The organism is Lunatimonas lonarensis, assembly GCF_000390185.1.
Lineage (GTDB): Bacteria > Bacteroidota > Bacteroidia > Cytophagales > Cyclobacteriaceae > Lunatimonas > Lunatimonas lonarensis.
In genome coordinates this window covers 1-57,671 of sequence record NZ_AQHR01000091.1, presented here as the reverse complement: position 1 = coordinate 57,671, position 57,671 = coordinate 1, and the positions used below count along the sequence as shown (strand labels likewise).

General features: G+C 47.0%; 54 protein-coding genes. 27 read left to right on the top strand and 27 right to left on the bottom strand.

Going from position 1 to position 57,671, the window contains the following annotated elements:
- Nucleotides 1-149: 149 nt before the first annotated feature.
- From ADIS_RS16140 to ADIS_RS16125, 4 genes are all read right to left on the bottom strand, one after another.
- Nucleotides 150-1,598 carry a DUF1501 domain-containing protein gene (locus ADIS_RS16140; RefSeq protein ID WP_010855705.1) on the bottom strand — a complete coding sequence of 483 codons (1,449 nt, stop codon included), beginning with the start codon at nucleotides 1,596-1,598 and terminating at the stop codon, nucleotides 150-152.
- A 5-nt stretch (nucleotides 1,599-1,603) separates the two neighbouring features.
- Complete coding sequence (locus ADIS_RS16135) at nucleotides 1,604-4,786, bottom strand: DUF1553 domain-containing protein (RefSeq protein ID WP_010855704.1); 3,183 nt, start codon at nucleotides 4,784-4,786, stop codon at nucleotides 1,604-1,606.
- A 426-nt stretch (nucleotides 4,787-5,212) separates the two neighbouring features.
- Nucleotides 5,213-6,526: a PD40 domain-containing protein gene (locus ADIS_RS16130; protein ID WP_010855703.1), complete on the bottom strand. Its 1,314-nt coding sequence runs from the start codon at nucleotides 6,524-6,526 to the stop codon at nucleotides 5,213-5,215.
- A gap of 179 nt (nucleotides 6,527-6,705) precedes the next feature.
- The gene (locus tag ADIS_RS16125; protein ID WP_010855702.1) at nucleotides 6,706-7,578 is read right to left on the bottom strand and encodes a type 2 periplasmic-binding domain-containing protein; all 873 of its coding nucleotides are present in this window, start codon (nucleotides 7,576-7,578) and stop codon (nucleotides 6,706-6,708) included.
- Between the two features lie 154 nt (nucleotides 7,579-7,732).
- Here ADIS_RS16125 and fbaA point away from each other — a divergent pair, with 154 nt between their 5' ends.
- Nucleotides 7,733-8,797, top strand: coding sequence for a class II fructose-bisphosphate aldolase (gene fbaA / locus ADIS_RS16120; RefSeq protein WP_010855701.1), 1,065 nt, complete (start codon nucleotides 7,733-7,735; stop codon nucleotides 8,795-8,797).
- Nucleotides 8,798-8,908: 111 nt separating this feature from the next.
- On the opposite strand, the gene pfkA is transcribed toward fbaA, so the two are convergent.
- The 10 genes from pfkA to ADIS_RS16070 form a co-directional block, all read right to left on the bottom strand.
- Nucleotides 8,909-9,895, bottom strand: coding sequence for a 6-phosphofructokinase (gene pfkA / locus ADIS_RS16115; protein WP_010855700.1), 987 nt, complete (start codon nucleotides 9,893-9,895; stop codon nucleotides 8,909-8,911).
- A gap of 3 nt (nucleotides 9,896-9,898) precedes the next feature.
- Complete coding sequence (locus tag ADIS_RS16110) at nucleotides 9,899-10,264, bottom strand: methylglyoxal synthase (RefSeq protein WP_010855699.1); 366 nt, start codon at nucleotides 10,262-10,264, stop codon at nucleotides 9,899-9,901.
- 282 nt (nucleotides 10,265-10,546) lie between these two features.
- A complete protein-coding gene (locus ADIS_RS16105; protein ID WP_010855698.1) occupies nucleotides 10,547-10,837 on the bottom strand; it encodes a hypothetical protein in 291 nt (96 codons plus the stop codon).
- Between the two features lie 90 nt (nucleotides 10,838-10,927).
- Nucleotides 10,928-11,512 carry a hypothetical protein gene (locus ADIS_RS16100; RefSeq protein ID WP_035806481.1) on the bottom strand — a complete coding sequence of 195 codons (585 nt, stop codon included), beginning with the start codon at nucleotides 11,510-11,512 and terminating at the stop codon, nucleotides 10,928-10,930.
- Between the two features lie 337 nt (nucleotides 11,513-11,849).
- Nucleotides 11,850-12,614, bottom strand: a complete 765-nt coding sequence (locus ADIS_RS16095) for a tetratricopeptide repeat protein (protein WP_010855696.1) — start codon at nucleotides 12,612-12,614, stop codon at nucleotides 11,850-11,852.
- Between the two features lie 3 nt (nucleotides 12,615-12,617).
- The gene (locus ADIS_RS16090; RefSeq protein WP_010855695.1) at nucleotides 12,618-13,193 is read right to left on the bottom strand and encodes an RNA polymerase sigma factor; all 576 of its coding nucleotides are present in this window, start codon (nucleotides 13,191-13,193) and stop codon (nucleotides 12,618-12,620) included.
- 199 nt (nucleotides 13,194-13,392) lie between these two features.
- The gene (gene fucP, locus ADIS_RS16085; RefSeq protein ID WP_010855694.1) at nucleotides 13,393-14,703 is read right to left on the bottom strand and encodes an L-fucose:H+ symporter permease; all 1,311 of its coding nucleotides are present in this window, start codon (nucleotides 14,701-14,703) and stop codon (nucleotides 13,393-13,395) included.
- Nucleotides 14,704-14,725: 22 nt separating this feature from the next.
- The gene (locus ADIS_RS16080; protein WP_035806509.1) at nucleotides 14,726-15,730 is read right to left on the bottom strand and encodes an aldo/keto reductase; all 1,005 of its coding nucleotides are present in this window, start codon (nucleotides 15,728-15,730) and stop codon (nucleotides 14,726-14,728) included.
- Nucleotides 15,731-15,795: 65 nt separating this feature from the next.
- Nucleotides 15,796-16,752, bottom strand: a complete 957-nt coding sequence (locus tag ADIS_RS16075; RefSeq protein WP_010855692.1) for a GNAT family N-acetyltransferase — start codon at nucleotides 16,750-16,752, stop codon at nucleotides 15,796-15,798.
- Between the two features lie 5 nt (nucleotides 16,753-16,757).
- A complete protein-coding gene (locus ADIS_RS16070; RefSeq protein WP_010855691.1) occupies nucleotides 16,758-17,582 on the bottom strand; it encodes a 1-acyl-sn-glycerol-3-phosphate acyltransferase in 825 nt (274 codons plus the stop codon).
- 505 nt (nucleotides 17,583-18,087) lie between these two features.
- Between ADIS_RS16070 and ADIS_RS16060 the strand changes: the two genes are divergently transcribed.
- From ADIS_RS16060 to ADIS_RS16045, 4 genes are all read left to right on the top strand, one after another.
- Entirely contained in the window at nucleotides 18,088-18,930 is an 843-nt protein-coding gene (locus tag ADIS_RS16060; protein WP_010855689.1) for an SDR family NAD(P)-dependent oxidoreductase, read from the top strand.
- A gap of 100 nt (nucleotides 18,931-19,030) precedes the next feature.
- Entirely contained in the window at nucleotides 19,031-20,362 is a 1,332-nt protein-coding gene (locus ADIS_RS16055) for a TolC family protein (RefSeq protein WP_010855688.1), read from the top strand.
- Between the two features lie 113 nt (nucleotides 20,363-20,475).
- A complete protein-coding gene (locus ADIS_RS16050; RefSeq protein ID WP_010855687.1) occupies nucleotides 20,476-21,573 on the top strand; it encodes an efflux RND transporter periplasmic adaptor subunit in 1,098 nt (365 codons plus the stop codon).
- Nucleotides 21,570-24,731 carry an efflux RND transporter permease subunit gene (locus tag ADIS_RS16045; RefSeq protein ID WP_010855686.1) on the top strand — a complete coding sequence of 1,054 codons (3,162 nt, stop codon included), beginning with the start codon at nucleotides 21,570-21,572 and terminating at the stop codon, nucleotides 24,729-24,731. Before ADIS_RS16050 ends, ADIS_RS16045 begins: the two co-directional genes overlap by 4 nt.
- A gap of 11 nt (nucleotides 24,732-24,742) precedes the next feature.
- Here ADIS_RS16045 and ADIS_RS16040 read toward each other — a convergent pair whose 3' ends face one another.
- The gene (locus ADIS_RS16040) at nucleotides 24,743-25,573 is read right to left on the bottom strand and encodes a DUF4249 family protein (RefSeq protein ID WP_035806477.1); all 831 of its coding nucleotides are present in this window, start codon (nucleotides 25,571-25,573) and stop codon (nucleotides 24,743-24,745) included.
- Nucleotide 25,574: 1 nt separating this feature from the next.
- Nucleotides 25,575-27,968, bottom strand: coding sequence for a TonB-dependent receptor (locus tag ADIS_RS16035; protein WP_010855684.1), 2,394 nt, complete (start codon nucleotides 27,966-27,968; stop codon nucleotides 25,575-25,577).
- Between the two features lie 241 nt (nucleotides 27,969-28,209).
- Here ADIS_RS16035 and ADIS_RS16030 point away from each other — a divergent pair, with 241 nt between their 5' ends.
- From ADIS_RS16030 to ADIS_RS15990, 9 genes are all read left to right on the top strand, one after another.
- The gene (locus ADIS_RS16030) at nucleotides 28,210-29,175 is read left to right on the top strand and encodes a vWA domain-containing protein (RefSeq protein ID WP_035806474.1); all 966 of its coding nucleotides are present in this window, start codon (nucleotides 28,210-28,212) and stop codon (nucleotides 29,173-29,175) included.
- A 16-nt stretch (nucleotides 29,176-29,191) separates the two neighbouring features.
- Entirely contained in the window at nucleotides 29,192-29,854 is a 663-nt protein-coding gene (locus tag ADIS_RS16025) for a tetratricopeptide repeat domain protein (protein ID WP_010855682.1), read from the top strand.
- Nucleotides 29,844-30,458 (top strand): hypothetical protein, encoded by a 615-nt coding sequence (locus ADIS_RS16020; RefSeq protein ID WP_155907558.1) that lies wholly within the window; start codon nucleotides 29,844-29,846, stop codon nucleotides 30,456-30,458. The genes ADIS_RS16025 and ADIS_RS16020 overlap by 11 nt, the downstream gene beginning before the upstream one ends.
- An 11-nt stretch (nucleotides 30,459-30,469) precedes the next feature.
- Nucleotides 30,470-31,663, top strand: a complete 1,194-nt coding sequence (locus ADIS_RS16015) for an acetyl-CoA C-acyltransferase (RefSeq protein ID WP_010855680.1) — start codon at nucleotides 30,470-30,472, stop codon at nucleotides 31,661-31,663.
- A 39-nt stretch (nucleotides 31,664-31,702) separates the two neighbouring features.
- Nucleotides 31,703-32,827, top strand: coding sequence for a toxin-antitoxin system YwqK family antitoxin (locus tag ADIS_RS16010; RefSeq protein WP_010855679.1), 1,125 nt, complete (start codon nucleotides 31,703-31,705; stop codon nucleotides 32,825-32,827).
- Nucleotides 32,828-32,890: 63 nt separating this feature from the next.
- Nucleotides 32,891-33,826, top strand: a complete 936-nt coding sequence (locus tag ADIS_RS16005; RefSeq protein ID WP_035806506.1) for a phosphoribosylaminoimidazolesuccinocarboxamide synthase — start codon at nucleotides 32,891-32,893, stop codon at nucleotides 33,824-33,826.
- Nucleotides 33,827-33,877: 51 nt separating this feature from the next.
- Entirely contained in the window at nucleotides 33,878-34,240 is a 363-nt protein-coding gene (locus tag ADIS_RS16000) for an STAS domain-containing protein (RefSeq protein ID WP_010855677.1), read from the top strand.
- Nucleotides 34,206-35,171, top strand: a complete 966-nt coding sequence (locus ADIS_RS15995) for a ribonuclease Z (protein WP_081634961.1) — start codon at nucleotides 34,206-34,208, stop codon at nucleotides 35,169-35,171. The genes ADIS_RS16000 and ADIS_RS15995 overlap by 35 nt, the downstream gene beginning before the upstream one ends.
- Nucleotides 35,168-35,971, top strand: a complete 804-nt coding sequence (locus ADIS_RS15990) for a queuosine precursor transporter (protein ID WP_010855675.1) — start codon at nucleotides 35,168-35,170, stop codon at nucleotides 35,969-35,971. The genes ADIS_RS15995 and ADIS_RS15990 overlap by 4 nt, the downstream gene beginning before the upstream one ends.
- Here ADIS_RS15990 and ADIS_RS15985 read toward each other — a convergent pair.
- Both ADIS_RS15985 and ADIS_RS15980 read right to left on the bottom strand, forming a co-directional pair.
- Complete coding sequence (locus ADIS_RS15985; protein WP_010855674.1) at nucleotides 35,964-36,956, bottom strand: bile acid:sodium symporter family protein; 993 nt, start codon at nucleotides 36,954-36,956, stop codon at nucleotides 35,964-35,966. The genes ADIS_RS15990 and ADIS_RS15985 overlap by 8 nt on opposite strands.
- Nucleotides 36,957-36,978: 22 nt before the next feature.
- On the bottom strand, nucleotides 36,979-37,725 hold the full coding sequence (locus ADIS_RS15980; RefSeq protein ID WP_010855673.1) for a TrmH family RNA methyltransferase: 747 nt from the start codon (nucleotides 37,723-37,725) through the stop codon (nucleotides 36,979-36,981).
- 17 nt (nucleotides 37,726-37,742) lie between these two features.
- On the opposite strand from ADIS_RS15980, the gene tamL reads away from it, so the two are divergent.
- Genes tamL through ADIS_RS15965 form a run of 3 tightly spaced genes read left to right on the top strand, consistent with a single transcriptional unit; the run spans nucleotide 37,743 to nucleotide 41,657 of the window.
- Nucleotides 37,743-40,160 carry a translocation and assembly module lipoprotein TamL gene (gene tamL / locus ADIS_RS15975; protein ID WP_035806468.1) on the top strand — a complete coding sequence of 806 codons (2,418 nt, stop codon included), beginning with the start codon at nucleotides 37,743-37,745 and terminating at the stop codon, nucleotides 40,158-40,160.
- A 16-nt stretch (nucleotides 40,161-40,176) separates the two neighbouring features.
- Nucleotides 40,177-41,085: an oxygen-dependent coproporphyrinogen oxidase gene (hemF, locus tag ADIS_RS15970; protein ID WP_010855671.1), complete on the top strand. Its 909-nt coding sequence runs from the start codon at nucleotides 40,177-40,179 to the stop codon at nucleotides 41,083-41,085.
- Complete coding sequence (locus ADIS_RS15965) at nucleotides 41,064-41,657, top strand: phosphatase PAP2 family protein (RefSeq protein WP_316931250.1); 594 nt, start codon at nucleotides 41,064-41,066, stop codon at nucleotides 41,655-41,657. The genes hemF and ADIS_RS15965 overlap by 22 nt, the downstream gene beginning before the upstream one ends.
- An 8-nt stretch (nucleotides 41,658-41,665) precedes the next feature.
- Here ADIS_RS15965 and ADIS_RS15960 read toward each other — a convergent pair whose 3' ends face one another.
- Nucleotides 41,666-42,259, bottom strand: a complete 594-nt coding sequence (locus ADIS_RS15960; protein WP_010855669.1) for a riboflavin synthase — start codon at nucleotides 42,257-42,259, stop codon at nucleotides 41,666-41,668.
- Between the two features lie 122 nt (nucleotides 42,260-42,381).
- Here ADIS_RS15960 and ADIS_RS15955 point away from each other — a divergent pair, with 122 nt between their 5' ends.
- From ADIS_RS15955 to ADIS_RS15930, 6 genes are all read left to right on the top strand, one after another.
- Nucleotides 42,382-43,044 carry a protein-L-isoaspartate(D-aspartate) O-methyltransferase gene (locus tag ADIS_RS15955; protein WP_010855668.1) on the top strand — a complete coding sequence of 221 codons (663 nt, stop codon included), beginning with the start codon at nucleotides 42,382-42,384 and terminating at the stop codon, nucleotides 43,042-43,044.
- Between the two features lie 149 nt (nucleotides 43,045-43,193).
- The gene (locus tag ADIS_RS15950) at nucleotides 43,194-43,727 is read left to right on the top strand and encodes an acyl-CoA thioesterase (protein ID WP_035806466.1); all 534 of its coding nucleotides are present in this window, start codon (nucleotides 43,194-43,196) and stop codon (nucleotides 43,725-43,727) included.
- Between the two features lie 4 nt (nucleotides 43,728-43,731).
- Nucleotides 43,732-44,307 (top strand): hypothetical protein, encoded by a 576-nt coding sequence (locus ADIS_RS15945; RefSeq protein WP_010855665.1) that lies wholly within the window; start codon nucleotides 43,732-43,734, stop codon nucleotides 44,305-44,307.
- 2 nt (nucleotides 44,308-44,309) lie between these two features.
- Nucleotides 44,310-44,633 carry a DUF3817 domain-containing protein gene (locus ADIS_RS15940; protein ID WP_035806465.1) on the top strand — a complete coding sequence of 108 codons (324 nt, stop codon included), beginning with the start codon at nucleotides 44,310-44,312 and terminating at the stop codon, nucleotides 44,631-44,633.
- 12 nt (nucleotides 44,634-44,645) lie between these two features.
- Nucleotides 44,646-45,668, top strand: coding sequence for a hypothetical protein (locus ADIS_RS15935; protein ID WP_010855663.1), 1,023 nt, complete (start codon nucleotides 44,646-44,648; stop codon nucleotides 45,666-45,668).
- Nucleotides 45,669-45,797: 129 nt separating this feature from the next.
- Complete coding sequence (locus ADIS_RS15930) at nucleotides 45,798-46,286, top strand: Dps family protein (RefSeq protein WP_035806463.1); 489 nt, start codon at nucleotides 45,798-45,800, stop codon at nucleotides 46,284-46,286.
- Nucleotides 46,287-46,502: 216 nt separating this feature from the next.
- Here ADIS_RS15930 and ADIS_RS15925 read toward each other — a convergent pair whose 3' ends face one another.
- From ADIS_RS15925 to ADIS_RS15895, 7 genes are all read right to left on the bottom strand, one after another.
- A complete protein-coding gene (locus ADIS_RS15925) occupies nucleotides 46,503-47,186 on the bottom strand; it encodes a hypothetical protein (RefSeq protein ID WP_010855661.1) in 684 nt (227 codons plus the stop codon).
- A gap of 234 nt (nucleotides 47,187-47,420) precedes the next feature.
- Nucleotides 47,421-47,672: a cytochrome C oxidase subunit IV family protein gene (locus ADIS_RS15920; protein WP_035806461.1), complete on the bottom strand. Its 252-nt coding sequence runs from the start codon at nucleotides 47,670-47,672 to the stop codon at nucleotides 47,421-47,423.
- Between the two features lie 4 nt (nucleotides 47,673-47,676).
- Complete coding sequence (locus tag ADIS_RS15915; RefSeq protein ID WP_010855658.1) at nucleotides 47,677-48,264, bottom strand: cytochrome c oxidase subunit 3; 588 nt, start codon at nucleotides 48,262-48,264, stop codon at nucleotides 47,677-47,679.
- Between the two features lie 47 nt (nucleotides 48,265-48,311).
- Nucleotides 48,312-50,078, bottom strand: coding sequence for a nitric oxide reductase activation protein NorD (locus tag ADIS_RS15910; protein WP_010855657.1), 1,767 nt, complete (start codon nucleotides 50,076-50,078; stop codon nucleotides 48,312-48,314).
- A gap of 152 nt (nucleotides 50,079-50,230) precedes the next feature.
- The gene (locus ADIS_RS15905; protein WP_010855656.1) at nucleotides 50,231-51,010 is read right to left on the bottom strand and encodes a CbbQ/NirQ/NorQ/GpvN family protein; all 780 of its coding nucleotides are present in this window, start codon (nucleotides 51,008-51,010) and stop codon (nucleotides 50,231-50,233) included.
- Between the two features lie 132 nt (nucleotides 51,011-51,142).
- On the bottom strand, nucleotides 51,143-52,501 hold the full coding sequence (locus tag ADIS_RS15900) for a cbb3-type cytochrome c oxidase subunit I (protein WP_010855655.1): 1,359 nt from the start codon (nucleotides 52,499-52,501) through the stop codon (nucleotides 51,143-51,145).
- A gap of 4 nt (nucleotides 52,502-52,505) precedes the next feature.
- A complete protein-coding gene (locus ADIS_RS15895; protein ID WP_010855654.1) occupies nucleotides 52,506-52,946 on the bottom strand; it encodes a c-type cytochrome in 441 nt (146 codons plus the stop codon).
- Between the two features lie 198 nt (nucleotides 52,947-53,144).
- Here ADIS_RS15895 and ADIS_RS15890 point away from each other — a divergent pair, with 198 nt between their 5' ends.
- The 4 genes from ADIS_RS15890 (at nucleotide 53,145) to ADIS_RS15875 (ending at nucleotide 57,042) form a co-directional block, all read left to right on the top strand.
- A complete protein-coding gene (locus tag ADIS_RS15890) occupies nucleotides 53,145-53,852 on the top strand; it encodes a Crp/Fnr family transcriptional regulator (protein ID WP_035806459.1) in 708 nt (235 codons plus the stop codon).
- Nucleotides 53,853-54,234: 382 nt separating this feature from the next.
- Nucleotides 54,235-55,497, top strand: a complete 1,263-nt coding sequence (gene nirK, locus ADIS_RS15885; RefSeq protein ID WP_010855652.1) for a copper-containing nitrite reductase — start codon at nucleotides 54,235-54,237, stop codon at nucleotides 55,495-55,497.
- A gap of 160 nt (nucleotides 55,498-55,657) precedes the next feature.
- Nucleotides 55,658-56,446, top strand: coding sequence for a formylglycine-generating enzyme family protein (locus ADIS_RS15880; RefSeq protein WP_035806497.1), 789 nt, complete (start codon nucleotides 55,658-55,660; stop codon nucleotides 56,444-56,446).
- Between the two features lie 8 nt (nucleotides 56,447-56,454).
- Nucleotides 56,455-57,042 (top strand): SCO family protein, encoded by a 588-nt coding sequence (locus ADIS_RS15875; RefSeq protein WP_010855650.1) that lies wholly within the window; start codon nucleotides 56,455-56,457, stop codon nucleotides 57,040-57,042.
- Nucleotides 57,043-57,221: 179 nt separating this feature from the next.
- Here the strand turns inward: ADIS_RS15875 and ADIS_RS15870 are convergent.
- A partial coding sequence (locus ADIS_RS15870; protein WP_035806457.1) for a transposase occupies nucleotides 57,222-57,671 on the bottom strand: 450 nt, incomplete at its 5' end.

Sequence of the window (57,671 nt, the reverse complement as noted above, 5' to 3'; positions counted from 1 at the left end):
AAAAATTGATTTCCTTGAGCCGTTTTTCATTCCGTAAAATTGACAAGAGCTATTTAATATTGGCAAATTTTTTCATACTACCTTCTTGTCTATTTTGCTAATTCCACCAAAGGATATAAAGTACGAAAACCCACGTTTTCCGGGAATTTTTAGATCAGAAGCGATTTTACCACCTGCCCGTGCACATCGGTAAGTCGGTACCTCCTACCTTGATGTTTATAATTCAACCGCTCGTGATCCACGCCCATTAGATGCAGAAGGGTGGCCTGAAAATCATGTACATGGACTGGATTTTCAGCGATGTTGTACCCTAGTTCATCGGTTTCTCCATAGGTAAATCCCTTTTTGACCCCGGCTCCCGCCATCCACATGGAGAAACACTTTGGATGATGGTCACGGCCATAGGTTGTTTTCGTAATCTGTCCCTGAGAATAGCTGGTTCTCCCAAATTCCCCACCCCAAATGACCAAAGTGTCATCCAAAAGCCCCCGCTGTTTCAGGTCCATGATCAGTCCGGCTGTGGGCTGATCTGTACCCCGTGCCATGGATTGTATATCGTTGGGCAGATTTCCATGCTGATCCCATCCCCTATGGTATAGTTGAATAAAGGGCACGTTTCGCTCCGCCAATCGTCGCGCCAGGAGGCAATTCACCGCATAGGTACCCGGAATACGGACATCGGGCCCGTACATGTCCAACACATGCTCCGGCTCTCCAGAAATGTCCATGGTCTCCGGCACCGACGTTTGCATCCGATAGGCCATTTCATATTGAGCTATTTTGGAATGGATTTCTTCGTCAGGATTGGAGTCAAAGGTGTGCTCGTACATTTCTTTCAAATGTTGCATGTACTTGGATCTATCCGCCCTATCTACGCCCGGGGGATCATTCAGGTAGAGTACGGGGTCCTTTCCGGAACGGAACTGCACGCCTTGGTGCACCGAGGGCAAAAATCCATTTCCCCAAAGCCTGCCATACACGGGTTGGGCACCCGCCCTGCCTGTGGAGACAAGTACGCAAAAGGCGGGCAAATTCTCGTTTTCGCTTCCCAAGCCGTAACTAACCCAAGACCCTATGGAGGGTCTACCAGCCTGTTGGGAACCTGTTTGGAAAAATGTGATGGCCGGATCGTGGTTAATGGCTTCTGTATACATCGATTTTATCACACAGATCTCATCCGATATGGAACCGATATGGGGCAACAGTTCGCTGACATACAATCCCGACTTGCCCCTTCTTTCAAAACCAAACCTCGATCCGATCATCGGAAGGGACTTTTGTCCGCCCGACATTCCTGTCAATCGCTGTCCCTGCCTAACCGAATCAGGAAGTTCCTCGCCCGTTCGCTTGATGAGCTCGGGTTTGTAATCGAACAACTCAAATTGGGAGGGGCCACCGCTTTGAAACAAGTATATCACCCGTTTTGCCTTCGGAAGAAAATGGGGGCCACCCAAAACCCCGTTACCGGATCCCGATTGGGCAATGGAAGTAGTGGGATTAATCAGGCCGGCCAATGCCATGCCACCAATTCCCAGCCCAGCTTTGGCCAGAAATTCCCTTCTAGAATAATGGTTTACATGAGAACACAAAGATGACATGACCTTTATTGTTTGGTGTAGAAATCGAAATGATTAAACATTAAGTTGGCTACCATGGTAAGGGCTGCTGTTTTTTCCAAAGGCAGGTGCTGATCCACTTTTGACTCACCCACCTGTAGCAAAGCTTCACGATCTGCTTTGTTCTGCCGGAAACGGTTGAGTTCCTCGGAGAACATACTTTTAAATAACTCCATTTCCCTGGCTGCCGGCAATCTGCCGGTTACTCTTCGAAAGCCGTAGGTCAATTGATCTTCCAACTGATTGCCACCTTCTTTTTGCATCTTTTCTGCCAAAGCACGGGAGGCTTCGATGATTTGCGGATCATTCATCAACACCAAAGGCTGTAACGGGGTGTTGGTTTCCAATCTTTGCACCACACAATCCTCCCTTCCGGGCACGTCAAAAGCGGTCATCGCGGGTGCGGGAGAGGTTCTTCTTATAAAGGTATACATACTCCTGCGGTAGAGATCTTTTCCTGTATCGGTTTGATAGGTACGTAAGAAATTGGAGAATTCCCCTTTCTCTTCCCACAATCCCTCTGGCATATACGGTTTGACGCTTGGCCCTCCTACTTCCTCCACCAACAGCCCACTGGCGTAAAGGTAACTGTCCCGTACAAATTCACCCAATAGCCTATGCCTGGGGCCTCTGGCCAAGAAAACATTGTCGGGATCCAACTCAGCCAGTTCTGGGGTCGTCAGGGATTCCTGTCTGTAGGTAGCCGAAGTCACTATTTTCTTGACCAACGCCTTCACATCCCAACCGGATTCCACAAAATCCACCGCCAACCAATCCAATAAATGGGGGTTCGTGGGCAATTCTCCCTGACTGCCAAAATCGGCCACTGTTTTTACCAATCCTCTTCCAAAAAAGTGACTCCAATACCGGTTTACCGCTACCCTGCTTACCAGGGGATTGTCTGGATGGGTAAGCCATTTGGCCAGCCCCAATCTGTTTTTTGGCAATTCTTCTCCAAGAGAGGGCAGGAACGAAGGCACGTCGGCCTGTACTTCTTCTCTAGGCTTATCAAATTCTCCCCTATCCAATAGGAAGGTTTTTCGGGGATGATTTCTTTCCTTCATTACCATCACCTCTTTTTTGTCCTCAAGCATGGCAAGTTTCTCCTGCCTTAATTTTTTCAGGGATTCATTCTTTGCCTGACTTTCCTTATTGGTATGATACTCGAGGTGCTTTGCAATTTCCGCTAAATCAACTGCTTTGGTTTGGGTAGGATTGCCATACTGATGCAACGCTGCAATCTCAATTCCGGTCAGCGGTCGGTTGTACACATACAACTCATCCAAGCCTCCGGTAAAAACCCCATTATCACCGTCGAATTCCCGATAGCTTCTGGCCCATCTTAAGGGCCGTCTTACCGGATTTCCCCTACTATCACCAACCGGTAAAATGCTTTTGTATAAATTGTTCACCAAAGTCACCTGTCCCGCCGGCTTTCCATTGATGTAAAGCTGTGTTCCTGAAGCATCGGCTGAACCATCATAGGTTAGGGCTATGTGGCTCCATTCATTCATGCTAATGGGATCCTTGGTAATCAAGTGAATGCAATTGTCCGGCAAGGCATTGTTGATCCTGACCTGAACCCGATTGGTGCTGTCCAGAAACATCTCATAGCCTCTGAAGTAGTTATTTTTGTGGCCGGAATTACCCACGAGGGACCTGAAGGGATCCCTATTTTCCGGTTTTACCCAAAATGAAAATGAAAAAGCATCCGTCATTTCGAAAAGTCCCGTGGCGGGAATTTCCAATACATCCCTCTCATCCTTAAAGCGCATACCGTTTCCTACAGGCGAAGGAACCAATTCGGGACTGCCCTTTATCGTAGCGGATAACCTTCCGGATTGATCGAGAGTCTTGCCGTCTATGTGGGCCTCCAATCCAAAATGGGAAACCAAACCCATTTTCAATGTCTTTTCGGGCAACCAGGAAGAGGGAATGCCGGCAATCTTCTGCTCCCGCAAGAACCTCTGCTGCGCCTTGGTCTTCTCTTCTTCCAGGGCACGGATCTTAGCCTCTAGTAGGGCCAAATCCCTTTCTTCCTCATCATCCAGATACAATAGGAAAGGGCCGGTGTTCCCATCATTTCCCGTCATGCCCAACTCATCCATTTGGTTAAAGAAAGCTGCCATACTGAAGTAATCCTTTTGGGAAATTGGATCGAACTTATGGTCATGGCATCTGGCACAATCCAGGGTCAAGCCCAAAAAAGCCTTCCCGATCGTCTCAGACCGGTCTAGCACGTATTCCATGCGGTATTCCTCATCGTCTATGCCTGCCTCCGAATTGGTTTGGTTATTTCGGTTAAACGCGGTGGCCAAAAGTTGCTTTTTCGAAGGATTGGGCATCAGATCACCCGCCACCTGCCATTCGATGAAGCGATCGTAGGGCATGTTTTCCGCAAACGCTTCAATAACCCAATCCCTCCAGGGCCACATCATCCTATACCCATCTGCATGTAACCCGTTGGAATCGGCAAACCGAGCCACATCCAGCCAATCCAGGGCCATCCGCTCTGCATAAGCAACCGTTGACAACAATTTATCCACGACCCTTTCATAGGCATTGGGCGATGGATCATTCAAAAATTCATCTATTAGTTCCAAATCCGGGGGCAAACCGGTCAAATCCAAGCTGACCCTTCGGATCAGTTTCTCCTTTGCTACCGAAGGACTGGGCTTTAACTTGTTTTGATCCAATTTACCCATCACAAAATAATCAATTTCATTAACCGGCCAGCTTGGGTCTGAAACCATGGGCAACGCATGCTTTTCCGGCTTGATGTATGCCCAATGGGGGTTGTAAATAGCTCCTTGCTCAATCCACCGGACAAGTATTGCCTTTTCCCTCGGAGAAAGGATGAGATTTGACTGAGGTGGAGGCATTACTTTGTCCGGGTCATCGGAAACCAATCGATCGTAGACCTCACTTCGATGGAGATTACCAGGAGATATGGCTACTTTCTTTGTAGCCCCGGATAAAAACCCATAAGCCCCTTCTGGAGTATCTAGCCGAAGACCAGCCTCTCTTGTGCCGGGATCGGGACCATGGCACGAAAAACAACGATCTGACAGGATGGGCTTTACATGGGCATTGTAATCTATTTGCTCCGGTAAATGCAGCTCGGCCTCTACTATTTCGGCAGGTTTTTCTACGCCACAGGAAGCCATCATCCAACAAAAAATTAAACTAGCGATGATTTGTGAATGCTGGTAAACCATGGAAGGATCTACTTTACGGCTCTGAATTCGATTATTTTAATGAGAACTCCACGTCGAAGCATATTGAAATAGGATGATCAAATTTTAGTCACCATGTAGGCCAGCAATCGGGCAAAACCCTCCAAGCAGGCCTAGCTGAACAGTCAATATCTCCATAGGTTTTGCCCCGGTCGGTAAGTAAATGTAGTTCTAATTCACAAGACAAAAAATCAGTTTGACAACTACATTTTGATTTTTACATCGAAAACGTTTTCGAAAACGTTTACAACTGGAAATTCATCAAATAAAATGGATGTTTTTTGAAAAATCGTAAAAGGTATATTCTGCGGTCCGCTCGTACCATTTTAGTAGGCAAGCTCGATTTCAAGTGTGCAAACCCTACCAAAAACCTCGAACAGAGACACGCTTTACTTCATTGTCTCCATTTCGATTGTTTCCTACTACATAGATGGCCTTCCCGTCGTCGCCCCAGCTTGGGTTGCCCCCGGAAAATCCAATATAAAACTGTTCACCAAAACTCGTTAACTGAGCCGTAAAACCAGTGTCGAGCTGTTTTAGCCATACTTCGTTGGAGCCTGACCGGTCGGAAATAAACGCCAGCCACCCCTCCTTAAATGGGCTAAACGCTGGGAGTAGGTCTTGTCCATCCGACGCTACCCAGATATCTTTCTGGTAACTATCCCTCGTCTCGAAGCCTACCACATCGTACACCGGTCGCCGGGAACGCTCATGTAAAACAGGACGATTATAGGCAAGCCTGCCGCTGATTGGGCAAAACGTCAATGTTCTGTACATCACATTTCCGACGTAATCGCCTTCCACACGAGGAAGCAATAACTGCCTTTCTCCCGAGGTTCGATCCAGTCTCCAAATACCATCTACCCACTGCTCCAGGGAATCGGAAAAGAAGTAAACCGAATCCTCAGAATCTCCAAAAACCGGGTAGGAACTACGATAGTTTCCTTCCAAAACCTTGTGCCTCGTCCCCAAAACTCTATCGTAAACTTCAATATGTTTCGGGACGTAATGAGGAGATCCTACCGCCAAAAGATTCCGGGAGGTAGTGTATATCAGTCTATCTCCGGACGCAGACCACGAAGGCTCAAAGCTACTGGCAGCGACCAGCTCGTGGCTGCCTGATTGGAAATCATACAAATAGATGTTTTGTCCCGGCCGATTGGGCCCCTGATTTATAGGGTAATCCGCCACATAGGCCAATACATCGCCCGTGGGTGAGGCCACCGGTGTAAAAACATGGGAGGCGTCCGGCAAAACAAATACAGTACTGATCTCACCTACGGAAAAAGGAGAGGATACTACGGAGTTTGTAAATGTCTCCTGACCGGCCCTACGTGCCCTAACCAAAAACTCATAAGCCCTTCCATCTTCCAAACCAGAGACCACCCAACTTTTCATCTCAGGCTCAAGGGTGGCAACCACCTCAAAGGGCTCCTCTCCCAGCATTCGATAAAGAACGTCGTAAAACGTTGCCTGCACCCATGCGGGACAGTTGAATCCGGCACAAGGGAGCCTGGAATGCCAAGTTAGCCTCACAGAATGCGTATCTACCACCTCGGACCTCAGCCGAGGCACCTCTACCGAAAACCCCTCCGGAATGGGATCGTCTAGGACATAGCATCCATGTAAACTTAGGATAAAAAGCATCGATAGCAGTAGGATTCTTTGGCTCATAGGTAGATCCGTTAAGTACTCAACTTACTCACTGGACGGAGAAAACTTCCAAAATGCCACAAAATCGGACAGAAACCACAAAAAAACCAAGAGTGGTGGAATGTACATCAAGCCCCAGCCACTGAATCACCAATGGCCAACCGGTACCCTTTCGGGACCTGTTCGATCAGATCGATCGGCTAAGTAAGCGTTACAAACCGCTGATCAACCAACATCTCTACGGGAACCGTTTGGTTGATAAGTCCCAATTCCGAGAGCGTACGCATGGTATCCACCAATGAGTCCGCAGCTACCTGTGGCCCCTCGGCCCATTTTGTTTGCGCAAACCAATCCTTGACATCCTCGCGGTTGATGCCATAAAGCTGCTGTATATCCGAAATAGAAGCGTCTACCTCAACCATTAGCCTATGGTTTTCGGCATAAAGGGTTTCCGTTAGTTGCCTGAGCACTTTGGGGTGGTTCATACGTGCCTGTTCAGACGCCACAATCGCAAAGCAGGGCCAAGGGGTGGGAATCTCTCCTATTCTCCGGCATTCCCCCGCGCTTACCAAGGGCTGGGTGGTATACCTTTCCCATAAAAACAACTTCGTAAGCGAGGACTTGAACTCCCTTCTGGCACCACTCAGGTCTCCTACCACTTCGAACTCCAGCTCTTCCATCCTCCAACCCTCGCGCTTAGCCAGAAGGTAGGCCATCAAATGGGATCCCGAACCCATTCTACTTACCAAAAAAGGCACGTTTTTCAACTGGGAAAGCGGCCGTAAGGGAGCTTTTGCGGAAACGTGTATGCCCCAGGCCAGGGGAGAAACCACGTGATACCCGATCATCCTTCCGGTGTTGCCCGCAATTCGGTCCTTCACAAAGCTTTCGGTCAAAATCACGGCGAGGTCTGTGGATTCCTCCCGAACAGCTTGGTTCATCGCCCCCGATCCACGGGGCTCATCCACCCATACAAGTTCCAATTCTTGATCCAAAAATGGCTGAGACGCAACCAATCGACGCCAAGGCAAGTTAAAATGTTCGGGGACACCGGTAATCGTAATTCGTTCCATAGCTCAAATATAGCAACAAAATCGATGTGCAATTTGACAATAAATAAGGAGCAGCTCCGCGATTAAACGCTGTATTTGTTATCTTTGGGGCAGATTTGCCGATTTATATTCTAAAAACCGGCCTCTTTTTATCGAATACCTTAAACAATCAACTATGAAATTCAAACCTGGAGTAAAGTTTGGAGAAGAATTAAAAGACCTATTGGCGTATGCAAAGGAAAGCGAGTTTGCGATGCCTGCGGTAAACTGTATCAGTACAAATACGGTAAATGCCGTGCTTGAAACAGCCAAGAAGGTCAATTCTCCGGTGATGGTACAATTTTCAAACGGAGGAGCGCAGTTCTTTGCCGGAAAAGGTCTACCGAATGATAAACAACAGGGTTCCATAGCAGGTGCCGTATCCGGTGCCATGCACGTGCATAAAATGGCCGAAGCCTACGGGGTACCCGTAGTTTTGCATACCGACCACGCCGCCAAAAAATTACTTCCCTGGATAGACGGCATGCTTGCTGAGGGAAAGGCCTTCTATGAAGCCTTTAAAAAGCCCCTGTTCAGCTCGCATATGCTGGACCTTTCAGAGGAGCCCATCGAAGAAAACATAGAGACTTCCGTCCAGTATTTCAAAGAATTTGCCAAGCTCCAAATGGCGATCGAAATCGAGCTGGGAGTGACTGGTGGCGAAGAAGACGGAGTAGACAATACCGATGTGGACAGCTCCAAATTATATACCCAGCCGGAGGAAGTAGCCTACGCCTACGAGGAGCTCAAAAAGGTCAGTGACCTCTTTACGGTGGCAGCAGCCTTTGGCAACGTGCATGGAGTCTATAAGCCTGGCAACGTGTCGTTGAAACCCATCATCCTGAAAAACTCACAGGACTATATCAACAAAAAGTTCGGCACTACCGGCAAACCCGTGAACTTTGTTTTTCACGGTGGTTCAGGTTCTTCCGTAGAAGAGATCCGGGAGGCTAACGGCTATGGATCCATCAAAATGAATATAGACACGGATTTGCAATGGGCATTCTGGGAAGGCATCCTGCTCTACTACAAAGGAAAAGAGGGATACCTGCAATCCCAACTGGGCAACCCGGACGGCGCGGACAACCCAAACAAAAAGTACTACGATCCGAGGGTATGGTTACGAAAAGGGGAAGAGAACTTCTCTAAGCGCCTGGAACTGGCGTTCGACATGTTGAACGCCCTGAACAGAAACCAATAAAAAAAGGGGGCTGCCACAAACCAATCGGTTGGGCAGCCCCTTTAACTATTCTACTTTTTTGCAGCGCAAACTACCTTTCACGGCATTCCCTGCTAGTCAGCCGTTGTGTATTTAGGTAGACAAAATAGCTGCGATCCTCAGCTCTTCCTCGTCCACTTTTTTATCATCTACAATCGCCCGCTTGATCGGAGTAAATACTACCTTATTGTTAATGACACCGACCATGACGTCGTATTTTCCCTGAAGCAAGCCTTCAACAGCAGACACACCCAACTTACTCGCCAGCGTTCTGTCGAATGCAGATGGAGCTCCCCCACGTTGAAGGTGCCCCAATATGGTCACTTTAATGTCATAAGTGGGCAATATCTTCTGTACCTTTTCGGCGATTTCAGCCGCTCCACCGCTTTTACCTCCTTCTGCGACGATGACGATATTACTCTCCTTTTTGGCCTTTTCCCGGCTTTTTAATCGCTCGATCAAAGACTCTACCGGCATCTTCTTCTCAGGAATCAAAATGGCCGCGGCCGCACTACCTATACCTGCATTGATCGCAATAAAACCCGCGTCTCTGCCCATCACTTCGATAAAAAACAGCCTATCGTGGGAAGTAGCCGTGTCCCTGATTTTATCGATCGCTTCAATCGCTGTGTTGCAGGCCGTGTCGAAACCAATGGTAAGATCTGTACCAAAGAGGTCATTGTCGATCGTGCCGGGCAATCCAACGGCCGGAATCCCGTACTCCTTGTAAAACAAATGGGCACCGGTGAGTGAACCATCGCCACCTATCACCACCAAGGCATCGATCCCGTGTTTTCGGAGGTTATCGTAGGCCTTTTTTCTGCCTTCTGGTGTCCGGAACTCTTGGCTACGGGCGGATTTGAGGAAAGTACCCCCGCGCTCAAGCACGTGGGCGATAGAACGACTGTCCATTTTTCGGATATCGTCGTTTATCATGCCCTCGTACCCTCGGTAGATGCCATACACCTCCAGGTTATAATAAAAACCGGCACGGACTACCGCCCGAATGGCAGCGTTCATCCCAGGGGCATCGCCTCCCGACGTAAGTACACCGATTTTCTTTATTGTTTTGCTTTCCATTTATCATTTAGAGGTTAGGTTCTTAAACATCATTTCAGCGGCTGCCAAGTTAGTAGCCAAAGGCACATTGTGTACATCACAAACCCTCATCAGCATCTGAACATCCGGCTCGTGGGGGTGCTTTCCGAGTGGGTCTCTAAAAAAAACAACCATATCCAGCTGTTTCTCCGCTACCATCGCTCCAATCTGAGCATCTCCTCCAAGTGGCCCTGAAAGCAATCGTTGCACCTTAAACCCCGCCTTTTCGATATGCAAACCAGTGGTGCCGGTAGCCACAAGTTCAATGCCTTCCAGCTCGCTCTTGAATCCACTCAAAAAATGAACCATGTCGGCCTTCTTTCCGTCGTGGGCGATCAGTGCTATTTTCATGTGTTTATAATTTGTCTTTAATCGGTCAGAACTTGTCCCGGTTTATCGGGATGCCCGCCTGTCGGCAGGCAGGGACTCCCTTCCACAAAACAGTCCGAATAGTTGGTTTTCATCCTAGTGAATGAAGGAGACATCACGCCTGTCCGCCAATCGTAGGTTCAGTTTTTTAGGTTACATGGGATTTAGCGGGTAAAGTTATAAAAAAACCGTTAGAGATTTGGGCTTTCAACGCCTGTCAATTTTTCTGTGTTGGAAAATCAGCTTTAAATCAATTCTTTGCGTCTACTTACCTAAAAAATAAGCCGTCAACTCTTCCCATTCCTCCTCCAACGTACCCTGAAAACGCTTTTTACCAGCGCGGGAATACCAATAGTCAGCGTTCCACTGATCCCCTTCTTTTCGGTGCAGGTACGCGTGAAGGGCCGCGGATGAGCGGTCGGTGCGCTGATCGATAAGATCGTGGGCACGCTGCCAATCCCCACTTGCGTCCAACCAAAGCGCCCTTAGGTGAACAGAAATACCCTCGGGCACCTTCTTTTCGGCTATCGAAATCTTAAACTCGGAAAGTTCCATACCTGAAAGTGTTTAAACAGACCTTCAAAGTACGTTCATAAAATGATATGTACCAAGCTTACCCAGCTATATCTAAAAAAACAGAATCAACTACTTTGTTGCCAATACCGCGTCGGCATCCCCGACATCCACATGAGAATCCGCAGATCGTACGCTTCTCCAAATACCCACTATGACTCCCTCTGCAGTTTCCATTCCCGGGAAGTGATCCTTAAAATCATTTACCGCCTGCGTGGCCGTAGCCAAATCAGGCAATAAACCATAGGCATTGACGTTTGTTCCCGCCTCTGCTATCAACCATCCCAAATGAACCAACACACTGTGTCCAAGCTGTTGGTTAACGACGTCGTATCCCAAAAATTCAAACTCTTCCGGACCTTTGTCTTTGATCTCCTCTTTTGGTTCCTCTACTGTTGCCAGCAGATTAAAAGGTTGACCAACGGCAAATTCCTGCTCGATAAACTCACTGAGTGCTTTGGCTAAGCCCCCAAAAAAATCTCCTCCCTCAAACGACTTTTCGCCGATTCCCTCAACGGAGGGATTGTAAAAACTGTCCAGAGAGGTCAATTCTTCCACTTGCAGAAGACCACTCCAAGACCTAAAGTCCTCCAAGGAAAGTCCTCCCCTACAGCCGGACGGACCGAACTTTTCCCTACCTGTGATCACAATCTTCATATCTTTTCGCTATTAACATCCAACTTCCCTGAACCCCATCATTTCCATAAAGATACGGTTAACGATGTAAATTTATATAATGTTTACAACAATCTAACAAGATTCTATATAAATAAATGCAAAATACGTTTTTAACATCACAAACAACATTAGTTTTATATCGTAAACACCACCTTAAATACATACATAGAGCAGATAAAAAATTGAAAAATAATGTATAATAAAATTTTTTATCAAGCCAAAAACAAAATGAATTAACCTAAAATAAAACGAAACAAAGTATAAATGTAAAAAGAACAATAAAAGTCAAACCAGCGCCTCACATATGATGTGGGTATCATCGCCCCAGCTTTTCTAGCCATTGTGCAGCCTGAACACTTCCGGACTTGCCCTCCCTAACAACGGTATTCAACATCTTCTCAGCCTCTTCCAAGTCAACATCATCCCCGCGTAGCAAGAGCGTCATGGCATATAAGAACATCCCCTCGTTAACGTGAAGCCCTGGAACATTGGCCAGTCTGTCAAAAACCTCTAGAGCCGATTGGAAGTCATTAATGGCAAGGTAGGAAAGCCCCATGTTTTTCAGCAGCTCACTGTTTTGAGAATCCTGTTCCAGAAGCGACTCAAACAAATGAACAGCCTGTGTATACTCTTTTTTATTATAGGCTTCTATCGCTACCTGTAAATCACTTTCCATCCCCATCGTTTGCCCCAAGACCTCGAAATTTGTTGCATAGTAAGAAGAAACTTCTTCCTGTATATCCACAGAGTGCGACAAAAGCAGGAACAATAGTACCCCTCCCAAGAGAAGCGTCGCCGCCACTCCACTAATCATATACCTTAGGTTTCTGTCCCTTCCTATCACTACGGGTCTTTCAGGGAAAAACTCTTCATTAAGCCCCTTAATCGATTCCTTCAATACCCTTTCCCGCTCCATGGCAGCGTATGAAGCCCTTCTGTCGGTTTCGATATATTGGTATAGGCTAAAATCCTCTGCCAACTCCCTGTCTGCAGAAAGATCGGATTCGAAGGCTGTCCGCTCTTCCGCCGACATATCCCCCGCTAGGTATTTTTCGAATAGTTCAATCTTTTCCGTGTCCATGAGTTACCATTTTAACTTTTGATAGGCTGGAGACTGCTTGACTGCCTGTATCAACTTGGCCATGCACTCTGATTTCTTCTTTCTGGCATATCCATAGCTGTAATTGAGTAGGGATGCCACTTCCTCCATGGATTTCTCTGACCAACTCAATTCCAAAAGCTCTCTGCACGCCGTACCAAGTTCTTGGATTTTCTGAAGCAGCAGATTACGCCTTCCTTCCTCCACCAGACTTTCTTCAGCCAGCCGAAAACTATCGTCTTCGAGATTATATCTGTTGTCGTCCTCAATTGTTACCGTCTTATCCGTTTTTCTTTTTGCCAGCACATTTAACCACTTCTTTTTGCAAACCATGTAGAAGTAGGCATCGAAAGGACAGGTTAGCACAAAATCTCCCTTTAATGCCCTGCGGTAAATCGCCATCAAGCTTTCCTGTATGAGGTCGCCTACTTCGTCTTCCGTCCCATTGTTTTTTAATACCATCCACTTGATCTTTGCGGAGTAGTTTCGGTACAACTCCCTTATGACAGCCGTGTCGTTATTCAGCAAGGCATCGATGTATTTCTGATCTGGGTGAGCCATGGCGGAATATAATTTTTTATATCGAAATTCTAAAGAAATACAAGGGGAATACTTGCTAAAGTCCAAAAAAAATCCTCCGCCCTGCCAATACCCGTAGCATTGGCCTGACGAAGGACGAACATACCAGAATAAAGTTTGGCTGATCCCTTTTCTACATCAAGAAATCCATAAACCTACAAAGGAAACATTCCCGGATTCCTTATTGCGTAACCATAGGCGGTGCCGGCGCAAGTTTTCTACGAGAATAGTAGTTGTTTAGTCCAAAACCCATCACTACAATAAAACAAACCACCGGAACCCAGTAGGACATGCCTATGCTACCGGTGCTGTCAGATACCTGTCCCTGAATAGCCGTAATGATCGCCCCTCCCAAAATAGCCATGATCAATCCGGAACCGCCCAGCTTGGTGTCATTGCCCAATCCGACCGCGGATAGACCATATATGGTCGGAAACATCAACGACATGCAAACAGACACCATTACCAAAGAAATAACCCCCACCATTCCATTGGAATAAATCACCATGATACTGAACAGCGCGGCGGCTAGCGCCGAAACTGCCAGCAATAGGGACGGCTTTACGTATTTCATCAGTGCCGTAAACACAAACCTGCTAACGGCAAAAAGAATAAGGGAAAGTAGATAATAGTCCGAAGCCTCACTTTCGTTCATATTCAACTCCACCATCACATAACGTATCGTAAATGACCATACGCCGATCTGCGCACCGACATAAAAAAACTGCGCCATGACCCCAAGCGTGTAATTCCGGTTTTTGAGCAGACGGCGGAATCCGGAAATCACCCCATCCTTTTCGACTGTCTCGGAGGCAACCGGCATGCGGACTGCCCGGATGACAAACCAAACCACCACCAAAAATAAGGCTACCCCCACATAGGTTCCCATCACGCCCGCCAACTCCTCCGACTGAATCGCTTTCAGAGCGGCTGGATCCATTGATGTCCTGTCAGAGGCCTCGGCGGTATTCAATTTGGAAAGTATAAACACTTTACTAAGGTATACCCCTAAGATCGACCCAATGGGATTGAAGGACTGCGCCAAATTAAGCCGCTGCGTAGCGGTCTCCTGCGGCCCGATAACGAGAATATAGGGGTTGGCGGCAGTCTCCAAAACGGACAAGCCACCGGCCAACACATACAGCGCAAACAGAAAGAACCCATAGGACATCAGGATACTGGCCGGATAGAACAGAAGGGCGCCAACCGCAAACATCCCCAATCCGAGCAAAATCCCGGACTTATAGGTGTACTTTCGAATAAACAGTGCCGCTGGCAGGGCCAGACAAAAGTAGGAACCATAAAATGCCAGCTGGATCCAAGAGGTCTGAAAATCGGTCATGCTCATGATCCGCTTGAAGGCTGCCAGCAGCGTATCGGTCATGTTGTGGGCCACTCCCCACAGGGCAAATAACATGGTTAGCAACAAAAAGGGCCAAAAATCCCTTTTGGAAATCAACGAAGGCTTGGTCGGCGTAGATGATTGTGACATGGGTTTATCAGATGGATTAGGTTTATTTTAGGAATTCAAAATCGGGAATCAACTGTTGCTCCTTGAGATCCTGCCAAAAGGATGAAGGGATCGGTTGCTGGGTGGCCTGAAAATTCTCCTCCAGCTTCATCAAATCCGCCGGACTCACGGCAACACCATGAACACCCGGAACCGAAAGGGCAAACTGGATACAAGCATGCGAAGGCGTAATGCCATGGAGGCGACATCGTTCAAAAAAAGAAGCTCTCCAGGCAAGTTTTTGGCTGTCTGCGGTTAGGGACTCGTCGATAGGTTTATAATTGTAAAGATTCCCCCCGACCAGAAACCCTCCATTAAACACCGCTGCATTGATAACAGCAACCCCATCTGCATGCAATTTATCGATAAAGTCAAGCAGATCAGGAGAATGATCGTACAGCGTAAGGCTATTTGCAATCATCACCCAATCCAACCGTACCTGTTCGTAAATCTCCGGAATCACCCTCCAGTCCTTGGCCCCTAGGCCAATGGCCGCAACTCTCCCCTGCGTTTTCAGATCCTCCAATGCGCGGTAGGCATCCAAAATATCTTCAAAAAGGTACTCTCGATGTACGGTAGAACTGGCTTGGGCAAGGTATTCATCCGGATCGTGGACAGAAACCAACTGAGGCGAATAGCGGCCCAGAAGTCTATTGCCTTCGTCAAAACATTCGATGATTCCGTGATAGCTTATTTTTTGCACGGCATCATAGGAGAGTCCTTTCCAAATGCCGGGTTCAAAGGTTGGCTCTTTGCCCAAAAGCGGACTACGTACCCAACCGAGTTTATTGCTGATGACGACGTTTTGGGGAGAAACCCCAAGCTGCTCAAGGGATTGACCGATTACTTCCAAGGCCAAACCCGCCCCGTACTTGCCTGCACTGTCAAAAACCGTGTAAGGCGCGGTCAGCTCCACACATTTCTCAATGATCAAATGCTTTTGCTCCAGTGGGATTTCCCGGTATAGATTTCCCAAATCGCTACTGCCAAACATGACTCTGGGCAGCATTAGGCCGGTGTTTCCAAAAGGATAAATCGCTGTAGTTCCCTGATCACCCATTTTTCCCAACGAGGCTAGCGTTTACCTGGTCTTCCAAAATGCCGATCCCGCTCAAACGTATCCAAATGCCGGTGCTTTTTGGTGTCGTAGATATCAGAGATTGTAAGCAAAATACCCGTTTCCTCCACCGCGCCAAACTCATAGTTCATCGAAGTGCCAAAAGTCTTCATGGTCGAGGAAAGATTCATGTAGGTATTGATAAGGGGAGGGATGTTTTCGCCCAGCCCACGCACCGTCGAATTGAGCAGTTTGTATCCTTCTTTGTAGGAAAGGCCGTCAAACATCCCCTCCAGCTTGGACACATCCCCCTTGTAGGCCAACTCATCGATGGGCTGAACCAACTTTTCCCGGTCAGGAAAATAGTGGTTCATAAAGTAGATCAACGCATCACGGGCATCCGCATTGTAGTGGGGATACATGGTGACCTTTCCAAAAAGGTATTTTACATCCGGATGCATCATGACCACCGCACCAAGGCCATCCCAAAGATTGTCGAGCGAAAAAAGACCCTTTCTGTTATCTATACTTGGTTGATAATTGGGCTGAACCCACGACCGCCCCAACTCGATGGTGTAGGGCAGGTAGTCGGTTTTAAACTTATCGGAAAAGCGAAACAGATGAGCCGTGGACAGGTTGATCTCACCATGCTCATTGAGACCCGCATCTGTACACTTGATCAATCGGTAGCCCGCGATAATCTCTTCATCCTGCGGATTCCAGGCAAGGAGTTGCTGATAGCAATTCTCACAGGTGTCATTTTCGTCTATGTCCAGGGGCAGACCGGTACCACCTCCTGCCGAACGAAAAGACACCTCCCGTAGCCGTCCGATTTCCTGCATCACATGGGGCGCATTGTGATGATCCACAAGGTATATTTCGTTATCCCCGTTATTGACATATCGCAAAAACCTATCGGGAGTCAGTTCCCTCTTTATCAATTCTCTATCTATCGGAGCTATAATTTCTTGCATAGACGTCATGTATCTTGGGCGAGTTCATAAACCTTGTTTTTCACTACTTCGGCCCAGTACCTATCGCTTTTCGAATTGTCAAAGTACTGGTAAGAAATGGGTTTTCCTATATGGACAGAAATTTTTTTGTTTTTCTGACCAAACATTTCGTCGGCCAAATAAAACATTTCTACGTTGGCCTTCACGCCGATCTTTTTCCTGAAATTAGCCAGTCCATAAAAAAAGGCAGAATTGCGTCCATCCATATAAACAGGAACCACATCCCTTTGGTATTTTTTGGATTTGCTTATAAAACTTTTTTTCCACTCCAGGTCTTTGATTCCCTCGTCCTGTTTTCTGGAAACAAGGCCTGCGGGAAAAATCAAGACCGCTTGGTCGGCGGCGTAGGTATTTTCAATAACCTCCAAGCCTTGCTTTCCGTGTCCACCGTGTTTGTTTACCGGAACAAAAAGGCCTTCAAAATTGGGGATGTTAAGCAAAATATCATTTACCAAAAACTTCAAATCCTTTCTGTATTTTCCCAGAGCGTGCATAAGGACGATTCCATCCAAACCACCCAAGGGATGGTTCGATGCAAAAATAACCGGCTTTTCCAACGGGATGTTTTCAGTTCCAAATACGGCCACCTCCGCGCCGAACTCTCCTACTAGCGCATCCACAAACGCCAAGCCCTGTAAGTGACCGTGTTTTGCCATTACCTCGTTGATATCGTTTTCGTGCACGATACGCTTTATGTAAGAGAGGACAAAACCTGGCATCCATTTGAGCAGAGCCGGATTTTTCTCACCGATGACTTTTTTGATGTCTATAAATTTCTTGTTTTCCCCCACCGAGTGTCATTGTTGGTAAACCGGCAAAGTAATTTGCCGATAAATAACTGAAATAAAGCTTTTTACAATAGATGTTAACCGTGTAAATTACGGGCTTTCGGGTGAAAAGCTTTTATTTTAGAGCACAAAAATAGGAAAAATCCATTGATAGCCTGCCTTTTTACGCTGTCTGTCTATAATTTATGGTTGCCAAAAAGGCTCATAAGTATCCGTAGGCCGAATTTGGGAAAGCGGGATCGCTCATTGCCGACCCATGTAGGTTTTCCGACTGGACAGCTTTGATGTATTTCAGCCGGATTTCAAAAAAAACCGGTGTTACCGAACAATCCGAAAAAGTATTCGGTTGATAACTGTGTATAAACATTAAAAATGCTTGTCCCATGATTTAAGGTGAACGCCTAATTATTTGTTTGCCTAATACACCCGTCTATCCATAAAGAAATGTAAGTTTACCCAAATTGCTTTTCGGTAACTCCATCTCATGTAAAAAAATAAAAATAATCAGATGAACGTAGTCATCACCGGAGGGACTTCCGGAATAGGAGCAGAAACAGTTAAAGGGCTCGCTCCAACCTTTGAGAGACTGTTTTTGTTGGCAAGAAATACCGAAAAAGCAGCGTCCCTGCTGGCAGAACTGACCCAAACCTATCCGCGCGAAAAATTCGAAATCATACATTGCGACCTGGAGGATCTTTCCTCGGTTATCGCCGCTGCGGAACGAGTTCGCCTTCAAACCAAAACCGTGAACGTTTTGATAAACAATGCTGGCGGGATTTTCCCGGAAGCCTCTATCACGCCCGATGGCTTTGAGACCACCTTCCAAGTAAACCATTTGGGTCATTTTTTATTGACCCAACATCTACTCCCTTTGTTGCTTAATGGGACGGGTGCCAGGGTAATCAATGTTAGTTCCGAAGCGCACCGGGCAGCCAATCCAAAATTTGAAAGGCTTAATGCGACCGAATACTTCAGCTCGTTCCCAGCCTACGCCAATGCCAAGCTCTTTAACATTCTTTTCACCAAATCGCTTCAGGAGAAATACGGTCCTCAGGGACTCAGGGCCTATTCCCTACACCCGGGAGTAGTAAAGACGAACTTTGGAGGCCAGCATGGGGGTGTCTTTAAGTGGTTGTTAAAAATGGCGACTCCGTTTATGATCGATGCGAAAACAGGTGCCAAAACCAGCATTTATCTGGCTACCGCTGAGCTTAAAGATCAATGGGCGGGTAGCTACTTCCGAAAAAGCCGACCATCCTCCACCTCCCGCCTCGCATCGTCCAAAAAATTACGGGATGACCTTTGGGAAAAAAGTGCGAAATGGGTGGCAAAGTTTTCCTTGGAGCAATAAATGAACTAACTTGCGTAGCCAAACTGATCAGAAAAAACCATCTAAGACCGCACGAACGCAGCCCTACCAGTTGGTGTTGGGCGGAAACTTTTTATAAACCATGGCGAAATACCTATTCTATGCTGTTTTGGCCTGCTGGCTGGGAATGTCCGGGCGGTTGGAAGCACAGCAACAGGATTTGGACCTCGAAGCCGTACTGGAAATTGCCAAGGAAAATAACCCGGTACTGAAACATTTCGAAAACCAACGGCTTATCACCGACCATCAGGTCAAGTCCAATCTCTCTGGGTGGCTCCCCCAGCTCGGAATCGTGGGCGACTATAATCGCTACTTTAGCCAGCCGGTAGCCATCTTCCCCGACTTCAACAACCCCGAGTCAGGTGAATTTCAAGAGGTGAGGACAGGAGTGCCTTTCAATTCGAGTGTAAGTTTTTCGGCCGATCAACAGCTGATCAACAATGAACTGATCTTTTACCGTCAGCAGTCCAACGAACAGCGAAAGCAAGCAGATCAACTCCTGCAAGAGTTCAAGATAGAACTCATCGTGGCTGTAACCCAGTCGTTTTACAATGTTTTGCTTGCCCAAGAACAGGTAGGGCTAACCAAAGAAGACCTCAGAAGGCAACGCAAGCAACTTGAAGACGCCTCCCTGATGTACGAGGCAGGACTTACAGACCAAGTAGATTATAAACGGGCACTGATGACCCTGCAAAACACTCAGGCTGCCCTCTATCAGTACGAGGAAGATGTAGCATCCAGAAAAGCGCATTTAAATGCACTGTTGGGAAGGCACGCCTCCACGGACATCAGCCTCCAAGCTTCGTACGAAGACCTTTTACAACAAGTGTACTCGGATACCAGCGCAACCGTCCAACCCGAGCACCGCATTGAGTACCAATTGATCCAAACCCAGCAGATCTTGCAGGCCCAGGAATTGCGGTATGAAAAGCGAAAATACCTTCCCTCTCTGTCTGCGTTTTATAACTACAACGTACTCTTTTTAAGCCCGGTGGGTGGTGAACTGTACAACCAAGCCTATCCCTTTTCGCTGATGGGATTAAGGCTGACATATCCTTTGTTCCAAGGTGGACGAAGGCAACACGACATCAGTGTCGCGGGCCTAAAATTGCAAAATATCGAACTTGAAAAAGCAGAATTGGTAAACGCAATGAGTAGCGAGTGGCGGGAAGCGTTGAGCCAGTACAAGAAAAACCTGTACCAACTGAAAACACAGGAATCTAACAAGGCTTTGGCAGAGGAGATCTATGGGATAATTAGCCTCCAATACGAAGAGGGTCTCAAGAATTTTCTGGAAGTCATCGTGGCTGAAACGGATCTACGTACCGCTAGAATCAATTTCTACCGCTCCCTTTTCGGTGTGCTAACCAGTAAAGTGTCGCTGGAAAGGGCCCGGGGAGACATACAGCCATAAGCTGAATGACCCGAAAAATCTGGGGATGAAAGTAGTCCCCGGCGGACATACCAAAAGTTAGGTGGGCAGCATGAAAGCAAAGATTCGATAATACCCCTATGAAGAAATAGAAAATGAAAAAAATAGCTATATACCTGACCATACTCGCCTGCTTCGGTTGTACCAAACAGGAGCCAAAAACGGTGACCCCAAAAACGGTTACGGTGGACCAGGTAACGGTAGATCCTGTGGTGGAAGAAAACAGCTATCCGGGTACCGTAGTTGCGCTTAAGGAAGTTGAGCTACGGGCCGATGTAGTGGGCTACGTAATGGAAATTGCAGTAAAGGACGGCCAGCAAGTCAAGAAAGGCCAGATCCTATATCGAATCGACCAAACCAGGTACAAAGCTTCACTCAACCAAGCTGACTCTAGATTACGCATCGCGCAGTCCAACTTAGAGCGGCTGCAGAGGGATGTAAACCGATATCAAAGACTGAAAGAAGGAAACGCCGTTGCCACGCAAATCTATGACGACGCGCTTACGGCGCTGACAAATGCCGAACAGGAGGTATTCAGTGCCCTGGCTGAGGTGGAAAATGCCAAGGTAAACCTAGACTACGCCACCATTCGGGCTCCATTTGATGGCACCATCGGTTTCTCGTCGGTGCGGCTCGGTGCGTTGGTCAGTCCCGGTCAGACCCCGCTAAATATCATCAGTTCAAACGACCCCATTGGGTTGGATTTTTTTGCCGAGGAGCGGTCCGTTCCTTTTTACCTAAATATGGAAAAAGAAACGGATGCCGTGATCCGGGATTCCGTATTCCAATTGACATTGGCAAACGGCGAGCGGTACCCACATGCGGGAAAAATTGAGAACATCGATCGGGCGGTTGACCCGGGTACAGGAACCATTCGAATCCGGTTGAGTTTCCCGAATCCCGAAGGTTCATTAAAACCGGGAATGAGCAACCGGCTAACCATTCGTCGACCCGCTGCAGGGCCAAAATTGACGGTTCCCCACAAAGCAGTTGTGGAGAGGCTCGGTGAAATCTATGTATTTATCGCCTTAGAAGGTACCGCCCAACAAGTTCGGGTTCAAACGGGCATTCGTACAAAAGACCGGATCGTCATCGAGGAAGGACTTACCGAAGGACAGAAAGTGATCGTCAGTGGTATTCAGCGTCTGGCTGATGGAGACTCCATTCAAATCAAAACGGAGCAAAAACCATGATCTCTGCTTTCTTTATTGACCGGCCCAATGCAGCGATTGTGATTTCGCTCGTAATCCTGTTACTGGGCACCATTGCCATCGTAAATCTTCCTGTATCCCAATACCCTCGCATCACCCCGCCCGTGATTCAGGTTTCTGCCACCTATACCGGTGCAGACGCCGAGACGATCGAACGCACGGTGGCAACCCCCCTGGAAACACAGATCAACGGTACACCCGGAATGGCTTACCTGGAGAGTACCAGCAGCAACGAAGGTCTGTTGACCATTAATATCACCTTTGAGGTAGGAACAGATATAAATGCAGCGGCTGTTGAAGTCCAAAATAGGATCAATGTAGCGGAACCCTTTCTTCCGGAAGAGGTGCGCAGGCTTGGGATCACTATCCGTCAACGAAATCCAAGCTTGTTGTTGATCGTGTCTCTTTTTTCTCCGGAGGGCAGTCATGGCATCGATTTTCTGAACAACTACGCAAACATCTACGTGAAAGACGAGCTTTTACGTGTCCCGGGAGTGGGCGATATTTTTACTCGAGCACAGGATTTCAGCATGAGGATTTGGCTCCAACCTGACAAGCTTTTCCAACTGGGCATCACCGCCAGCGAGATCACCGCGGCCCTGCGTGAACAGAACATTCAGGTTGCCGCCGGTTCGATAGGCACCCCACCCCAACGGGGATACCAAGCGTTTGAATACACCCTGTTTACCAATGGCCGGCTCGAAACGCAGGAGGAATTTGAAAATGTGATCCTAAAGGTGTCAGAAGAGGATGGTCGCATAGTCTATTTGAGAGATGTAGCGAGGGTAGAACTGGGTAGGTTTGACTACAGTGTCAATAATTTTACCGATAAAAAGCCGGCAGCCTACCTAATCATCTTTCAAACACCGGACAGTAACATTCTGGATGTAGAAGAAGGCATTATCGAAACCATGGAACGGCTGCGCAAGGCCTTTCCGAGTGATGTCGATTACGTTATACCTTTTGAATCCGCATCGGTGGTCAGGGTTTCCATTGGAGAGGTTATAGAAACCCTTATCATTGCGCTTCTTCTGGTGTCTTTCGTCGTTTTTATTTTCCTTCAAAACTGGCGAAGTACCTTGATTCCCATTTTGATCATACCGGTTTCGATCATTGGTACATTCGCCCTTTTTCTTCCACTCGGCTTTTCGATCAATAACCTGACGCTTTTCGGTTTTGTCCTAGCCATCGGGATCGTGGTGGACGACGCCATTGTAGTAGTGGAAGCCACCATGGCCTACATGGAGCGCGAGGGAATATCAGCCAAAGAGGCCGTCAAAAAAGCCATGGGAGATATTGCCGGGCCGGTAGTAGCGATGTCCCTGATTGTCGCAGCCGTGTTCATTCCGGTGGGCTTTATTCCCGGAATCGTCGGAAGGCTATACCAGCAGTTTGCCATGGCCGTTGCCGCTTCGGGGATCATCTCTGGATTTGTAGCCCTTTCCCTCACACCTGCTTTATGCTCACTGATTCTAAAACCTTCTTCCATCAGCAAGCGGTCCAAGGGGCTGGGACGTTTTTTCTATTGGTTTAACCGGAAATTTGATGCCGCCAATACCCGCTATGAAGAATTGGTTCATAAAAGCTATTCCTACACAGGCGTTTTTCTGATTGGTCTGTTGGGGCTGGGCGTTTTGACCTGGTTCTTGTTTAACCAAAAACCGACAGGTTTTATTCCCAATGAAGATGAGGGAAGGCTTTTTGTGACCTATGAGCTTCCAGAGGGAGCCTCGACTGCCCGGAGTTTGGAGACGATCAACAAACTGATGGATATACTCGGAGAGGAGGAAGACATCTTTCATTTCACTGCGGTAACCGGGTTAAATGCCGTCAACTTTTCAAGTAAGTCAAACAGTGGAACGGTATTTTGTCAGTTGAAACCCTGGAGTGAGCGAAAGGGAAAAGGACAGGGGGCATTTGCGATCAGAGATCGACTGCTTTCAGAATTGGCCCAAAAACTTCCGGAGGCTTCGATCGTTATCGTAGCACCTGCCGCCATACCCGGTCTAGGCAGCACCTCCGGCTTCAGCGTGGTATTCCAGGAAATGGAGGGCACCTTGAGCATACAGGAGTTTGAAGCAGGCCTCCAGGACTTTGTGCGAGCGCTCAACCAGTCGGATGAAATTTCCAATGCATTCAGCTTTTTCAGTGCGTCGACCCCTGCCTATAAAATAAACCTGGACAGAGACAAGGCTGCGAGGCAGGGAGTGAATATAGGTGACGCCTTTTTGACCCTACAGACCTACCTAGGCAGCATCTATGTCAATGATTTTATCCTTTATGGTCGCAATTTCCGTGTGGTTGCCCAAGCGGATACCATGTTCCGGGAAGATCTGGGAGCGCTCCGGAACTTCTTCGTCAAAAACAACCGAGGGCAAATGACCCCGATCAGTAACCTTGTAGAAACCGAGCTGGTCGAAAATGCTCCGCTGATCAGCCACTTCAACCTTTTTCGGTCTGCTACGGTAAACGGCGACGCTGCCAGCGGCTACAGTTCCGGACAAGCCATCGAGCGGATACGGCAAATCGCCTCCACCTTGCCGGCAGGACTGAATATTGACTTTTCCGGCATCAGTAGAGAGGAGATTAATTCCGGCGGAAGCACAATGATCATCTTTTTGCTGTCCATTGTTTTCGTTTTCCTGTGCCTAACGGCTCTTTACGAAAGCTGGTCTGTACCCTTTTCGGTGATGTTGGCTGTGCCTTCAGGGGTGTTTGGTGCGATGCTTACACTGACGCTTTTTCCTTCCCTTACAAACAACGTTTACGCCCAAATTGGATTGTTGACGCTGATCGCACTGGCGGCAAAAAACGCGATACTGATCGTGGAGTACGCCAAAGATCGAGTGGATCGGGGAATGTCCATCAAAAAGGCGGCAACTATTGCCGCGTCCTTGCGACTGCGTCCCATTTTAATGACCTCTTTTGCATTTATACTTGGAGTGGTACCCTTGGCATTTGCCGGTGGGGCGGGTTCGGTAGCAAGGCAAACGATCGGATGGACCGTGCTGGGAGGAATGCTCACGGCCACCTTCTTTACGATTTCACTGGTACCCATCTTGTTTGTCCTGGTGACAAAAATTGCCTACAGCAAAGAAGAGCTTCGCAACTTGAAATCAACCAATAAATCGAAAGAGTAATTGCTCGGCAGCTATTGGTCTCCGGCTATGATCACCGTTTCGCTTAGGACGGAGGCTACCTTAAAATACCCCTCTACCCGACCTGGGCCCTGAACCACACGGATATTGCTCCTAGGGTTTTGGGGTGGCGGACTAAATAGACCCCCGTCGTTAAAAAGGAGGTTGACCAGGTCGTTGAGAAAATCAAACGCCGATCGGTTAAGCCTAAAAAGTTCCAGTTTGACCCGATCCCCAGCCCGAAAGGTAAATCCGTTTAGCTCAAAACCATTGTCAAGGATGGAAGTTCCAAAAGTATCGTCGAACAACAAGTAATCCTGACGTCCACTGAGGAGCGTGTCGTTGCGGGTGATGCGCACCCGGTAATAGTTATCTTCGATAAATGGGATTTTCCCGAACACCGTTAGGTAATACCCTTCATCGGAAAACAAGCGCTCCTCCCTGAACTGATAGGTGATACTATCCAATGACGGAGGGTGTAGCAAGGTTCCCTCAGACTGAAAAATACGGTCTCCCAGCTTCACGGTAAGCTGATAGGAATCACCCCGTCTGCCCGCAAAGTACCTCCGGGGAAGGTAACGGCGAAAATCTTCCGAAAAGGAAAAGGGAATTTCCTCTCCGGAGGTAAGGTTGGATACCCAAACCTCCGCGTCATTAATGATCTCGTTTTCCAGGGTATCATAGTAGTCTCTAGGGTAGGTAATTTTCACCCGATTCAGCGAGGGATTATCTGTCCAAGAGGCCTCTATGATAGGAACCCGCTCCTGATTGCGCAGATCTAGGATAACTTCCTCCTGGCACGACAACAGAAACAGCAATCCGATCAAATATCCAACTTTGTTCATCTCAAAATTCGAAATTATAGGTTATTGACGGGAGAACTCCAAAAAGGTAAGTCATTACCACACCCGGCCTGACGGAGGTTACTTCTCTGCCCGGTCCCGGATTAAACGTGATATCATTATTATAAATATCCGTAAACTGATAGGAGAAGGGGTTCTTCCGGTTGTACGCATTGTACACGCTGAAATTCCAACTACCTTTCCACCACCTGCCCTTGTCACGGTTTTTTAAATTGGCAGAAAGATCCATGCGGTGGAAAGCGGGAAACCGATCTTCGTTTCTTCTTGGGCTATACAAGGGCACTCGCTGATTATCGATTACGTATGATCCCACCGGAAAGGTGACTGCCACCCCACTGCTATACACAAAGGTTCCCGACAACTCCAATCGCGGTGTCAGCCGGTGGTTCACGATGAGGCTTACGTCGTGTGGACGGTCAAACCGCGGATTAAAGGGCCTGTCCTCATTGATGCCATCAATCTGCCGGTAAACTCGTGACCACGTATAACTCAACCATCCGGTAGATTTTCCAACGTTTTTCCGGAGAAGAAACTCAACGCCATACGACCAGCCTCTGCCGGCTAAGACCTCTGTCTCCAAGTTGTCGCTAAAAAGAATATTCGCCCCTTGCTTCAGATCTATTACCTGATCAAAATCCTTGTAGTATCCTTCCACCGAAAGTTCAAACCGATTGTTATCCAGATTCTTAAAGGCCCCTATCGATACTTGGTCACTTCTCACCGGCGCGATGTAGGGTCCTGCCGGCGTCCATCGGTCAATGGGAAGACCGGCCGAATTATTGGTGGCGATTTGCACATATTGGAAATTCCGGTTGTATGAACCTTTCAGAGATAAACTTTCATTTAGCAGGTACCTGATCGCCAGCCTCGGCTCTAACCCCTGGTAGGTCTTCACGTGTTGCAAGGATTTATAGGTCAAAGTGTCGATCACAGCTCCACTGGTCGGATCTTGGTTTTCGTAAACATACTCGGTGGCGGGCCCGATCTGTTGGTAATGGCTCCATCGTATCCCTCCTTCGAAAAACAGATTTGCCCCAAGATCCTGAGACCAATTGACAAACAGGTTGTTTTGCCAGGCGGTTTTTGAATTTGTCGTCAGCGGATCGATCACACTCTCCGGACGCGGTATCAACTGTACCGGGGAGAAGTGGTAAACTTGACTATGGACACCCACATAGAGGTCTTTTCCCTGCTCAGGCACATAATGAACCTCTCCCCTAATACCGGATTCGGCAAGATTGTTCGTCCAATCAAAGCCAATATCCGGGTTGGTAAATGCAATCTCGTAATTGTAATAGCTGTGGTATCCATTTACATCCAAAAAGAGGTTTTCCTTCAATGTCCGTGTCCAATTGAGAGAGGAAATCCAGTTCGCCCAGCCCAGTCCGAACTGCCCACCTGCACCTAGAAAATCAGCTCCATAGTAGCTGGAAAGGGTGATTTTATCCCGGTCCTTCAGCCTCCACATGAACTTGCCACTGGTATCATAAAAGTACAATTGGTTGTTACGTACGTTTTCATTTGGCGAGAGCTTTAGGAAAAGATCTGCATACGTCCTTCGTCCAGAGAGCACAAAGGAAGAATTTTCCGAAAAAAGCGGGCCATCGACGGTCAAACGGGAACTGATACTACCGATCCCCCCTTCTCCACGAATTCGCTGGGTATTTCCCTCTTTCAGCGACACATCGATGAGGGACGACAGCCTACCTCCATAGCGGGAAGGAATATGCCCCTTGCTCAGGGATACATCTGCAAGTGCGTCGGGATTGAACACCGAAAAGAAGCCAAAAAAGTGAGAGGGATTGTATATAGGGGCGCCATCGATCTGCACCAGGTTTTGGTCAGCTGACCCTCCCCGCACAAAAAGTCCGGTCGTACCCTCTCCGGCTGTATTCACACCCGGCAAAAACTGGAGGCTGCGCAGGAGATCCACCTCCCCAAACAGGGCAGGAATACTTTTGATCAGGGACACCGGCAGGCTGGTCTTACCCATGTCAACCCCTACCACGTTGTTGTTTTCCCGAAGTTCTCGAACGACCACCTCTTGAAGGGATACCTCATCCGGGCTAAGGAATAGTTTAAGCTCCCGGTTAAGGTCCTTGTCCGTCAACACCCTCTTTACTGGCTCGAAGCCAATAAAAGAAACGACCAGTTCGGCGGGGAGCGACATGACCGGGAGGCTAAATCCACCTTCCAAATCACTGACCACACCCCTACTTACCGCCATAGTCCAGTATACATTTGCCCCCGGGAGAGGCTCGCTTGTTACTTTATCAAATACCTGGCCGGAAATATAGGTAGTCTCTTGCGCGTTGATTTTTCCAAATCCAAAAAGACAAAAAGATACTGCCAGGAAATACGCGTAATAGAGCCTCATCGATACGATTTGGAAGTTCAAATAAGGAAAAGAAAGATCCAGCTTTCATTCTCCCAAGTTTCAAGTAGTTTAATTCAACTTTGATGTAAACGCTAGATACCGTAGGAAGTTCACGATGAACGGTCATTTTCGTATCCTAACCCGCAAAAGTTGCATCTCCACAGCTGCCCATATAAATTTGCCAATCGAATAATTAAGCAGGTCAACTTTCGTTTTATATTTAAATATGTAATTTCAGGGCATGATTTGGGCATATCCTAGCAACGGGCTTTCTATCTTTCTATTCGGACTATTTTCCATTTTATACGGATTTTATCTGTTCCGTTTTTGGCGGATCAACCAACGCCTTCAAGTAAAAAAGAGAAGTTTAGCCTGGAAACTCATCTTACGAAGCATTTATTTCTTGTTATTTCTTGTCGCCCTGTCAGGGCCTTCGATCGGAAGTGCGCTAAAGGAAATCAAACAGGAGGGTAAGGACATTTTTTTGGCCATCGATCTCTCCCAATCCATGAATGCACAGGACATCAATCCGAGCCGGCTTCAGCGAATAAAGTTTGAAATGAAGAATTTGGTCAAAAACTTCAGTTCAGACCGCATCGGTATTATCATATTTTCCTCTGAGGCATTTATCCAGTGCCCGCTTACCTTCGATCAGAACGTCATCCAGCTTCACTTGGATGGCTTGAATACCAACCTAGTCCCCAACTACGGAACCGATATCGCATCCGCCCTCAATATGGCCTATCAGAAATTCCAGAATGAAAACGATCAGGACAACACCTCCAAGGCCATCATTTTGATCAGCGATGGAGAAGACTTTGGTGACAACCTGCCACCGGTGCTGGAAAAACTTTCCGAACAGGGCATTCGGGTATTCAGTGTGGGGGTGGGATCTGAGGAGGGCGCCACCATACCTCGCGGAAACAGCGTGGTGATGGATCCACAAACGAACCGCCCTGCCATCACCCGATTGGACGCTACCAACCTCAAAGCCATAGCTACAAAAACAGACGGCGCATACTTCGAAATCAGTGACATCGCCATGGAGATCCCCCAACTGATAAACGCCATAGAACGCCTTGAAGGCACCGTCATGGCAAGTAGAATGGTAGAGGCTTCCGCCAACAAGTACTTCTACTTTTTGGCCGCTGCACTGGTACTTGCCCTGATTGATCTCATGCTGCCGCTTCGAACCATTTCCATTTGATACCAACGGAACTAATATGCCCATCGCACCGCAGATTCTATTGTTTATCCTTCTCTTGATACCAGCTTCCTGGAAAAAAATCGGCGAACGGAACCGTGCGTTGAAAGAAGCGACAGCAGCTTACGTTGGCACCGATTTTGAAGAGTCGGTAAGGCGTCACCTGGTATTGATCAACGATTTCCAGCTGGGAGAGCCCGAAGTGAAATTCAATCTGGGGCTAAGCTACCAAAACAATGGCCAAGAGGAGGATGCACTCAAAACCTACAGCGAGCTTTCCCTCTCCCGAAACAAAACAATTGCGTCCTTTTCCGCCAATCAGGCAGGGGTGTTAGAGGGAAGGGAGAGCAACTATAAGGAAGCACTCACGTATTTTAAGACAGCGCTATTGAAAAACCCGGAAAACGAGGCCGCCCGGTACAATTATGAGTTATTGAGCAGATGGTTGGCTGAAAATGAAGAGGAGGAAAAACAACAGCAAGACCAAGAGGATCAGGAAAAACTGGAGCCCTCCAACTACGCCAAGCGTATGAAGGCCCAGGCGGATAGTTTCGTAGATCAGTTTCGCTTTGGGGAAGCCCTACAAACCATGAAGAAAGCCTTGGAAATCGACGAAACTGTGCGGTACTACGAAGGTTTTATCAATAACCTAAACGATATCAATGAAATCGATGGGAATTAAACACCTAGTTTTTGCTTTGGGAGGCATTTTCTCCTGCTGTACTTTTGTGGTGGCACAGACAGAATCGGACTACTTCAATCGGGCAGCAAAACAATATGTAAACGAAGACCTGCCCGGCACCGGTCAAATTCTGGCAGAAGGGCTAGAGAAGTTTCCCAATGACCCTAAACTGAACGCCCTCCTGGAAAAGCTGAAAAAGGATCAGGAGGAGCAACAAAAGAAGGATCAACAGCAGCAGAACCAAGATCAGCAAGATCAAAACAACCAAGAACAGCAAGACCAGGAGAGCCAGGAAAAAAAGGACGGAGAAGGTGAAGAGCAAACCTCCGAAGACGGCGCAGAGGAGTCCGATGAAATGGAAGATCAGCGGGGTGAGAAGTCAAACCGGGAGGAACCTACAGAGGAACCCAGCAGTATGGACAGTGACCTAAGTGAACGTGAGAAGCAATTGGATGAACTCCGCCAACGACTGGAGGAAATGAATCTTTCCCAGGAACAGGCCGCACAGATTCTCGATGCGATGAACAGCAACGAGCTACAATTTATCCAACAAAACAGGCGCAAACCCACCCAACGACCGCAACGGGGTCTTCCCGATTGGTAAATACGACTACTATGAAGGTAAAAGATGTATACATTGTCTCTTTGGCCCGCACGCCCTTGGGCAGTTATGGAGGGAGCCTCTCCTCTCTCAGCGCCGTAGAATTGGGAGCTGCTTCGATTAGGGGTGCCATGGAGCGAGTTAAGCTGGACAATGATCAGGTGGGAGAGGTATATTTTGGGAACGTGCTTTCGGCTAATTTAGGACAAGCACCTGCCAGACAAGTCGCTTTAGGCGCCGGGCTTGGTCAGGAGGTTCCCTGCACAACCATCCATAAAGTCTGCGCATCCGGAATGAAAGCGGTCATGCTGGGAGCTCAGTCGATCATGCTCGGGCAACAGGATATAGTGGTAGCGGGCGGAATGGAAAGTATGAGCAACGTACCATACTACGTCCCGAATGCCCGATTCGGCCAAAAATTTGGAAATGGTGAATTGGTAGATGGGCTGGTAAAGGACGGATTGTTGGAGGTCTACCACAAATTCCCGATGGGCAATTGTGCCGAGCATACGTCAAAGGCCATGGGCATCTCCCGGGAGGAACAAGACGACTACGCCATCCGTTCCTATGAACGGGCGCAGGAAGCTTGGAAATTGGGTTTATTCAGTACAGAGGTAGTGCCCATCGAGATCAAAGGAAAAAAAGGGGAGATTGAAAGCGTAGAAGAAGACGAAGAATACAATACCTTCCGCCCTGAAAAAATAAGATCTTTAAGACCGGTATTTCAACCTGAAAATGGAACGGTTACTGCGGCAAATGCTTCAACCTTAAGTGATGGTGCCGCTGCGTTGGTTCTTATGAGTGGGGACAAATTAGCCGAACACGGCATCAAGCCTATCGCCAAAATCCTCGGATTTGCAGATGCGGCGCAAGACCCACTTTGGTTCACCACCGCTCCTGCACTTGCAATTCCCAAGGCATTGAAACACGCCGGCATCTCACCAGAGGAAGTCGGCTATTATGAAATAAACGAAGCTTTTGCTGCTGTAGCAATCGCCAACCAGCGCTTATTGGGAATCCCCTCAGACCGATTGAATGTTTTTGGGGGGGCGGTGGCGCTCGGGCATCCTCTGGGATGCTCGGGGGCTCGAATCCTCTGCACCCTCAATTCCGTATTGTCCCAAAAAGGCGCCCGCATCGGTGTAGCCGGCATCTGCAACGGAGGTGGAGGGGCATCCGCGATGGTCATTGAACGAATTGACTTCTAGGTTACTTATATGGCTTGTTACCATCTAAAACCTATAAAAATGTGTTTTTGCCCGGTAGGCTTTCCGATTGTGTTAATAGCCTGGTTGGCCATTGCTTTGTTACCCTTAGGCCCACTGTCTGCCCAACAAATTGGGACCACTTTTTACGACGAGGAGCAAACATTGATCAAAGAAGTATATGGCATCCAAAACGGCATTCCCCATGGAAGTTACGAGGTGTTTAATGAGCTGGGAGAGCGTGTTCAGGTCGGGGCCTTGGTGAACGGGAAAAAAGAGGGGGTTTTTGTACATTACTTTCCGGGAACTTCAGACACCCTTCGGATACTTACGTACCGGAAAAACCAACGGGAAGGCGAAGCGCTGACTTTTCATCGGGATGGAAGCATTGCCCAACGGGCACTGTTCCAAAATGACCAGCTGACAGGTGAAAGCGTCAGCTACTACGCCGATGGCAGCATCAGAAACCGAACCCAATTCCGTGAAAACCTACCCGATGGGGCGTTCGAGTCCTTTTACCAAAACGGTGTTTCCGCCGAAAAATCCAGATTTCTAGCCGGTCTGATGCACGGCGAACAGCTGAAATACAGCGAAGAAGGAACACTTGCCGAAAGAAACCAATATATAAAGGGGCAACGTGCCGGCCCTCAGGTAACCTACTATGCTGACGGACAAGTATCTTCAGAAATTCACTACCGAAAGGGTGTCAAGCACGGTCTGTCAAAAAGTTTTTTCCGTGATGGCCTTATCGAAAAATCGGGCAGATTCAAAAATGGTGTGCCCCACGGGGGCTTCAGTACGTTTTTTGAGGACGGAAAACTTGCCGAAAAAGCGACATATAAAAACGGAAAACCACGGGGACAAATTATCTCTTACTACGAGAATGGTGAAGTCTTTCGGGTTCATCACCACAATGCAAAAGGTTTCAGGACACTTTCAGAAACCTTCGATGAAGAAGGAAAAAAGGTGCAAACAGCACCGTATCTGGATGGCTTGCTGCATGGAGACACCGTCACCTACTTTCCCGACGGGCAGATCAGGGAACGAATCCCCTACCAGTACGGGCAGCTGCACGGCAAGTACGAGCGATTTACAGACCTAGGTGAACTTTATATCGAGCGAAGCTACTTGCGGGGCAGGCAGACCCGTGAAAAAATCCATAATTAATTGCCGGGAGGCAAAAAATTACCCATCTTCCGTCTTATTTTTGTCAAAAGTTTAATGAGTACCATGAGGGACGGCATAAAAGAAACGAATTTTAATTTTCCGGGTCAGGTCGGTTTTTATCGCGGGAAGGTGCGGGATGTTTATATTTTTGAGGATAAACTTGCTGTGGTTGCCTCCGATAGGATTTCGGCTTTTGACGTGGTACTGCCCCGAGCTATTCCCTACAAAGGCCAAGTACTTAACCAAATTGCCTTTCATTTTCTCAACGCCACAAAAGATGTAGTCCCCAACTGGGTGCTTGGTTCTCCTCATCCCAACGTAACCATCGGCAGACGTTGTGAACCCTTCAAGGTGGAAATGGTGATCAGGGGATATTTGGCCGGTCATGCGTGGCGCACCTATCGTTCAGGAAAACGTGAACTCTGTGGCGTCACCTTACCCGAAGGGTTAAAGGAAAACGATCCCCTCCCCTTCCCGATCATTACCCCTACGACCAAAGCGGATGAAGGACACGATGAAGATATTTCCAAGGCAGACATATTGGGAAATGGAATTGTATCACCGGCTGATTACGAAAAGTTGGAATCCTATACGCATGCGCTTTTTGCAACGGGGACTGAAATGGCCAAGGAAAAAGGCTTGATACTGGTAGACACGAAATACGAGTTTGGCAAGTATGGTGATCAGATCCTATTAATCGATGAAATCCATACACCTGATTCTTCGAGGTATTTCTATGCGGATGGATATGAAGAACGACAGCAGCGTGGTGAAGCACAGAAGCAGCTTTCTAAAGAGTTTGTTCGGCAGTGGTTAATTGCAAACGGATTTCAGGGATTGGATGGCCAACAGATCCCTGAAATGACCGACGAAATCGTTCAGGATATTTCCAGCCGGTACATTGAACTGTATGAAAACATTACGGGAGAATCCTTCGTTAAGGATTCCTTGGACAACATCAACGAGGCGATACAAAATTCAATTGTATCCCATACCTGATTTTTTGTACCTTTATCGTTCGTTAGATTGCAAAAAAACAATTATAGAGAAATGAAATACACCGTAGATAAAAAAGAGCAATACGTTATTTTCACCCTTTTGGAGGAAAAACTGGACACTTCTATATCCCCACAGCTAAAATCTGAACTTCTCACGGTGCATGCGGAAGGATATAAAAACTTGGTTTTGGACATGAGCCATGTTAAATATACCGATTCAAGCGGGCTCAGCGCACTTTTGGTAGGCAACCGATCCTTTGGCATGTTTGTCGTTGCGGCACCTCAAGATCATGTGATGAAACTCATAAAAATCTCCATGCTCGACAAAGTGTTGAAGGTGGTGGACAGCCACGAAGCTGCTGCCGAAGCCATCTTTATCCATGAAATCGACAACGGGGAGGACGACGAAGTCTAATACTGCCACAACGTTGGAATTTCAGGTAACTATTTTGGGCTCTAACTCTGCCGCTCCAGCTCATGGCAGAAATCAAACGTCGCAAATTGTAACCTATGGTCGGCATCAGTTCATGGTCGATTGTGGAGAGGGCACGCAACATCAGCTCCGGCGGTTTCATGTCAAATCCTCTAAGATCGACCATGTCTTTATTTCCCATCTGCATGGTGACCACTATCTCGGGTTGATGGGAATGATCTCCACATTCCACCTGAACAACCGAAAGAGCCCACTACATATTTTTGGACCTCCCGGGCTTGATGAAATAATCACCCAACACCTCAAGTACTCCCATACCCAGCTCAAATTCCCACTGTTTTTCACCAGGACTACCACGGAGGGAAAAAACCTTTTGTTGGAACTTGAAAACCTACGGATCTACAGTTTTCCATTAAAGCACCGCATTCCCTGCACTGCTTTTACGTTTGAGGAAAAATACCGTCAGCAAAAATTGATCAAAGAAAAGATAGTGGGCGGGGGAATGGCTGTGGAAGAAATCCAGTCCCTACTGCAAGGTAGGGATGTGATCAATACAGACGGAAGTATTAAGTACCGGGCAAGTGAATACATCAAGGAACCCGTATTGCCGAGAAAATACGCCTTTTGCTCCGACACCGTCTTTGATCCAAGCTTGGTATCCTTGGTAAATGGAGTTGATCTGCTTTATCATGAATCCACCTTCATGGAGGCCGATAAGGATAGAGCAAAGCTTACCCTACACAGCACCGCCGAAGAAGCAGCTACCATCGCAAAAAACGCCCAGGTCAAGGAACTGCTTCTGGGACATTTTTCGGTACGCTACATCGACCTATATCCGCTGCTTTGGGAAGCCAAAGCCGTCTTTGAAGCCACCCACCTCAGTGAAGAGGGCAAAACCTACGCGATCAAATGAACGACCTGCAGGAGAAACACTACCAAACCAAAAAGACAAACCTGTTCATCATTTTGTCAGGAATCTTCCTCACCAATGCAATTCTGGCCGAGATCATCGGTGTAAAAATCTTTTCCGGGGAGTTGACGCTGGGATTATCTCCCGTAGGCTGGACTTTCTTCGACGAATACGTCCTGGACTTCAACTTGACGGCAGGAGCGGTCATTTGGCCTATCGTATTCATTACAACCGATATCATCAATGAGTACTTTGGCAAAAAAGGCGTCCGAAAAATAAGCTTTATTACCGCTGCATTTATCCTCTACGTCTTTGTGGTCATTGTCTTTGTGACCAAGCTGCCTCCGGCACCCTTCTGGCTAGAGGTAAACAGCACGGACAGCGAAGGGAATCCGTTTGACATCAACTACGCGTTTGACACCATTTTTCGGCAGGGATTGGGGATCATCATCGGTTCCTTGGTGGCCTTTCTCATCGGGCAGTTTTTGGACGTATATGTATTCCAAAAGCTTCGCAAAATAACAGGGGCGAAGATGATCTGGCTGCGGGCGACAGGGTCTACACTTGTTTCCCAGTTTATTGATTCCTTTGTGGTGCTGGGGATTGCGTTTTATATCTTCGGCAACTGGTCACTGGCGCAGATTATCGCCGTAGGGATAATCAATTATATTTACAAATTCTCGGTTGCTATATTACTGACTCCCTTGCTGTACGTAGGTCATGGGTTGATAGACCGATACCTAGGACCGGAGATTGCATTGAAGATGACGGAGGAAGCCGCCGAGGACACTTCATTTATGTAGCAGCCCGGGAATTGCCCAATCGCTCTGCCAAGGCACTTCCCACTATCAGCTGAAGTGTATGGTATATCATCAGTGGAAGGAGTAAAATCCCAAAAACGACCGGGTCGGGAAAAAGAATTTTCCCCATTACAGCACCTTGGACCAGCGACTTCTTGGAGCCACAAAAAAGAAGCGTGGTCAGGTCTTCATACTCCAAGCGCATCAGCTTCCCCACCACAAACATTCCCCCCATTATAAGCAAAAACAACAGGAGCATTCCGCCGAAAAGGCTAACCAAAACGGCAGCGGACTGGCCTGCGAACATCTTTGCGGCAAAGGAATCGGCAAAGGCTGAAAAAACTATCAGCAGGATAATCGTCTGATCAAATTGCTTTAACCATTTCTGATGACGAAGCACCCAGAATCCCAAATACCGGTGTAGTGCAAACCCGGCAATAACCGGCATAAGCACCTGCACGACCAGCTTGTAGATCGTTTCGCCCAAGGCATACTCTCCCTCACCACCCGAAAGGTAAAGACCCATCCAGAGCGGGGTCAGCAAAATCCCCGCCAAGCTGGACATACTTGCGTTGAAAATGGCGGCCGGCAAATTCCCCTTTGCAATGGAAACCATTACAACGGACGAAGAAACCGTTGAGGGCAGCGCGGCTAGGTAAAATGTCCCCAGCCACAGGGGCGAAGCTGCATTACCCCAAACTCCCATGACCGCCAAGACGACAAGGGGAAACACCACAAAGGTCGCACTCTGAACAGTCAGATGAAGACGCCAGTTTGCCAGGCCGGCCTTCAGGGCTGCAGGGCTAATCTTCACACCATAGAAAAAAAAGATCGCCGCTACCCCATAGTAGGTGATCTCATCAAGTGGCACTACCGATCCCTGACTTCCACTATTGGGAAAAAGGTAGGCAAGTAGAATGCTGAGCAAAAGAAGAAAAAAAAAGGCGTTGATGCCCGCTTTTGCGAGCGTGGATTTGATCGATGCCATAGTGCGATGGGATTAAGCAGAATCAGCCTTCAAACCTACGGAAATTATCGCATATGACGGCAGTGGCAATCGCCACGTTGAGAGACTCGGCGTTGCCAAATGCCGGAATACGTAGGCGTTGACCAATCAAGGCCTCCACCTCTCTGGAAATACCATTGGATTCGTTTCCCATTACCAAAATCCCTTCCATGCGAAGCTGCATCCCATGGATATTCTGGCCGTCCAAAAAGGCCCCAAAAACAGGCAGACTTTGTTGTTTCAACTTGACAGCCAAATCTACGTACTGCATCTGCACCCTGGTGAATGATCCCATACTGGCATGGAGCACTTTGGGGTTATAGCAATCTGCGGACTGTAGTGAGAGCCAAATCTTCCGGATCCCGTACCAATCTGCTATGCGGATGATGGTACCGAGGTTTCCGGGATCCCGCACATCATCAAGTGCCAAAAGCAACTCTCCCGGCTCTGCTTCGATGGAAAGTGATGGCTTCATTTTAGCGACTGCCAATGCGCCCCGGTTGGTTTGGAAGGAACCGATATCTGCCAGCACCGACTCGCTGACCTCGTAGTGAGAGCCACTGGCCAGCTGAAGCACTTCCTTGTTCACCTCGGCATACTCAGCGGTGAAAAGGAGGTGTGTAATCTCAAAATCCGAGTATATCAGCTCCGTTACGTTTTTGGCCCCCTCCACAAAAAAAGACTGATGTTCCTTGCGTATTTTTTTTTGGTGCAAGGATTTAATAAACTTAAGCGTATTTTTGCTTAGCATTAGCAGGCTATGTTGTAGTGAAAAGAACCAAATATATACATTTTATATTTTTCATTCTTTACCTCAGTGGATGCTCGGTAACGAAAGGCCTGAAGGAAAACCGATATGTGGTCTTCGAAACGGAAGTAAAAGGAACAAAAAAAAGCGATTTAGAGGCCCTTCGTAACCTAATTAGCCAAAAACCAAACACACGAATCCCTATCCTTAACTTTTCTCTTGGCGTATTTTTCTACCAACTTGGCGAACTAACCTACGATAGTGCGCGGCTCGCCGCCAAAAAACAGGAATGGCAGACGGTGTCCAATGCCTTACAAAGCCAACTGGAAAAAGATCCTGCAAACCGAAAAGTAACCAAACGGTACACCAAAGCAACCTCCACGATTGCCTCGCTTACCAAAAAACTGGAATATGGAAACTGGTTCATGCGAACCGGAAATCCCCTTGTAATATACGACAGCATAAAAGCGCAGGAATCCCGAAATCAGATGCAGGCCTACCTGATAAACAACGGTTTTTTTGACGCAGAGGTAACCAGTGAAACAACGCTTAAGAAAAGTAAGGCATCGGTAAGCTACTTTGTAATCGAAAATGATCCATATTCAATAGACAGTATTTTCACTACCACGCCGGATGAAGCGATACAGCACCTCCTGGAGAGTGTAAAGAAGGATTCCCAGTTGCGATTAGCTGAACGATATGCCCAAAACAACCTTTCGAGGGAAAGGCAACGGGTAGAGGATGTCCTGAAAGACCACGGTTACTATACTTTTTCGAAGTCGTTCGTGGAATACAATGTGTACAAGGATACCGTAAACAAAACGGTGGCCGTTGAGCAACTGATTCGGGTGCCTGCGCTGTCAGGTTTTCATCCGGTCTACACCATTGATTCTATACGTTATATTATCTCCAGTCCCTCAGAGGCCATTATCGATGAAAAGTACATGGTTCTCTACGATGGTATTTCGTTTCAAATGTACCAGAATCGCTATGCAGAGAAAATTATCCGGTCCAGGGTTTTCTTAAACAAAGGTGACCGGTACAACCGCACGGATGTAATCGAAACCCAGCGGCAACTCGCCAACCTGGATATCTTTCGATTTGTTAATATTTCCTTTGATACGCTTGCCAACTCCCTTACTACCAACATCTATACGATGCCAAACCAAAAATACCAGGTGACCAATCAGCTGGGGGCAAGTGTTACGGAGCAGCTACCGGGGCCGTTTTTTAGCCATTCGCTCAGAAACCGTAACTTATTCAGGGGGCTGGAGATTTTCGAATTCAACTTTAGGGCGGGTCTGGAAGGCGTGGCCTCAGCCACCGCAGAGGGAGGAGTATACCGTAGCCGGGAATTGAGCGCGTCTGGTTCCATTATCTTCCCCCAGTTTCTCGTTCCATTCAATTTTGGAACGCTGGAGAAATTTGGGCGCTACAACCCAAGAACAAGGACCCTTTTGGGGTATTCTTACGTAAACCGCCCGGAATATGTACGGGAGGCCGTCAACACCATATTGGCCTACAACTGGTCTACCCGAAATCTCCGCCAACAATTTTCGGTAAACATGTTGGATGCCAATCTTATACGGTCTTCACTCAATCCCTTTTTCCAAGAGCGGCTGGAAGAGCTGCAAAGCCAGGGAAACAACCTGATCAACTCCTTTCTCCCCTCCTACGTGAGCAGTATTTCCGGTCAGGTAATCATTAATTTTAACCAATATGGAATCTACCAACGAAACGCCGCCTCCCTATGGCGAATATATTTGGAAAGCGGTGGAACCAGCATCAACCTATTCAATGAATCCTTTGCTCAGGACCGGAACCTACAGTATTTTCAGTTTTTGAAGTTCCAATCTGACTTTAGAAGATACCTGCCCATAAATACCCGTAGCACCCTCGCTTACCGCTTTAATCTGGGTCTAGCCAGGCCCTATGGAATCAGTAACGGTGTCCTGCCCTACGAGAAGTACTTTTTCGCGGGCGGTAGTACCAGTATACGTGCCTGGCAACCCAGGCGCCTCGGACCGGGTTCATTTACTCCGGAAATCCGGGAAGATGGCACGTTCGACTACCGCTTCGAACAACCCGGAGAGATTTTATTCGAGGCAATGTTTGAATACCGGCGAAAGCTGTTCGGCTACTTTGATGGAGCCTTCTTTATAGACGCCGGAAACTCCTGGAACTTCCAGGAAGACCCCTCCCGCGAAGGTGCAGACTTTCAGATAGACAGATTCTACAAAGAGATAGCCATAGGTACGGGCATAGGGCTACGAATGGATTTTGATTTCCTCGTGCTTCGACTGGACATGGGGATTAAAGCATACGACCCTGCGAGATCCGAAGGGGAGCGGTTGATATTGGATAAACTTTCATTCAACCGACCCTTTGGCGAACGGGGACAGCAGGTATTTAATATCGGCATCGGATATCCCTTTTAACAAACCGGAAAAAAAAATGACCTTAGATAAACACCTTATCAGCGAAGACTTTAAACAGATCCAATCCCATATCTGCGAACAATTGGAACAAGCAGACGGCGTCGGCTCTTTTATCCGCGATCATTGGCAGCGACCGGAAGGAGGTGGTGGACTTACCCGGGTGCTCAACGACGGTGCCGTCATTGCCAAAGGCGGGGTCGCATTTTCGGCTGTCCATGGCCCTACACCCGAAAAAATCCTCAAAAAGCTGCAACTGGATACCGCTGATTTCTTTGCTACCGGGGTATCCATCGTCATTCATCCCGTGAGCCCTATGGTTCCCATTATCCATATGAACATCCGGTACTTTGAGATGAGTAATGGTGTCTATTGGTTTGGCGGGGGCATAGACCTCACCCCCCATTATGTGGTACCAGAGGATGCGGCCTTTTTTCATGGGCAGCTAAAAAACCTCTGTGACCGCTTTGACCCGGACTATTATCCAACGTTCAAAGCTTGGGCCGACGATTACTTTTTCCTGAAACACAGGCAGGAAACCCGCGGAATTGGAGGCATTTTCTTTGATCGATTGACCGAAACCGCGTCAAAAACCAAAGAAGACCTATTTTCGTTTGTCAAAGAAGTCGGTTACCTGTTCCCGAGAATTTACACCCACTATATGCGAAAAAATGCAGATATTCCCTACGGAGAAAAAGAGCTTGCCTGGCAAGCACTGCGCAGGGGCCGGTATGTGGAATTCAACTTGGTGTGGGATGCAGGCACGAAATTCGGCTTGGACACCAATGGGCGCACCGAAAGCATTCTCATGAGTATGCCTCCTCAGGCCAAATGGGAATACAACCATCAGACCACCGAGGGATCCGCTGAACAGTTTACACTGAAACATCTCCAAAAAGGCATTGATTGGCTAAACCTAAGCAAATGATAGACGCGCTGATCGAGTGGGATGAAAGTCTATTTCTGTATTTAAATTCCTTACGCGCTGACTGGCTAGATCCCGTTATGCGCACCCTTACGGGAACGTTCATATGGGTTCCGCTCTATGCGTTTTTGATCTATCTTTTGATTCGAACGTACCGGATGCAATCCATTGGCTACATCGTAGGGATAGCCCTTCTTATATTGCTGGCAGATCAGTTCACTTCTGGGTTTATGAAGCCTTTTTTTGAACGCCTCCGCCCATGCCACGATCCCCGGTGGCAAGGTATCCTGTTCAACTATTCAGGCTGCGGTGGCCAGTTTGGGTTTGCGTCCAGCCATGCTTCCAATACCTTTGCCATAGCTACCTACTTCTGGCTGGTTTTCCGCACGCACTCTTCTCAATGGCTTTTTCTTTGGGCAGCAATCATCTCCTATACCCGCGTGTACCTGGGCGTACATTACCCGGCAGACATAGTGGTAGGGGGGCTGGTAGGTATAGCCTCCGGGTTCGTTGTGTATCACCTGATCGACAAACTCAAAATCCTTCTACAAGCCACCAAGGAACCACGAAGTTAAGGGAAAGCCTAGGAATCGTATCCCCTTAGGATGCGTTGTATGTATTTTCCAACCACATCAAACTCCAGATTTACCCGGTCACCCTCTACCAGTTGATGGAAGATGGTATTCTCAAATGTATAGGGAATGATCGCAACGGTAAAACCACCTTTTCTTGAGTTGAAGCAGGTAAGGCTAGTGCCATTGACACAGATAGACCCTTTCTCCACGGTGACATTACCAACGGAAGGGTCGTAGGAAAAATCAAACTCCCAGCTACCGTCCTTTTCCATGATTCGCACCACCGTACCAACTTGGTCTACGTGGCCCTGTACAATGTGTCCGTCAAATCGTCCATTTGCCGGCATACAACGTTCTATGTTGACCTTTTCCCCTATTTTCCAATCTGCCAGATTTGTCTTTTGGAGTGTCTCCTGCACTGCGGTGACCCGATAAAAATCCACCTTTACGTCCACCACGGTAAGGCACACTCCGTTATGGCTGACAGACTGATCGATCTTCAATTCTGTTTGAATAGGACTGGCCAAGTCGATATGCACATTGGAGCCTTCCCTAGTCAGCTGCCTGATTTCGGCCATGGTTTCTATAATTCCTGTAAACATGTTTGTATAAGTCAATTGGGGCTCTCTTGGTTTAGTTTTGTAAATTTAATTCGTCCGAAACCTAAAATTAACCTTAACTTAGTAAAATAGAAGGTTTATCTGTTTGGATCTTTTTCGCATTTATGTTGAAACTGGAAGACTCATACATTCATAAGGGAAAGCGCAGGGTATTAATAGACACACTTAGGAAAAAAGGCATTACGGATGAAAGGGTCCTAACGGCAATGAACACCCTTCCTCGGCATTTCTTCTTTGACAGTGCGCTTGTGAGCCACGCCTATGAGGACAAAGCGTTTCCCATAGGCGAGGGACAGACCATCTCCCAGCCCTACACGGTAGCTTTTCAAACTTCCTTGTTGAGTATCCAACCTGGCGACAAGGTATTGGAAATCGGCACCGGTTCCGGTTATCAGGCAGGTATCCTGTACCTTATGGGCGCAAAGGTCTATTCCATCGAATACAACGCCAAGCTGTATGAGCAGACCAAAACCTTCCTTCCCAAAATCAGCATCCGGATCAAGCACCTTCATGGAGATGGCAGCCTAGGGGTGCCTGAACACGCGCCGTACGACAAAATCATCGTCACTGCCGGCGCACCCGTGGTCCCCAAGTCGCTGCTTCATCAGCTCAGCATAGGCGGTGTATTGGTGATCCCGGTAGGCAATCGGCAAAATCAGCAAATGATGCGGTTGACAAAACAAACAGAAAAAAACATCCTGCAGGAATCTTTTGATGGTTTTTCCTTTGTTCCATTATTGGGAGACGAGGGATGGAGAGTACCCTAGTCTGAAATCGAGCGGCTTGCATTCGAAGAACCAAAACAATCCATGTGCAATACGTATACCATCTTCATTTGGGCCAATAGAAACAGCGTAGCAAGATCTGTGCATCAAACCAGAAAGGCTTCTGATCGCCAAAGACCAATGAAACAACCATGACAGAAAAAAAATACGTGAGGGAATCACAGGCTACCATGACTGAAATGGTATTGCCCAACGACACCAATACCCTGAACAATCTGATGGGTGGAAAACTGATGCATTGGATGGATATCGTAGCGGCCATCTGTGCACAGCGACATTGCAACAACATCGTCGTAACGGCTTCTGTAGACAACATTTCCTTTAAAAACCCGATCGCGTTGGGCAACGTTGTTACCTTGAATGCACAAATTACACGAGCGTTCACAACTTCTATGGAGATATTTCTGGAAGTGTACGCCGAAGACATACCAGCCAACAGTAAGCTTCTTACCCACCGGGCTTTCTTCACCTTTGTGGCCGTGGACAAATCCGGCCGACCGGTGAAAGTGCCAGAGGTAACACCTGTCGGAAAAGAAGAGGAGGAACGCTATCAGGGTGCGCTAAGAAGACGACAGCTGCGCCTGGTATTGGCCAAACGGATGGATCCCCAAGATGCGACCGAGCTTAAATCGTTGTTTGATCTGGAAAAAAGCGAAAACGGCTAACCCTATGGGAAAACAAGATATCCAAGAAAAATTCACACTACAGGAACTAGCGCTCTTTTTGAAAGAGGAAGTGTATGTGATCGGCGCGGACCAGGAAAAACTGCTTTTTTCAGATCGGCTTAAAAAGCAAATATCCCTACCTCTCAGCAGTTCCGGTTCTGTCAACGAGCCCGTAGAAGAATACGAAGAGGAAGCTTACCAATTACCCTACGAAGGACAATTCACTAAAAAGATTTTGGTAGTCTATTCGGGTACAAACCTTCCGGTAGAGCTCAAGGAATTCCTGCTCAAAATACTAAGTGCCGTAGACTGTAAGCTGCCGGATATCGCCCTTACGTCTGAAAACGCGTTAAAAGTTACCGGTGAATCCGGCATTCCATCCCTAAATCCCGAAAAAATCATTGTGTTCGGGAAAATCGACAACCCGATTCAACGTTTAAGAAAGATCCCCTATGAACTCGTGTCTGACGGGGAATCCGAGCTTCTGTTTGCGGATTCCCTTGAAGAACTGAACGAAAGCACCGACCTAAAGCGGAAGCTTTGGAAAAGTATGCAGACCTTGTTTAATATCAAAAAATAACCATGACTAGAGAAGAAAAGTTAAAAGTGTTGTCCCAATTTCGGATGGTGAGCATAACAGAAGGCATTTCCATGCTGGTACTGGTTTTTGTCGCCATGCCGCTGAAGTACATCTTCGAACTACCCCTAATGGTCACCTACGTGGGATGGATCCATGGCGTGCTGTTTATGGTATACATGCTGGTTCTTTTCCCAACCAGCCGAAAGCTGCGATGGACCTTTCGAACGGCTGTGATGGGTCTCATTGCGGCGATTTTACCTTTTGGTCCCTTTTTGTTTGACAGAAAACTGAAAAAACAGGAACACCTGATCGCTTCCTCCCACTAACCGCTTACAGCCATGGCTGTCATTAGTAAGAAAAAAATCGTCTATCCCATCAGCAAGGGCCTAAGGAGCTACCTGATCAACTATGGTAGGGAAGTGGATATACCCATTCACTATAAAGACCTTCTGAGGTACAGTGGATCCATTGCCTTGTATGATTCACGGGGAAACGACACCCTTTGGGAGACAGTGTTTTACGACGAATCAGACCGCAACGAGATTCACTATAAAGTAAAAAAAATCTATGCCCTCCTGAAGGCCGACGGCGATATGACCGTCATGCAGCACCTCTATGTAGACCGCATCGACTTGTGCGTCTATGGCAATACGCAGCCATTCCGGGTGCGGATCGTAAACCGTATCAACGATAATTTTGACTATTTCTATATCAAGCATGCGGACGCCTCCCGCGTATATGGCTTGGAATTGGAGCATCTGCTGTCTCCAAATCGTATCAGCTACTTGGTGTACAAGGATTCTTTGATCGAGGAGCATATCGCCGGTATCCCGGGTGAACAGTTTATGAAGCAGTACATGCCTGACGACCTGTTGAATCCCATTCGGCTTTCCAAGGAGTTTGTGAAGTTTAACGAGCGCTGCTTTGTACGTTTGCTCGGCGATATGCATTCCTCCAACTTTGTTGTTGATATTACACCCGATTTTGAGGAAATACATTACCGTATTAGGGCCATCGACTTTGACCAGCAATCGTATGAGGGGAAAAAATCAATTTACCTGCCCCAATATTTCAAACAAAACAACAAACTGATCCAATTGGGGATCGCCCATATAACGCCCGAGTCTATGGCGCAATACCAACGGGAAGAACGGGCCCTGATCGCAACCCGGCTGAAATCCTCGCCAAAGGAGATCGAGGACATTCTACGCAGCATGGAAGCAGATACCGTGTCTACCAAGGAGAACATAGAATCGCTGAAACGGGAATTGGCCAGACATTATAAAAACCCACAATTCTACCAATGTCGTAACATGGGCCAAATCCTTCGTGTCAGTCTAAATCAACTGCTGTACCGCTAAAGGAACGTTACTTTTTTGGCACTATTCATGCCGTTTATCTGTTATAACTTCATATGAAGTAACACCGTAAATAAGGCAAATGACCGGTTCGGTGTGGTTTTTCATTTTCAACCATAAATTGTTATCGATATGAGTGTATCAGAAAAAAGAGTGTTTAAAAAACTGGGCTATAACAAAGATGAATCCGAAAAAATAGTAGCTTCCCTGAACAAACTATTGGCAAACTACCATGTGCATTATCAAAAGCTACGGAATTTTCACTGGAACGTAACCGGCGGTGATTTCTTTGAACTACACACAAAGTTTGAAGAACTGTACAACGAGGCCTTTGCCAATATTGACCTCATTGCAGAGCGTATCAGGGTTTTTGGCATGAAGCCTTATAGCCTGATGACCGACTATCTGGAGCACTCGGACATCAAGGAAGTTGGCACCAACCTGAAATCCCGGGAAATGGTCGAAGAGGTACTGAGGGATTTTCAAGTGCTGGTGGACAATATGAACGAATGCGCAGAAAAAGTTAGCGAATTGGGTGATACAGCTACGGAGGATATGTTGATTTCCTTCATCAAAAGTCTAGAGATGCATCATTGGATGCTGACCTCCTTTCTAAAATAATATGCTGTCGCGTCATGACCAAACCCCGGCCTGTAAACTCAGGTCGGGTTTTTAGTTTTATGCCCTATCCGAACAGCTAGATGTTAAAGCTAGATAATACGGTTCTCTTAGTGCCTGTTCGTAGACGACGCCATCGACCGCATGTAGCCGCATCCGATTATCGTACCTGCGGGCTGTTTTTCGCTTTTCAACCTCCGAACAGCACCGCGCGGCCATTCATAGAAAGAGCCACCCTACAAATAGCCCATAGTTTGGCTTAAAATGCATTGATGGGCCATACCGATCCAGGTTGGCCCCTAGTCCAAAGGAAAACGCTTGTCGCTTCAATCCCGCCCGCAGCTGTAAAAAGCTTCGCGCATGGCTACCATCGGCTAGGCCATGCACATACATAAACTGTAGTCGGGTGTACAGCTCGGTGCTGGGGCTTAGTGCAGGCTTGTATTCGTATATTCCAAATAGCTCTGCATTTTGGGAATTGTTCAGAAAAAAGGTCAGAATGGACACCGCCAGCCAGTCCTTGTTTGCAAAAGTATGCTGTGCACCCGCCACAGGAGAAAAGCCCACTTCATTGTTTACCGTACTCCCTCCTACCAATGCAAAACCTTTTTTGAGGCTATAATTCAGCAGAACAGGTGCCACCATATCCAAATCCATCGCTTCATTCGTGTACTTTGCCGAAAACGTGGAAACACTTAGCAAGCCGAACCGACTGTCAGGGGTAAACTTTTTATTCACCACCATCTGAAAAAACGCCCGCTCATGGCCAAACATCCATTCCACGGGAGTAGGAGGCTTAGGAGGCCCCTCCTGTGCAAATGCAGGGTAGGACAGCCAACCACAACCCATCAAAGCGAAGGCAAGGAGGATAGCACGGAGATTAACTTTGGTCAGTAGATTCATCGGCCTAATATCTGAAATTTCATTTAGAAATACGTTCAGGTGATTCGAATATATGGCATGTAGCAAAGACATATCAATCGACGAAAAATGGGCACCGATCATTTGACTGACGCAAACGGCTGGAATAAACTACCCAAATATCGCCACCGAGTTTTTTGGCGTGGCAATGTTGAGGCCCTTTTTATGCCAAGGAAAGGCGATCGATTATTTCTTCCAAGCTTTCTTGCTCACTTTTTATCCTCCAGCAACGACCAGGATTACCACTAGCACGATCAATCCCCCCAAAACGACAGTTACAAACTTCCAGGAATTATGGGCTTTTCGCAATTCCATAAAATAAAACGCTACCAGCAAATACTTGGCAAAGGCCACACACATAATCAATACGGTTGACCAGGGCCGTCCGAGCAAAAAGCCATTAACCAACACGCCTGCAACGGTAAGGATGACCAAAAACACGAGTATTCTCAAATTTAACTGAATCATTCCTTTAGAAAATCAAGTAAAGTACAGGAAAAATAAGGAGCCATATTAGGTCACACATGTGCCAGAAGGCCGCCCCCGCTTCTAAATCAGAAACATTTACACCGGATGGATTCACGCGAATAACTCTACCCAAAACCAGCAAAATGACCACCCCAACAAGTATGTGAACCAAATGAAAACCCGTCAGCAGCCAGTAAAAGGTGAAGAACATATTATCTCCTATCTCAAACCCACTTTTCAGTTTCACAACATATTCATAGTTCTTGAGCATTGTGAACACCAACCCTCCCAATACAGTCCAGTTCAATGACCGGCCTGCCGGCAAAAAGGCTTGGTTTTTGAAATGGTAGACCGCCTGAGCCATAAAATAGCCGCTGACAAGTAGTACGATCGTATTCGCCGTCGCCAAAGGGGTATTGAGCAACTTTCTAGATTCGCTAAATAACTCAGGCTCCAGAGCCCCATAATACACCAGGCCACCTATACCAAGGCCAAATGTGGTCAACTCCAAGAGGATTATCATCCACAGCAAAAGCCCACCTGGCGGATCTATCAGGTTCTTATACTCGATTTCTGCTGATCTATTTTCCATTATCAATGAGTTTAAGCAAAGGGAAATTTTACATCTTAAGGTTGGGTTCACCCATACTTCATTTTTTCAAAAAGCTTAACCAGCGAACGAAGAAGTTCTACAGGTGTAGTCAAAATCTGATAATGGCTTTGTCCAAACATTTGGGGAAGGTAGTACCTGGCCTGTGCTTCTATGGCAAGGGCATAGGAGTGTATTTGTTTTTCATTTAGCTCCCGGAGTGCCTGCTTGATATCTTGAATGCCATACTTTCCTTCATAACGATCGTAATCGTTGGGCTTGCCATCCGAGATCAAAATCACCCACTTATCTTTGGTAGGCCGCTGAGCCAATCGGGCGCCGGCATGTCGCAGAGCAGTGCCGATACGCGTATACCCCTGAGGCTCTGCGGCCCCAATCCGTAGCCTACCTTGCTTCCAATCCTCACCAAACTCCTTTAGGGTAAGATAGGTCGAGTAATTACGGGTCTTAGAATAAAAAGAATCAATGGAAAAATCTATCGCATATTCATCCAAAATCTCCCCAAATAGGATAGAAACTTCTTTTTCAACATCTATGACCCGGTTATTGGCTGCATAACCATCGCTCGATAGACTTATATCCAAAAGCAACAAGATGGAAAGGTCGTTTTCTTTTTTTCTTTTTGACAGGTAGATATTTTCAGAGGGGGTCTTTCGCAGATGCACATCTGTAAACAAATCCGTGAGTGCATCAAGGTCAAAGGCCTCTCCCTGATTCATTCTCCGCTGTTGCTTCATGCTGTTATTGACTGATGCCAGCATTTTTCGAAGGCCCGTTAGCGTCGAGGCGTTTTTACAAATCGTATCCTGATAATATCCGAGGTCTGATTTCTGAAGTGTTTGGGGATACACTTTACAAAAATCGGGTTTATAGAGCCTCTTCTTGTAATCCCACTCATCGTAGCAAAGGTGAAAGCCCTTTTCGTCCCGCTCCGCACTTTCTGAAACGGTGGTATTTTCTACAAACTCCGCCTGATATACTGAATGGACAGGATCATCTACCCTCACGGTAAACTTCATACTCAACTCCTCCAGCGCATCTTGGTGATCCTCCAGATCATCTTTACCATCAAAGTCCCTCCAAACACCATTGGATTCCTCCGCCGTTTCCACCTTCTCAAAATTGTGCAGCAACACATAGTCTTCCTGCTGTTTTTTGTCAATGGTAAGGTTTTTCACCTCCTCTACCGCTTTGGCCGTCAAGGTAGTGGTGGGATTCTCTTCCCTACCTTTTTTGGTTCGATCGTCAAAATCCTGCAATTTATCCTTTTCGCCAAGGGTAGGATCCGCATACATCCACTTACCATAAAGCAGACTAAAATCGGGCTTTTCTCCGCGCTTCGCCTGGGATTTAAAATGACCCCTTAATTTTTCGTGCATTTGGGAAGCGTTTCCAAACTCCTCGTACAGTTTCTCCAAAACCGATGGAGCTGTCTGTTCAGCCATCTGACGGGAAAGAATGAGATCATCCTCCTCCCTGTTCCAATTATATCCCAAATCCTGCTGTGCACATAGGTAAAGGGTTCTAAAAAAAAAGAAAGATAGATTTTCTTCCCAATTCGGGAATACGGAAAAGGAAATTGGAAGGAAGAAACTGTTGTGTTTATAACCTCCTTCTGCTTCGGCAGGATAGATATCAATTGCGTTTCCGGTAATGGCGCGGGCCAACAAAGTCAACCTTGGCCTGATTGCATGCAAATATACCGCATGCTGTATTTCATGCGCCGCTTTCAGTCTACTCTTTTTAAAATAACGAACCAATCTACCGTATACCCACTCATCTACATCTAGCCCCATATTCTCGACCTGTTAATGTGCACACCATTCAACCTCCCTTTATATCAAGGTTTTATCATCTATTCCTTACAGGTTACTATACCATTCAACACAGGTGATATACCCTATACCGTTAAAAGCATATGTGCATAAATATCAACCCTATTTCAATATCAAATCATCAGATCCACCAAATCCTTCATCGACTCAATAGCCTGTCCATCATCGCTGAGAGGTTCCACTATGGCAGCATGACATGCCAGCCTTTTTGGAAGACCAGATCGAATCAGTTTTGCCGCATCGACCAACAAACGGGTGGAAACGGTTTCGGCAAGTCCCAACTCAGTGAGATTTCGGATCTTTCCGCCGATTGCGACTAGCTTTTTGGCAATGTCTTTATCGACACCTGCTTCATTTACTAGGATTTCAGCTTCTGCTTTTGGCCCGGGATACTCAAAGCTTAAGGCCACAAAACGCTGTCTGGTAGAAGGTTTAAGCTCTTTGAATCCACGTTGGTAGCCTGGATTAAAGGAAGCGATCAGCATAAAGTTTTCATGGGCCTTCACTGTTTCACCCAATTTATCTATGAAAAGCTCTCTTCTGTGGTCTGTCAACGAGTGGATGGCTACAATTACATCAGGTCGCGCCTCTGCAATTTCATCCAGGTAGAGGACTGCACCTTCTCTCACCGCAGTGGTCAATGGACCATCAATCCAAACCGTTTCGGCCCCTTTTATAATAAACCTTCCAATAAGATCCGTGGAAGAAGTTTCCTCATGGCAGGAAATCGTAATCAGTTTCTGCCCAGAGACATGGGCCATATACTCCACAAACCTAGATTTTCCACTTCCTGTGGGGCCTTTTATAAGCAAAGGCATTCGGTTTCGGAAGGCATGTAAAAATACCTCTGACTCTTGATGCGTCTGATGGTAATAAGGTGCTTCGATGACCATAATGTTGATTTTTGAGTAATGAAAGCCGAGTTGCCGAAAAAGCAACCCGGCACCTATCAGGAATCGGCAGACCTGATAATGAAACAAACCATCAACCGATATTTGCTATGTTGACAATTCAGGTAACGGCGCTTAACCGACCAAAGCGACCTCTTCTTCTTTTTGGGTCAGGGCTTCGTCAGAGGGCCTACCATATTTGATGAATTCGTAGATATACATACCTACACCAACGCTGAAGAGGGCCGCGCAGAGCAACATTACCACAAAGTGGATCTTGACCTCTTCCTGGGCAACCATGAAATCCATGCCAAGCCTTCGTTCTAGGTAAACCTGTACCACTCCAGCCACTCCCAAAGCGGTAACCATGCCGAGCATTCCGATATTGGATAGCCAAAAGGCCATGTGCCCGGTGGTATTATCGTGACGTTTTCTGCCAGTGATATTAGGCATCGCATAACTGATAATGGCCAATACGATCATGGCGTAGGCACCCCAAAAGGCATAATGCCCATGCATGGCCGTTACCAGCGTACCGTGGGTGAAAATATTTGTCTGTGGAAGCGTATGGGCGAAACCAAGCAAGCCTGCTCCAATAAACGAAACGATTGCCGCTCCAATAGTCCAGAAAAGCGCTATTTTATTTGGGTGATTTTTTTCACCTTTTCTGTACATGTAGACGGCAAATAAGGCCATTGCCAAAAATGCCAGCGGCTCCAGTGCAGAAAAGACGCCGCCAACCACCAGCCAGATTTTATTGACACCGATGTAATAATAGTGGTGACCCGTTCCAAGAATACCCGACAAGAAAGTAAGGCCTACGATTACGTATAGCCACTTTTCAATGACTTCCCTATCCACACCTGTAAGCTTGATCAACAAAAAGGCCAAAATACCTCCCATGATCAATTCCCAAACGCCTTCAACCCAAAGATGAACCACCCACCAACGGAAAAAGGAATCCGTCACTTGAGAATCGAACCAAATCATACCGGGAAGGTAGAGCAACGCAGCAAAAACCAACCCCATGGTCATGACCAACGCAGTAGTAGTTTGTCTTTTACCCTTGAACAATGTAGCCAAAATAATCCCAAGGAAAAGCAGGACATTTGCGACCACCAAATAATCCAGTTCGCGGGGAATCTCTAGAAATTTCCTGCCTTCCCATATATTGAAGTGGTATCCTGTAATAGCAGTTACTCCAACAACCGCCAGCGAAATCAATTGTATATAGGCCAGTTTAACACTGACCAACTCCCGTTGGGATTCCTCCGGAATGATGTAGTAGGCGGCCCCCATAAATCCGGTGAGTAACCACACGACCAACAAATTGGTATGCACTGCCCTTGCGGTATTGAATGGAACCCAGTCATGGAGTCCATCCATGCCGATTCGGGCAAAGCCCATGATAAACCCATAAACGATTTGTAACCCAAAGAGTAGCATGCACAAGGCAAAAAACCAGTATGCTACTTGTTGTGATTTATATTTCATATGATTATTCTTTAATTTTGTCTTTAGCCAAAGGTGATACTACTCTCTCAAATCCGTTAAGATCAATCTCTCCTATCCATTTGAAATATTCGACCATAGCATCTGCATCTACCGAACTCATTTCATAGGCGACCATTTTTCGGCCATTTGGAGCCCAGGGAACCGGTGACATAAGGATGGCCTTGATCATCGACTCCCCTTTTCGGTCTACTACCTTCGTAAGTTCGGGTGCATAATACCCACCTTCGCCCAATATGGTATGGCATCCCATACAGTTATTGGTTTCCCATAGGTGCTTTCCCCGGATTACCTGATCCGTGATGTTCTGATGATTGGACTGGTCATTTCCAGGGGCCATAGAGTAAATGGTCAATCCGATGAATATCAGAAAGGTTACCACCGTGCCACCAAGAAAAAAAGCCCTCGCCTGCGATTTTGACAACATATACGTGGGGTTTAGTTAATTATTATATATAAATACCTTTTTATCGTTATTAAGAACGAAGATACAGCTAGAATTGAAAAATCCGATTTGTTTTTAAAAAAAAATACGCCAAATTGACGATAGACTGACAAACATCACTATCATACACTTCCATTTATCATCTTTTGGACGTGGCACAACGATTTATTTCCAATCGCTATGAATAAGACACCTTGTAGAACCTGTTGCACTTCCTCCTGCCTCGTGAAATTCTGCAATGAAAAATGGCTAGATCGTTTATCTAGCCTCAAAACCTCCCCAACCTACCCGAAGGGTCAATTTATCTTTATGGAGGGCAGCTTGGTAATGGGAGCCTATTTCGTCCGTAAGGGCAAAGTAAAGGTGATAAGTTCGAGTTTGGACGGAAAAGAACACACGGTTAGATTGGCCTGGGATGGTCATATGATAGGTCATACAGGGATTGGGATGGAAACTTACAGCATTGGTGCCGTAACCTTGGCAGAATCCCAGATTTGCTTTATCGACAGTCAGGCACTTTTCGAGGCATTTATGGAAAACCCTAGGTTTACTTTTGAAGTAATGCGCTTCTATTCGAGAGAGTTGAGAAAAAGTGAAATAAGAGCCAAATGCTTTGCCCTGATGAACAACGAGGAAAAGGTAATATTTGGTTTGATCTATCTTTCGGACAGCTTTTTGCCACATCGCGATGACAATCAGGTCGAAATCAATCTTAGCAGGCAGGAAATCGCCCAAATTGTCGGCACCAATCCAGATCAGGTGAGTAGGGTATTGTCATCCTTAAAGAAAAACAGACTGATTTACACCAAAGAAAGATGCATTTATCTGTTAGATCTAGCTAAACTCAAAGAAGCGATCAGTCACTATGCTTTTCCAACCCATTACTGACCTTAACTTCCTGCGTTTTCGCAGAAAGTTACCTGTCAAAAAAGTTGTCTTTAGTTGATTCGAATCATTTTGGCTGCCATAGATTTTCTGTTACTTTGCTAACAATTAGGTGTCGGTGTGAGCCACCGATACCCGGTCAGATCTCAAACACTAAATGTATAAAACCATGGTTGCGAAAAACATATCAGTATTTAGAGGATTTCTTTATCTTATTATCTTTATTTATACAGGGATATTCTACGCTTGCACCCAATCTCAATCTGAGAACACCCGTCGAACCTCTTCCTCTAAAGATTACAGCAAGATCAAGGTATTTGGCGAGATGACCGCCGAATTGACCGCTCCACCGCACGTTCCACCACCGGTCGGTAATAGACCAGCTATGAAGCTGTTCATGGAAATGGAGATTACGGAGGAAGAAATGGCAATGACGGACGGGGTATCCTACCTTTTCTGGACTTTTGGTGGAACGGTGCCGGGATCCTTTATCAGGACAAGGGTTGGGGACGAAGTCATATTCAAAATCAAAAACCACCCGGACAACAAATTACCCCACAACATAGACCTCCATGCCGTTACGGGTCAGGGCGGGGGGGCCGAAGCATCCTTTGTAGCTCCCGGCCATGAAAAAACCTTCTCCTTCAAACTTATCAACCCCGGCCTTTATGTGTATCACTGTGCCACCGCTCCCGTAGGAATGCACATTGCCAACGGAATGTACGGGCTGATACTTGTCGAACCTGAAGGGGGCTTGCCTCCCGTGGACAAAGAGTTTTATGTCATGCAGGGCGATTTCTACACCGAAGGACGGTTTGGAGAACCTGGCTTTCAGCCCTTTGATATGCAAAAAGCATACGATGAAAGACCTGACTACGTTGTGTTTAACGGTAGTGTAAATGCGTTGACCGGCGAAAATGCGCTCCAGGCCAAGGTCGGGGAAACGATTCGAATCTTCTTTGGAAACGGTGGTCCAAATCTTGCTTCCTCCTTTCACGTGATCGGAGAAATATTCGACAAAGTATATATTGACGGAGGCGACCAGATTAACTCCAATGTAGGTACAACATTGGTACCGGCGGGCGGTGCCGCAATCCTCGAATTTAAAGCAGAGGTCCCTTCGAATTTGGTATTGGTAGACCATTCCATATTCAGAGCTTTCAATAAAGGAGCGCTGGGGATACTAAGCGTAACAGGTGAGGAAAACAAAAAAATATTTGCCGGGGAAATAATGGAAGGCATCTACCTTCCTGAGGGCGGCACTATCCAGAAAATGCCAGTAGATGAAACAAGGGGGCCGGCACCCACCTCAACGATGACAAAGAGTGAATTGATGGAATCCGGCAAAAAACTATATATGCAGGCTTGTTTTGCCTGCCATCAGGCCAATGGAGAGGGAATAGCCAATGCTTTTCCCCCACTTGCGGAAGCTGACTACCTAAACGCCGACGTGAATCGCGCGATTGATGTATTATTATATGGACTATCCGGCGAAATTATGGTAAATGGAAACAAATACAACAGCATCATGCCCGCCCAGCAACTAAAAGACGAGGAAGTCGCTGCTGTGTTAACCTATGTATATAATAGCTGGGGAAATAATGTAACCGAAGTTACACCCGAAATGGTGCGTAACAGAAGAAAATAAAAAAGCATTCGGGGGAGACTTACAGTGTGGTACACCTTCATACTGTGCAACCTGCTAGGAGAAATCGGGGCAGGGGTACGCCTCCAAAAGGACGCTATCGGGGTGGCCATCCTGAAATCCCGGGGCAGGTTCTTAAGGCTGAATAACAATTATGAGAACGATGGAAAAGACAATCATGTTACTTGCGGCCCTGCTTATGGTAAACAACGCTTCTGCCCAGGAGGAGAATATGGCACTCGTAAAAGGGGGCATTTATTCTCCCCTATATGGGGTTGGCGAACAAACTGAGATACGTGTTGAAGATTTTTACCTCGATATTGTACCGGTGACCTACGCAGATTTCCAACAATTTATCGTTGATCAGCCAAAATGGCGGAAATCAAATGTGACCAAACTATTTGCTGATCTCCGGTACTTATCCAACTGGATAGACGATAAGAATGCTCCGCCCTCTCTATTGGACAAACCCGTCACTATGGTCTCCTGGTTTGCCGCCAAAGCATACTGCGAGTGCCAAGGGAAACGCCTCCCTACAGTGGATGAATGGGAATATGCAGCTATGGCCTCTGCCTCAAAAAGGGATGCCCGTCCAGATAGCCTGTATAACATATCCATACTCAGAAGCTATGAACAACCCCGAACCTACCTAAAAACGGTAGGGAGCTCAGAGGCGAATTACTGGGGAATCAAAGACATGCACGGCGTGGTCTGGGAGTGGACACACGATTTCAATTCAATTATTCTGACCGGGGAATCACGTAACAATGGCAATACGGACGCCAGCTTATTTTGTGCGGGAGGCGCTCTAGGTGCAAAAGATATGATGAACTATGCGGCTTTTATGCGGTATGCCATGCGGGCTAGCCTCAAAGCCAATTATTCTTTGACAACTTTAGGGTTTCGTTGTGCGAAAGAAGGCTCTCCTCAAAACCAAATTACCTTTAACTAATTTCCGTCATGCGTTACTATCTATCATTTCTATTTCTTTCCTTCCTCTTTTCTTGCGAAAAAAACAAACTAGACCACACGTCTCTTTTGGAAGAAACCATTGATGACCTATCGATATACCAACTTCCGTCAGTTTGGAATACCCAAGATGGCCGGACCATCGAATTCAAAGATCTCAAAGGAAAACCTTTGGTCGTAGTGATGATCTATACAGCCTGTAGAACCGCCTGTCCGAGGTTGGTAGCTGACATGCGGATGATCGAAGAAAAGGTTTCTTCCAAAAAAATGAAGGATATACAATACGTAATGGTAAGTATAGACCCTATCAATGACACCACTGAAAAGCTGAAGCAATTTGCCAAAGACAACCAAATGGAAGGAAGCGAGTGGCTTTTCTTACAAGGCACCGAAAATGGCGTCAGAGACTTTGCCAATATCATGGCAGTAAAATATAAACAGATTAACCCTATAGACTTTTCCCATTCCAATATCATATCTGTTTTTGATAGAAACGGTGTCATGAACTATCAAAAGGAAGGACTTGGATTGGTAAATGATGAAATTGTCGATAGAATTATCGCCGTCGCTAAAAATTAAGCCCTCTTTAAAACTTAAAATTTCGAGGAGCATATAAATGGAACTTCTCCTTCCAATCAACCTAAGTCGATAAATCAGGATTACAAATCCAAATGAACCGGAGTTCGGAATTGCAAATCTCCGTCACCTGATGATAATTATGGTTTATTCCTGAGAAAAAATCAATTTGAATTAGGCATTTAACAAATAAAGGCCTTGTAGGGGTAGGGCGGCTGTGCCAGCATCCTCACAACCAGATTCTCGAATATCCGCTCCTTCATCATGTGCCGGTTAAACCGGTAGGTGTATTCGTTGATATACGGTTGCAGGGCCACCACTGAATGGTGGGTTCCCCTAACCCAGGCCTTGAACATCATAATCACACGGTGCATGGCACCAAAATTCTCCCCCTTTTTGCCCGACCTTTCACGTACCAGGTTGGGAAACTCCCTCTCCATCCCTTTGTAACCGGCCCAGCAGTCCGTCTTCACCAGCGCATCTGCAGCTATATGGTCCCGCATAAAGCTGCCCAGATTGGCCTTGGACGCCGATTCGATCACCCTGCCATACCAGCGAGATACGCCTCCCCGCACCTTTTCGATCCCCACTACCACGATCCTCTTTTTCCCTTCGTTTCTGCCTATTGCCTT

Excerpts from the sequence above, each read along its gene's own strand:
- ADIS_RS16015 (WP_010855680.1), top strand. The coding sequence starts at position 30,470 with ATGAAGGTAAAAGATGTATACATTGTCTCTTTGGCCCGCACGCCCTTG.
- ADIS_RS15930 (WP_035806463.1), top strand. The coding sequence starts at position 45,798 with ATGAGTGTATCAGAAAAAAGAGTGTTTAAAAAACTGGGCTATAACAAA.
- ADIS_RS16110 (WP_010855699.1), bottom strand. The coding sequence starts at position 10,264 with ATGAAAATAGCACTGATCGCCCACGACGGAAAGAAGGCCGACATGGTT.
- ADIS_RS15875 (WP_010855650.1), top strand. The coding sequence starts at position 56,455 with ATGCGTTACTATCTATCATTTCTATTTCTTTCCTTCCTCTTTTCTTGC.
- nirK (WP_010855652.1), top strand. The coding sequence starts at position 54,235 with ATGAAGCTGTTCATGGAAATGGAGATTACGGAGGAAGAAATGGCAATG.
- ADIS_RS16040 (WP_035806477.1), bottom strand. The coding sequence starts at position 25,573 with ATGAACAAAGTTGGATATTTGATCGGATTGCTGTTTCTGTTGTCGTGC.
- ADIS_RS15995 (WP_081634961.1), top strand. The coding sequence starts at position 34,206 with ATGAAATCGACAACGGGGAGGACGACGAAGTCTAATACTGCCACAACG.
- ADIS_RS16135 (WP_010855704.1), bottom strand. The coding sequence starts at position 4,786 with ATGATGGCTTCCTGTGGCGTAGAAAAACCTGCCGAAATAGTAGAGGCC.
- ADIS_RS16130 (WP_010855703.1), bottom strand. The coding sequence starts at position 6,526 with ATGAGCCAAAGAATCCTACTGCTATCGATGCTTTTTATCCTAAGTTTA.
- ADIS_RS15940 (WP_035806465.1), top strand. The coding sequence starts at position 44,310 with ATGACTAGAGAAGAAAAGTTAAAAGTGTTGTCCCAATTTCGGATGGTG.
- ADIS_RS16020 (WP_155907558.1), top strand. The coding sequence starts at position 29,844 with ATGGGAATTAAACACCTAGTTTTTGCTTTGGGAGGCATTTTCTCCTGC.
- ADIS_RS16140 (WP_010855705.1), bottom strand. The coding sequence starts at position 1,598 with ATGTCATCTTTGTGTTCTCATGTAAACCATTATTCTAGAAGGGAATTT.
- ADIS_RS15925 (WP_010855661.1), bottom strand. The coding sequence starts at position 47,186 with ATGAATCTACTGACCAAAGTTAATCTCCGTGCTATCCTCCTTGCCTTC.
- ADIS_RS16025 (WP_010855682.1), top strand. The coding sequence starts at position 29,192 with ATGCCCATCGCACCGCAGATTCTATTGTTTATCCTTCTCTTGATACCA.
- ADIS_RS15945 (WP_010855665.1), top strand. The coding sequence starts at position 43,732 with ATGGGAAAACAAGATATCCAAGAAAAATTCACACTACAGGAACTAGCG.
- fucP (WP_010855694.1), bottom strand. The coding sequence starts at position 14,703 with ATGTCACAATCATCTACGCCGACCAAGCCTTCGTTGATTTCCAAAAGG.
- ADIS_RS15955 (WP_010855668.1), top strand. The coding sequence starts at position 42,382 with ATGTTGAAACTGGAAGACTCATACATTCATAAGGGAAAGCGCAGGGTA.
- ADIS_RS15960 (WP_010855669.1), bottom strand. The coding sequence starts at position 42,259 with ATGTTTACAGGAATTATAGAAACCATGGCCGAAATCAGGCAGCTGACT.
- hemF (WP_010855671.1), top strand. The coding sequence starts at position 40,177 with ATGACCTTAGATAAACACCTTATCAGCGAAGACTTTAAACAGATCCAA.
- ADIS_RS16045 (WP_010855686.1), top strand. The coding sequence starts at position 21,570 with ATGATCTCTGCTTTCTTTATTGACCGGCCCAATGCAGCGATTGTGATT.
- ADIS_RS15880 (WP_035806497.1), top strand. The coding sequence starts at position 55,658 with ATGGAAAAGACAATCATGTTACTTGCGGCCCTGCTTATGGTAAACAAC.
- pfkA (WP_010855700.1), bottom strand. The coding sequence starts at position 9,895 with ATGGAAAGCAAAACAATAAAGAAAATCGGTGTACTTACGTCGGGAGGC.
- ADIS_RS16105 (WP_010855698.1), bottom strand. The coding sequence starts at position 10,837 with ATGGAACTTTCCGAGTTTAAGATTTCGATAGCCGAAAAGAAGGTGCCC.
- ADIS_RS16050 (WP_010855687.1), top strand. The coding sequence starts at position 20,476 with ATGAAAAAAATAGCTATATACCTGACCATACTCGCCTGCTTCGGTTGT.
- ADIS_RS16055 (WP_010855688.1), top strand. The coding sequence starts at position 19,031 with ATGGCGAAATACCTATTCTATGCTGTTTTGGCCTGCTGGCTGGGAATG.
- ADIS_RS15890 (WP_035806459.1), top strand. The coding sequence starts at position 53,145 with ATGAATAAGACACCTTGTAGAACCTGTTGCACTTCCTCCTGCCTCGTG.
- ADIS_RS15910 (WP_010855657.1), bottom strand. The coding sequence starts at position 50,078 with ATGGGGCTAGATGTAGATGAGTGGGTATACGGTAGATTGGTTCGTTAT.
- ADIS_RS16030 (WP_035806474.1), top strand. The coding sequence starts at position 28,210 with ATGATTTGGGCATATCCTAGCAACGGGCTTTCTATCTTTCTATTCGGA.
- ADIS_RS16090 (WP_010855695.1), bottom strand. The coding sequence starts at position 13,193 with ATGGCTCACCCAGATCAGAAATACATCGATGCCTTGCTGAATAACGAC.
- ADIS_RS15915 (WP_010855658.1), bottom strand. The coding sequence starts at position 48,264 with ATGGAAAATAGATCAGCAGAAATCGAGTATAAGAACCTGATAGATCCG.
- ADIS_RS15900 (WP_010855655.1), bottom strand. The coding sequence starts at position 52,501 with ATGAAATATAAATCACAACAAGTAGCATACTGGTTTTTTGCCTTGTGC.
- ADIS_RS16035 (WP_010855684.1), bottom strand. The coding sequence starts at position 27,968 with ATGAGGCTCTATTACGCGTATTTCCTGGCAGTATCTTTTTGTCTTTTT.
- ADIS_RS16060 (WP_010855689.1), top strand. The coding sequence starts at position 18,088 with ATGAACGTAGTCATCACCGGAGGGACTTCCGGAATAGGAGCAGAAACA.
- ADIS_RS16100 (WP_035806481.1), bottom strand. The coding sequence starts at position 11,512 with ATGAAGATTGTGATCACAGGTAGGGAAAAGTTCGGTCCGTCCGGCTGT.
- ADIS_RS15985 (WP_010855674.1), bottom strand. The coding sequence starts at position 36,956 with ATGGCATCGATCAAATCCACGCTCGCAAAAGCGGGCATCAACGCCTTT.
- ADIS_RS16000 (WP_010855677.1), top strand. The coding sequence starts at position 33,878 with ATGAAATACACCGTAGATAAAAAAGAGCAATACGTTATTTTCACCCTT.
- ADIS_RS16080 (WP_035806509.1), bottom strand. The coding sequence starts at position 15,730 with ATGCTGCCCAGAGTCATGTTTGGCAGTAGCGATTTGGGAAATCTATAC.
- ADIS_RS16095 (WP_010855696.1), bottom strand. The coding sequence starts at position 12,614 with ATGGACACGGAAAAGATTGAACTATTCGAAAAATACCTAGCGGGGGAT.
- ADIS_RS15990 (WP_010855675.1), top strand. The coding sequence starts at position 35,168 with ATGAACGACCTGCAGGAGAAACACTACCAAACCAAAAAGACAAACCTG.
- ADIS_RS15905 (WP_010855656.1), bottom strand. The coding sequence starts at position 51,010 with ATGGTCATCGAAGCACCTTATTACCATCAGACGCATCAAGAGTCAGAG.
- ADIS_RS15935 (WP_010855663.1), top strand. The coding sequence starts at position 44,646 with ATGGCTGTCATTAGTAAGAAAAAAATCGTCTATCCCATCAGCAAGGGC.
- ADIS_RS15980 (WP_010855673.1), bottom strand. The coding sequence starts at position 37,725 with ATGCTAAGCAAAAATACGCTTAAGTTTATTAAATCCTTGCACCAAAAA.
- ADIS_RS15920 (WP_035806461.1), bottom strand. The coding sequence starts at position 47,672 with ATGATTCAGTTAAATTTGAGAATACTCGTGTTTTTGGTCATCCTTACC.
- ADIS_RS16010 (WP_010855679.1), top strand. The coding sequence starts at position 31,703 with ATGTGTTTTTGCCCGGTAGGCTTTCCGATTGTGTTAATAGCCTGGTTG.
- ADIS_RS15950 (WP_035806466.1), top strand. The coding sequence starts at position 43,194 with ATGACAGAAAAAAAATACGTGAGGGAATCACAGGCTACCATGACTGAA.
- fbaA (WP_010855701.1), top strand. The coding sequence starts at position 7,733 with ATGAAATTCAAACCTGGAGTAAAGTTTGGAGAAGAATTAAAAGACCTA.
- ADIS_RS16075 (WP_010855692.1), bottom strand. The coding sequence starts at position 16,752 with ATGCAAGAAATTATAGCTCCGATAGATAGAGAATTGATAAAGAGGGAA.
- ADIS_RS16125 (WP_010855702.1), bottom strand. The coding sequence starts at position 7,578 with ATGGAACGAATTACGATTACCGGTGTCCCCGAACATTTTAACTTGCCT.
- ADIS_RS15895 (WP_010855654.1), bottom strand. The coding sequence starts at position 52,946 with ATGTTGTCAAAATCGCAGGCGAGGGCTTTTTTTCTTGGTGGCACGGTG.
- ADIS_RS16005 (WP_035806506.1), top strand. The coding sequence starts at position 32,891 with ATGAGGGACGGCATAAAAGAAACGAATTTTAATTTTCCGGGTCAGGTC.